Source organism: Nitrospirales bacterium, from assembly GCA_031315865.1.
Taxonomy (GTDB): Bacteria; Nitrospirota; Nitrospiria; order Nitrospirales; family UBA8639; genus JAGQKC01.
Window position 1 is genome coordinate 1,493,700 of record JALDRJ010000002.1, and the last position, 57,671, is coordinate 1,551,370.

48 protein-coding genes and 4 tRNA genes (2 of these 52 cut by a window edge) are annotated in these 57,671 nt (G+C 47.7%); 10 read left to right on the forward strand and 42 right to left on the reverse strand.

Features of this window, described 5'->3' with window-relative positions; all coding sequences use genetic code 11:
- Positions 1-179 carry the 3' portion of a bifunctional DNA primase/polymerase gene (locus tag MRJ96_06915; GenBank protein ID MDR4501165.1) on the forward strand. Its footprint begins 1,792 nt before the window's first position, so only the last 179 of its 1,971 coding nucleotides appear in the window; the start codon falls outside the window, past its left edge; the stop codon is at positions 177-179.
- 2,152 nt (positions 180-2,331) lie between these two features.
- On the opposite strand, the gene MRJ96_06920 is transcribed toward MRJ96_06915, so the two are convergent.
- From MRJ96_06920 to MRJ96_06935, 4 genes are all read right to left on the reverse strand, one after another.
- Positions 2,332-2,865, reverse strand: a complete 534-nt coding sequence (locus tag MRJ96_06920; protein ID MDR4501166.1) for a hypothetical protein — start codon at positions 2,863-2,865, stop codon at positions 2,332-2,334.
- A gap of 93 nt (positions 2,866-2,958) precedes the next feature.
- Positions 2,959-3,852, reverse strand: coding sequence for a hypothetical protein (locus MRJ96_06925; protein ID MDR4501167.1), 894 nt, complete (start codon positions 3,850-3,852; stop codon positions 2,959-2,961).
- Positions 3,853-3,960: 108 nt separating this feature from the next.
- Complete coding sequence (locus tag MRJ96_06930) at positions 3,961-5,244, reverse strand: hypothetical protein (GenBank protein ID MDR4501168.1); 1,284 nt, start codon at positions 5,242-5,244, stop codon at positions 3,961-3,963.
- Positions 5,245-5,460: 216 nt separating this feature from the next.
- Positions 5,461-6,231 (reverse strand): zinc ribbon domain-containing protein, encoded by a 771-nt coding sequence (locus MRJ96_06935; GenBank protein MDR4501169.1) that lies wholly within the window; start codon positions 6,229-6,231, stop codon positions 5,461-5,463.
- 595 nt (positions 6,232-6,826) lie between these two features.
- Here MRJ96_06935 and MRJ96_06940 point away from each other — a divergent pair.
- Positions 6,827-7,879, forward strand: a complete 1,053-nt coding sequence (locus tag MRJ96_06940; protein MDR4501170.1) for a hypothetical protein — start codon at positions 6,827-6,829, stop codon at positions 7,877-7,879.
- A 147-nt stretch (positions 7,880-8,026) separates the two neighbouring features.
- Here the strand turns inward: MRJ96_06940 and MRJ96_06945 are convergent, their stop codons facing one another.
- The 3 genes from MRJ96_06945 to MRJ96_06955 all read right to left on the reverse strand — a co-directional run bounded on the left by MRJ96_06945 (position 8,027) and on the right by MRJ96_06955 (position 13,484).
- Positions 8,027-11,176, reverse strand: a complete 3,150-nt coding sequence (locus MRJ96_06945; protein ID MDR4501171.1) for a hypothetical protein — start codon at positions 11,174-11,176, stop codon at positions 8,027-8,029.
- A gap of 204 nt (positions 11,177-11,380) precedes the next feature.
- Positions 11,381-11,710, reverse strand: a complete 330-nt coding sequence (locus MRJ96_06950) for a hypothetical protein (protein ID MDR4501172.1) — start codon at positions 11,708-11,710, stop codon at positions 11,381-11,383.
- Positions 11,711-11,816: 106 nt separating this feature from the next.
- Entirely contained in the window at positions 11,817-13,484 is a 1,668-nt protein-coding gene (locus MRJ96_06955) for a type IV secretion system DNA-binding domain-containing protein (protein ID MDR4501173.1), read from the reverse strand.
- A gap of 927 nt (positions 13,485-14,411) precedes the next feature.
- Here MRJ96_06955 and MRJ96_06960 point away from each other — a divergent pair.
- The gene (locus MRJ96_06960) at positions 14,412-14,615 is read left to right on the forward strand and encodes a hypothetical protein (GenBank protein ID MDR4501174.1); all 204 of its coding nucleotides are present in this window, start codon (positions 14,412-14,414) and stop codon (positions 14,613-14,615) included.
- A 164-nt stretch (positions 14,616-14,779) separates the two neighbouring features.
- On the opposite strand, the gene MRJ96_06965 is transcribed toward MRJ96_06960, so the two are convergent.
- The 6 genes from MRJ96_06965 to MRJ96_06990 form a co-directional block, all read right to left on the reverse strand.
- Complete coding sequence (locus MRJ96_06965) at positions 14,780-15,775, reverse strand: reverse transcriptase domain-containing protein (protein MDR4501175.1); 996 nt, start codon at positions 15,773-15,775, stop codon at positions 14,780-14,782.
- Between the two features lie 978 nt (positions 15,776-16,753).
- Positions 16,754-18,964: a hypothetical protein gene (locus MRJ96_06970; GenBank protein MDR4501176.1), complete on the reverse strand. Its 2,211-nt coding sequence runs from the start codon at positions 18,962-18,964 to the stop codon at positions 16,754-16,756.
- Positions 18,965-19,274: 310 nt separating this feature from the next.
- A tRNA-Lys gene (locus MRJ96_06975) sits at positions 19,275-19,350 on the reverse strand.
- Positions 19,351-19,578: 228 nt separating this feature from the next.
- A tRNA-Arg gene (locus tag MRJ96_06980) sits at positions 19,579-19,654 on the reverse strand.
- Between the two features lie 124 nt (positions 19,655-19,778).
- Complete coding sequence (locus tag MRJ96_06985) at positions 19,779-20,690, reverse strand: hypothetical protein (protein MDR4501177.1); 912 nt, start codon at positions 20,688-20,690, stop codon at positions 19,779-19,781.
- Between the two features lie 4 nt (positions 20,691-20,694).
- Positions 20,695-22,710, reverse strand: coding sequence for an ATP-dependent helicase (locus tag MRJ96_06990; GenBank protein MDR4501178.1), 2,016 nt, complete (start codon positions 22,708-22,710; stop codon positions 20,695-20,697).
- 211 nt (positions 22,711-22,921) lie between these two features.
- Between MRJ96_06990 and MRJ96_06995 the strand changes: the two genes are divergently transcribed.
- Both MRJ96_06995 and MRJ96_07000 read left to right on the forward strand, forming a co-directional pair.
- The gene (locus tag MRJ96_06995; protein ID MDR4501179.1) at positions 22,922-23,821 is read left to right on the forward strand and encodes a hypothetical protein; all 900 of its coding nucleotides are present in this window, start codon (positions 22,922-22,924) and stop codon (positions 23,819-23,821) included.
- 138 nt (positions 23,822-23,959) lie between these two features.
- Positions 23,960-24,385, forward strand: a complete 426-nt coding sequence (locus MRJ96_07000; GenBank protein MDR4501180.1) for a hypothetical protein — start codon at positions 23,960-23,962, stop codon at positions 24,383-24,385.
- A 73-nt stretch (positions 24,386-24,458) separates the two neighbouring features.
- Here MRJ96_07000 and MRJ96_07005 read toward each other — a convergent pair whose 3' ends face one another.
- The 18 genes from MRJ96_07005 to MRJ96_07090 form a co-directional block, all read right to left on the reverse strand.
- Entirely contained in the window at positions 24,459-25,313 is an 855-nt protein-coding gene (locus tag MRJ96_07005) for a HEAT repeat domain-containing protein (GenBank protein ID MDR4501181.1), read from the reverse strand.
- Between the two features lie 78 nt (positions 25,314-25,391).
- A complete protein-coding gene (locus MRJ96_07010) occupies positions 25,392-25,595 on the reverse strand; it encodes a hypothetical protein (protein MDR4501182.1) in 204 nt (67 codons plus the stop codon).
- 230 nt (positions 25,596-25,825) lie between these two features.
- Complete coding sequence (locus MRJ96_07015) at positions 25,826-26,341, reverse strand: c-type cytochrome (protein ID MDR4501183.1); 516 nt, start codon at positions 26,339-26,341, stop codon at positions 25,826-25,828.
- A 190-nt stretch (positions 26,342-26,531) separates the two neighbouring features.
- A complete protein-coding gene (locus MRJ96_07020; protein MDR4501184.1) occupies positions 26,532-26,810 on the reverse strand; it encodes a c-type cytochrome in 279 nt (92 codons plus the stop codon).
- A 180-nt stretch (positions 26,811-26,990) separates the two neighbouring features.
- Complete coding sequence (locus MRJ96_07025; protein ID MDR4501185.1) at positions 26,991-27,902, reverse strand: DUF4115 domain-containing protein; 912 nt, start codon at positions 27,900-27,902, stop codon at positions 26,991-26,993.
- A gap of 97 nt (positions 27,903-27,999) precedes the next feature.
- Positions 28,000-28,914, reverse strand: coding sequence for a PfkB family carbohydrate kinase (locus MRJ96_07030; protein ID MDR4501186.1), 915 nt, complete (start codon positions 28,912-28,914; stop codon positions 28,000-28,002).
- Positions 28,915-28,922: 8 nt separating this feature from the next.
- Positions 28,923-29,816, reverse strand: a complete 894-nt coding sequence (mtnP, locus tag MRJ96_07035) for an S-methyl-5'-thioadenosine phosphorylase (GenBank protein ID MDR4501187.1) — start codon at positions 29,814-29,816, stop codon at positions 28,923-28,925.
- A 30-nt stretch (positions 29,817-29,846) separates the two neighbouring features.
- Positions 29,847-30,827, reverse strand: a complete 981-nt coding sequence (gene miaA, locus MRJ96_07040; protein MDR4501188.1) for a tRNA (adenosine(37)-N6)-dimethylallyltransferase MiaA — start codon at positions 30,825-30,827, stop codon at positions 29,847-29,849.
- A 67-nt stretch (positions 30,828-30,894) separates the two neighbouring features.
- Positions 30,895-32,709: a DNA mismatch repair endonuclease MutL gene (gene mutL, locus MRJ96_07045; GenBank protein ID MDR4501189.1), complete on the reverse strand. Its 1,815-nt coding sequence runs from the start codon at positions 32,707-32,709 to the stop codon at positions 30,895-30,897.
- Positions 32,710-32,800: 91 nt separating this feature from the next.
- Positions 32,801-33,691 carry a tol-pal system protein YbgF gene (gene ybgF / locus MRJ96_07050; protein ID MDR4501190.1) on the reverse strand — a complete coding sequence of 297 codons (891 nt, stop codon included), beginning with the start codon at positions 33,689-33,691 and terminating at the stop codon, positions 32,801-32,803.
- Between the two features lie 193 nt (positions 33,692-33,884).
- Positions 33,885-35,801 (reverse strand): hypothetical protein, encoded by a 1,917-nt coding sequence (locus MRJ96_07055; protein ID MDR4501191.1) that lies wholly within the window; start codon positions 35,799-35,801, stop codon positions 33,885-33,887.
- Between the two features lie 33 nt (positions 35,802-35,834).
- On the reverse strand, positions 35,835-36,911 hold the full coding sequence (locus MRJ96_07060; GenBank protein MDR4501192.1) for an OmpA family protein: 1,077 nt from the start codon (positions 36,909-36,911) through the stop codon (positions 35,835-35,837).
- Positions 36,912-36,958: 47 nt separating this feature from the next.
- On the reverse strand, positions 36,959-38,308 hold the full coding sequence (gene tolB / locus MRJ96_07065) for a Tol-Pal system beta propeller repeat protein TolB (GenBank protein ID MDR4501193.1): 1,350 nt from the start codon (positions 38,306-38,308) through the stop codon (positions 36,959-36,961).
- Positions 38,305-39,930 carry a TonB family protein gene (locus MRJ96_07070; protein MDR4501194.1) on the reverse strand — a complete coding sequence of 542 codons (1,626 nt, stop codon included), beginning with the start codon at positions 39,928-39,930 and terminating at the stop codon, positions 38,305-38,307. Before MRJ96_07070 ends, tolB begins: the two co-directional genes overlap by 4 nt.
- 76 nt (positions 39,931-40,006) lie before the next feature.
- Entirely contained in the window at positions 40,007-40,435 is a 429-nt protein-coding gene (locus tag MRJ96_07075; GenBank protein ID MDR4501195.1) for a biopolymer transporter ExbD, read from the reverse strand.
- Entirely contained in the window at positions 40,432-41,154 is a 723-nt protein-coding gene (locus MRJ96_07080) for a MotA/TolQ/ExbB proton channel family protein (protein MDR4501196.1), read from the reverse strand. The genes MRJ96_07075 and MRJ96_07080 overlap by 4 nt, the downstream gene beginning before the upstream one ends.
- 98 nt (positions 41,155-41,252) lie before the next feature.
- Positions 41,253-41,330 (reverse strand) — tRNA-Asp (locus MRJ96_07085).
- A gap of 137 nt (positions 41,331-41,467) precedes the next feature.
- Positions 41,468-41,543 (reverse strand) — tRNA-Val (locus tag MRJ96_07090).
- 201 nt (positions 41,544-41,744) lie between these two features.
- Here MRJ96_07090 and MRJ96_07095 point away from each other — a divergent pair.
- Entirely contained in the window at positions 41,745-42,557 is an 813-nt protein-coding gene (locus MRJ96_07095) for a tetratricopeptide repeat protein (GenBank protein ID MDR4501197.1), read from the forward strand.
- A gap of 40 nt (positions 42,558-42,597) precedes the next feature.
- Here MRJ96_07095 and MRJ96_07100 read toward each other — a convergent pair whose 3' ends face one another.
- The 3 genes from MRJ96_07100 to MRJ96_07110 form a co-directional block, all read right to left on the reverse strand.
- Entirely contained in the window at positions 42,598-44,520 is a 1,923-nt protein-coding gene (locus MRJ96_07100) for a LysM peptidoglycan-binding domain-containing protein (protein ID MDR4501198.1), read from the reverse strand.
- Positions 44,521-44,687: 167 nt separating this feature from the next.
- The gene (locus MRJ96_07105) at positions 44,688-46,649 is read right to left on the reverse strand and encodes a RiPP maturation radical SAM C-methyltransferase (protein ID MDR4501199.1); all 1,962 of its coding nucleotides are present in this window, start codon (positions 46,647-46,649) and stop codon (positions 44,688-44,690) included.
- Complete coding sequence (locus tag MRJ96_07110) at positions 46,642-46,980, reverse strand: 4a-hydroxytetrahydrobiopterin dehydratase (protein ID MDR4501200.1); 339 nt, start codon at positions 46,978-46,980, stop codon at positions 46,642-46,644. The genes MRJ96_07105 and MRJ96_07110 overlap by 8 nt, the downstream gene beginning before the upstream one ends.
- Positions 46,981-47,473: 493 nt before the next feature.
- Between MRJ96_07110 and MRJ96_07115 the strand changes: the two genes are divergently transcribed.
- Complete coding sequence (locus tag MRJ96_07115; GenBank protein MDR4501201.1) at positions 47,474-48,046, forward strand: porin family protein; 573 nt, start codon at positions 47,474-47,476, stop codon at positions 48,044-48,046.
- A 36-nt stretch (positions 48,047-48,082) separates the two neighbouring features.
- Here the strand turns inward: MRJ96_07115 and MRJ96_07120 are convergent, their stop codons facing one another.
- From MRJ96_07120 to MRJ96_07130, 3 genes are all read right to left on the reverse strand, one after another.
- Complete coding sequence (locus tag MRJ96_07120) at positions 48,083-48,397, reverse strand: YHYH domain-containing protein (GenBank protein ID MDR4501202.1); 315 nt, start codon at positions 48,395-48,397, stop codon at positions 48,083-48,085.
- Between the two features lie 37 nt (positions 48,398-48,434).
- Positions 48,435-49,712 (reverse strand): caspase family protein, encoded by a 1,278-nt coding sequence (locus MRJ96_07125; GenBank protein MDR4501203.1) that lies wholly within the window; start codon positions 49,710-49,712, stop codon positions 48,435-48,437.
- 201 nt (positions 49,713-49,913) lie between these two features.
- The gene (locus MRJ96_07130) at positions 49,914-52,328 is read right to left on the reverse strand and encodes a hypothetical protein (protein MDR4501204.1); all 2,415 of its coding nucleotides are present in this window, start codon (positions 52,326-52,328) and stop codon (positions 49,914-49,916) included.
- Between the two features lie 297 nt (positions 52,329-52,625).
- On the opposite strand from MRJ96_07130, the gene MRJ96_07135 reads away from it, so the two are divergent.
- The 3 genes from MRJ96_07135 (at position 52,626) to MRJ96_07145 (ending at position 54,676) form a co-directional block, all read left to right on the forward strand.
- Positions 52,626-53,261 carry a hypothetical protein gene (locus MRJ96_07135; protein ID MDR4501205.1) on the forward strand — a complete coding sequence of 212 codons (636 nt, stop codon included), beginning with the start codon at positions 52,626-52,628 and terminating at the stop codon, positions 53,259-53,261.
- Between the two features lie 153 nt (positions 53,262-53,414).
- Positions 53,415-53,591, forward strand: a complete 177-nt coding sequence (locus tag MRJ96_07140; GenBank protein MDR4501206.1) for a hypothetical protein — start codon at positions 53,415-53,417, stop codon at positions 53,589-53,591.
- A 323-nt stretch (positions 53,592-53,914) separates the two neighbouring features.
- Positions 53,915-54,676 carry a DUF3365 domain-containing protein gene (locus MRJ96_07145; GenBank protein MDR4501207.1) on the forward strand — a complete coding sequence of 254 codons (762 nt, stop codon included), beginning with the start codon at positions 53,915-53,917 and terminating at the stop codon, positions 54,674-54,676.
- A 109-nt stretch (positions 54,677-54,785) separates the two neighbouring features.
- On the opposite strand, the gene MRJ96_07150 is transcribed toward MRJ96_07145, so the two are convergent.
- From MRJ96_07150 to MRJ96_07170, 5 genes are all read right to left on the reverse strand, one after another.
- Positions 54,786-55,205 carry a type II toxin-antitoxin system VapC family toxin gene (locus MRJ96_07150; protein ID MDR4501208.1) on the reverse strand — a complete coding sequence of 140 codons (420 nt, stop codon included), beginning with the start codon at positions 55,203-55,205 and terminating at the stop codon, positions 54,786-54,788.
- Entirely contained in the window at positions 55,202-55,444 is a 243-nt protein-coding gene (locus tag MRJ96_07155) for a type II toxin-antitoxin system prevent-host-death family antitoxin (GenBank protein ID MDR4501209.1), read from the reverse strand. The genes MRJ96_07150 and MRJ96_07155 overlap by 4 nt, the downstream gene beginning before the upstream one ends.
- Before the next feature lie 598 nt (positions 55,445-56,042).
- Positions 56,043-56,495, reverse strand: a complete 453-nt coding sequence (locus MRJ96_07160; GenBank protein ID MDR4501210.1) for a hypothetical protein — start codon at positions 56,493-56,495, stop codon at positions 56,043-56,045.
- A gap of 35 nt (positions 56,496-56,530) precedes the next feature.
- Entirely contained in the window at positions 56,531-57,022 is a 492-nt protein-coding gene (locus MRJ96_07165) for an AAA family ATPase (protein MDR4501211.1), read from the reverse strand.
- Positions 57,006-57,671 carry the 3' portion of a hypothetical protein gene (locus MRJ96_07170; GenBank protein ID MDR4501212.1) on the reverse strand. The gene runs 471 nt beyond the window's last position, so the window shows 666 of its 1,137 coding nt (coding positions 472-1,137); the start codon falls outside the window, past its right edge; it ends in the stop codon at positions 57,006-57,008. The genes MRJ96_07165 and MRJ96_07170 overlap by 17 nt, the downstream gene beginning before the upstream one ends.

Below are 57,671 nucleotides of genomic sequence, written 5' to 3' on the forward strand. Positions count from 1 at the left end.
GAGATGCGTATCGCAAGGTCAAAAAGATGATCCCCGAAGGCAAGCACAATGCTATCGATTTCGAAGACGGGTCGCTATGGATCGAACCTGATCCAGACAACCCACAGGGGGTTAAGACTATTCGCTATGAAAGGGATTTTGCAGAGACGGATGCAGACATCTCCGACCTGTTGGCGTGAACACCTACTTCTCAGGCGCTGATCTCAGTTCTAATGCGGAAATGCTAGAAATAGCAGATCGGGCGGATTCCATCTGTCAGATTTCGTCTGAAATCCTAACCGATTCAAGGGCTTACGCCTCTTCAGATCGAATATGGTTTCATGGGGCCAAAGTGGATTTCGGATTTCAGCCTATATATGCAGCGAAATCCGAAATCCACCTCGCCGGAAAGTGATTCAGATATCTGAAAACTGAGAGCGATAGAAGTTGAAACGTCTCTGGTCTGGTCGGACCTTCCTCTATTCTACCCGGATCGGCCACATCGGACTTTAGGCATCCCGCCCTGTCCCAGGCATCTGTTCTATCGCCTGGAATCCACTGGGGCCGATCTGGCTGAGATTCGGAGCTATCATTTTAGACAGTTGCCTGCAACCTACGTAATGAGGCCACCTCTGGGCAGTTCTTTTAGACGAAAGTAATAAACGCGTTACCAAAAGTAAGCGCACTCCCATGTACGGTTGGCAAACGCGGATGGGTCTCGCGCGTGCGGGGACTTCAGGCCCTCAGCGTTTTAAAACGTGTGCAATTTGAATCAGGTTCTTCAGGAGCCTTCTTTCTGCTAATGCTCGACGACATTTTCTCATAAGGACATGAGGGATGGGGTGGCTCCCCCACGACCAACAATCGTCCCCTGTCCAACGGTGAAAACAGATTTAACGGATGCAGATGAATAGTGGAATCTGAAATCTACTTTTTCCCGTTAGAGTATTGACGGGATAAGCCAGATCGGGAATTTCTTAGATAGATTAGGGCGCCATACTTTTCGAATTTTTTCTTGCTAATCTGGGCTCTTGTCCTAACTTTCTCTCGGCTCTGTCTTATGTTTCTAGGCGTTGCCAGCTCCTTAAAATCTTTGGCGGGTAGTTTCCATACAAAACAGATGTGATCTTTTGGGAAAAAGGCTCCATACACAAAGTCCAATTCTTGGAGCATATGAAAAGATACTTCGACTTTGCGATTTTTTCTTCTCGCACATTTGATGGCAACGCGTCGTTTACGGTGGATGCATGCGTTGCTGACTCCCTGCGGTTTCGTGGCACCGATTTTTATCGCGATTTTACGCGCCGTATTAAGTCCCCAGGCTCTAGCGACTTGCCCACTTTTCTTGCCTTGTGACATTGATATTCCTTTCCTTTGAGTTACCTGACTTACCGATTTTCTCTAAGCGTTACTATGTGAATCGGCATGTACATCGACACCCTTGATACACCGAGGTCTTCTTCAAAGGTGATTATTGACGGCTAGGGGAGGATACTCAAAGGTAAGATGTTTTTAGAAGGTAGGGGGCTCAACTAGAAAAGTCATAATTTATTTGGAAATCAGATCCACTGATCGGGAATCAGGGGGTCGCACCTAGAGAAAGCTAATGTTTTTTGGGCATTTTATCAAATGCCAGGTTCTAGAAACCTGTTTTGAAGCCTGCTAATGAGTAGGGAGTAGGGCGGCTCAATGTCAGAGTTTCGTCCTTACTGTGGAAATGAAAGAAGGAGAACATTAGTATCTTTGAAGAAATTCTACTTACGGGAGGAAATCTTTTTTCATATACTTCGTCTATATTTCTACGAGGGCAAGCATAGGTTTCGAGTATTAATTTCGAAGTGCAATCACTATGTATGCTTCTACGTCAAGTGAATATGTAGTAAGTGCAATTGAGCATACAGGTTCTTCAAGTGATACCCAGCATTAACTTTTGGACAAGAGAATTTGATTTCTCACCACCCAATTTACACCAGGTACGACTTTGCTTGACAGCTAGCCCACTCACTATGTCGGCACATTTGTCTTTCTATGTTTGATTCTTTCCGAAAAGGTACGAAGATGTCCATAAAAGTGTTCCAATACACAATACAAAAAGTAACCATACCGGTATTTGCGGCATCGCATGCAGAGCGTTGACTAATCCGAGAATAATCAATGGCATAGATAGTATTCCCAAAATTGCATGAATAATTGCTCGTAATACGGTCCAAGGAGAAGTTTCTACTTGCATGAGGAGTGGAACAATTCTTTCTTCTGCCTCATCCACAATATCCTCATTCAGCTGCGCTCCTACATCGGCTTCATTAGGAAAAAGTAGAGAGGTGAAATTCACAAAAGAAAGACAGAAAATTATTAGAGCAGAAAAAAATTAAAACTCCCAATTTCATGGTAAGCCGAATCATTTGATTGTACAGGTACTAATGATGAGGTAACAAATTGTTTTGTTCGGCGTCCATAAAATATGAGTGGAAGTATCGTGGCGAGCCAAAGTGCGAAAAAGAATAACCCCACGCCTACGGCCAGGTCTGATTTATTAAACCCTAACTGCGTCTTGCTCCCCAAAACAAGGGCCCATACTGAAAGACCAATAAAAAATCTATTGAGCCGATTTATAAGCAATAGTTTACGAACTCGCCGAAAGAAAGTTGCAAAAACTTCGCTAGGAATCTGCCATAATTGACTAATTGGGTACGATCCGCTCTGTCCCCAGATTAATTTGCCATTTTTCGGGTTGCAAGGCGGACTAAGCCAAGTTCCGTCCCCCACTGGTATGAACCCGATGCCATATCGTACATAAGATGCAAGCCATGCTTTTACTGGTTTTATTTGACCACTCTTGAAAGAATCCGTTTTCGTTGCTTTAAGTAACTCCGCGCTCTTTGTCATTACTCTCCTTTAAATTTTTTTGGAAAGGGATTGCTAAAGAATTTGTCTAAAACCTAGCTTGGATTGATAACTATGCAGACTACAAACGCTAATTTACTTTTCTTTATGAGGAATTACGAGATCACCCATTTTATAGGGCTTTTCGAGGTAGTTGGGGGCATCGCGTTCATGTGGGGATCTAATAAAAAATTTTTCATTAATAGTTACTCCCTCAGCTTTTAATTGAATTTTACCTTCGGAATACCATGGATCAGAATCCCCAAATGTGAATTTTTTCAATTGAACAACTTCGATCGTAAATTCAACAAATTCATCTTTGTTGAGGAGGGGGCACTCAAGATGCAAAAAGAGGTCGCTATTGTCGTGAGCAAACCATTGATTCCATAGAATCTCCTTGTCATAAGTGCAGTTTGCACTCTCCGACTCTTTTCGTTTGATCCTTAGTATTAATACAGTACCCGGTCTCCGTAAATATTCAAAACCAGTAACCAGCCTCTTGGATGTTTTTAAAAAGGAGACCCTACCATTTAAGTTTTTTATAGGTTTGAACTTTTCGTTTCTTATCAAAATTTTCACTGGGTCATTAACGGCATACATTATGTCTTTGTCGCCCTTATACCCTCCTAAAACTTTTGGCGGAATCCCTTTGCTAAAAAAAAGACGTGTATTTAATGTAGCAACTCTATACCATTCCGGACACTTCTCTGGTTTGTATATTAAATCTGAATTAGTGAGCGTCGGAAACGTACTACATGCCGACAGCTTATCCCAACGATTTGTGGGCCTCTCACCACGCACCTCATATTGAAGTTCAGGTTCTACAATATTCATAGGAGCATTGTACTCTCTTTTTGATTTTGAACCCAACGGATCCAGGTCCTCCATATAGTGGTCTACAAAAAATCCCACAACTGAAGTAGCAATAGCACCTGCTAGTAATATGACCATACGGCTCGCGCCAGGCGTTTTTTCTTCAGGTTCATTCATTACGATTTATGTTTTTTGTGAAAAATTCATGATTTACTATCAAGAAATCTATTCTTTCACATCAGAATGAATACACTATGTTATTCATAGAAATTTTTCCCGAGGGTATTAGAGGCCCCTAATGACGCCTTTTCCCCATGTCCCATCACCAGAGATAAGATGATGGGGGACTGGATCGCGAAAACTCCACGCTTTTTCGAATAAAGCTTTTTCTAATTCGCGATCAATTTTCTTCAGTTGATCGCGCATATTCGGAAGATTTATTTTTTGAACTGATCGGTGGGGAAATTGTGGTATGGGATTATTGGAGTCTCCAGTGCACTGCATTCGATAAAGTAAATTCAGTACCGTTGTCACGTATCGATGGGCAAGCAACAACATGCCATATACTGGCTCAAGGCCTTTTCGCACCAATGGAACATCGTTAGGGCAGAGCACCTCCAATTGTTGATTGAGGTTTTCCGAGCGACCCTCAAAGAAGCTTATACTTTCACCAATATCTTGATCTTTCCATTCTAAAAAACCTTTCAATTGGTTTTTCGCCCTTTTTGTTAACGGTTCATAATTAAGTGGAAAAGGGACTCCCATCTGATTGGAGACCTCTTTAAGTTTATCCGCCACCGTCTTATCTGTTAGGGCACCAATACGTTCTTGGAAAATTATTTGGACTTCAAACTCTGACCCTTTGTTCTTGTATTGAGCTTCATCTTTGTCTAACCGTCTCTCTAAATTCGCAAATAACCTCTGGAGTTTAGGCTTCATAGCCTTGGGGTAGAAATCACTTTCAAGTCGAATTTGCTCATCGTGCAAAAATGTCTTCCTGACTGATGTCAGCAATCGAAGGACATAAAACTCTTGGCGCATGGTCTGCAACAGTCTCTCCTCAAAACTCTTCATCTCAAATGTTGCAGCAAATGCGTCACTATTCCAAATAACTCTGTCGAAGTTTGCAGCAGTGTACGGCCATTCATTTTCAATTTTCCCAATTAGTCCCTGTTTAGCCTTCCACAGAATACCTATGCTTTTACCCTTTCTTACTTGTTTTAGGTTGCCTTCCGCGGCTTTAAGGCGATCATGCGGAAGCAGATCTCGCAATGTTCCATTTATATTTTTAACGACTCCAGAAGAGACACCAAGCTGAAAAGCAATTAGGCGATCCTCAATTTCCTCCGCAAACTCTTGATTCCTTTCTTCCCGAATGGCACTTAGAAAATCTCGAAACGGCTGAATGGAATGATCCTTAATTACGCGAGCCAGCACCTTTTCAAAGTCCAATTTAATTCGGATGGCCTGGCTTCGTCGATAGGTTGTATCAAATTTCGTCTTAGGTCTTTTCAGGTTTTGGAGACTCCGTTCCTTAGGTTTTGTATTGACTTTGATTGAAAGCAACATTCCACATTGGTTGCAGAATTTTTCATGGCCTGTGAGTGGATGTTGACATTGGGGACAATGAATCACCTTATGAGATTTAACGGGTTGTCCGCATTGTTCACAAAATCTACTTGTCTTACGAAGTTTCGTCTGACAATGTTGACAGTGAAGGATGGCGGACATTAGTAATTTCTCCTTGAAGCACTCACCTTTTTACTCGATCGAATTATCTGACCTTTATTCTGGATCAAAATACGCGCAATCTTTATGCACATTGGGATAGGGAAGTGCAACGTACTCATCTGCAGTACTATGATAGCGGCAATGGGCATGCCAACGTGGCCTTGTTCGACTCTTCCCTTTATTGTGATAAATTCTCGATAGTTCAACAGCCCACTCGGCATCGAGACTTTCCAACATTTTGGTGTGTATCTCATTGTTGGGCAAGCCATCAAGTATGCTGAAGGGATTTCCAGCCCGCACATGATTGTTACAGTATTGACAATCGACAACTTTCCCTTGTTTTAGGTGAAAATCGAGGCAGTCCTTGGCTCTATTCTTGACCTCACAAATTTCAAAAGTTTCTTCTTGGCTTTTCGCCGCACAGAAATCTGACATGACTGGACGAAATCCCCAAGCTTTCTGATTAATTTTAATCAAAGCTACTTTTTGTTTGGCCTCTGCGATTTGTTGCTTTTTCTCGTCATTGCTAATGTTGAGTAATTCTTTCTGAACGTGAGTACCACCACCACGAGGTAAGCGAGGACATACAGACGTGCTCGGTCGAAAATGTCGGCAGTCATAGCATTCAACCGGACCACTAACTGATGAGGATGAACCCTCCGCAAGCACTTCTGTCCCGCAATTTCCGCAAAACTTTTCATCTCCTTCAAATGGCGTCCTGCAATTTTTACAGTGTGTTGGGGACAGAGCATGATAGGCCTTGCCACATTCATGGCAGAACTTACTACCTTCAGGTAAGCGAGTTTGACAGTAAGTACAGACCATCAAGAAGATCACCAGGGAAAATTCATTGGAAACATGACAAATGTTTCTAGTGTTTTAACTACACATGTACCAGCGCATAGAATGCATAAAGTGCCTTGAGCTGCCAATATACACCCTATTAAAATAATGGAGCGATGTTTCATCGGCAGCTTACTCAAAATGTACTATCTAGGCAAGAGAACTACACATATCCCTAAGATCCCAAAAATTTAGTGTTCTATAGTGCTCGATAGAAGCAAAGAAATCTGTGTAATGTAGTATCCGAAGAAATGCCCAAGGTTTTTGCACTGCAATGCTTGGTGTGGAAGAGTCCCATTATTCCGGACCATTAACTTGGTGTCATAGTCAACCAAAGAACTCCACTCTTTCAGGGAGAATTAAAAACAAATGCTATAACTTTTTCCTATACAGCGCTCATCCAAATGACTTTCGGTTTGGTCATCACTCATTAGGTAAAATAAAAATTTTTGTGTATGTAATTGGGGTTCAAGATTTGTAAGAGAGACGCATGTGCCTACGTGGAAGACAAGAAGGTAAAGTAGATTGTTATTTCTATAGTGGCTATAGCTAACAACGTAGAACTTTCCTCAGTCTAATGTCATTCAAGATATTTTTATTATCAATTGCATTTATTATTTCTGGTGGATCTCTTTTTGCGGATACATTCAGAAAAAATTGGCTATTAATGGGTATTGCCGTAGTTATCGCCACTCTAAGTACATATTATTTATTTGATGCTATATATGAAGATGTAATCGGAAAATCCAAAAAGAACGAATATAAAATAGCCGAAATTTCTGAGGAAATTTCGAGACTTTCCAACAAACCGAATAAGACAGGAAGTATAGAAAAATCTTCACTTTCCGACCAACAAATTAAAAAGAAAAGTCTAGAAAAATCCTTTGAGAGGATCTGGGAAAACCCAAAAGAAAATTTGTTTGAAAAGTGGAATGAAGATTTAGCTAGTAAAGCCATGAAGGAATGGATGGCTGTAAGTGATTTCAACGATGCTAGATATGATATTGACGAGGATGGTACCTACGAGATCTTATCTCATGTAGATAGTTTTTGGCCCTTAGATTTACCATCAGGGAAGGTTGTCATAGGGATTGGTTTTATAATGGGACAGTCCTGCGAAGCTTGTATGGGGGAGGTAAACATTGTAAAGTTTACTAATAATAACAATGGGTATTGGGGCGTACGTACTCATAAGACTTTCTTGGCTGGTGATAGGGGGTATCCTCCAAAACAAATGCGTGTTTTGAAAATCGGTTCCGATAATTATGGAGTTTTTTTAGAGCATAAGTTTTTCCTTAGAGGAGGTTGGTATGAAACTGGGCGACTATTTGCAGAAATTAATGGGAATTACAAAGAAGTATTTAAATATTTCAAGGTGGCAGCTGGTCTCTTAACTGGTGAAAGATATCGATATTCTAAGATAAGTTTTGACCCGGAAAAAGGGAAGGATTATTTTGATATCATAGTTAGAAGTAAGGATTTCTTTCTCAAAGAAGAGATAGAGGATAGAGAAATATTGGATTCTACCTATGCTCAAAAATTTTCTCAGCTTGATGAAAGTGAAATAGAAAAGGAGGTTTATAAATTTAACGGCCGCGAATATATATCTACAACTGTAAGTCTCTCCTAGCATAAGCATTTAATATGTGAAGTTTTCTGATGTAATGCCCCTTAAAGGTTGAAGGGTTGCGGTAGACCATCTTTTTCTACTTCTGCTTGGTCTACTTTTTCTGCAGAAGGGCAAGCAGTTAACTCCATCTCTATGACAATCACAATCTTACGTCTTTTCCTCAAGTAATCTGTCCATTGCTTGCTCTAGATTTAACTCTAATTCCGTCATTCTTTCTTGAAAGGCCATGGCTTCTTTTGATCTGCGGATTCTCCCAATTTTTTCAGCATCTTTGACCAAGGAACGCTCACCTATAGCTTGCCTCGTGCGTTCACGTGTTGCTCCCTTCAGAAAGTTTGAAAATAGTTGCTTGATACCGGTATGCACCATTTGTATTTCAGAAACAACTTGTGCCTGGGTCAGAATTTTTTCTCTCATGGAAAGACGCTGGCCAAGATTGAGCCCTGGAGGCATTGACTTCTTCTTGGTATAGAGTTGATCCAATCTTAACTGTTCCCTGACCAATGCTTGGGCGATGTTTCGCGAGTGAGACAGGTCAAGCCCGAGATTACGATGTAATGCCTTATTCAGCCCCTTCCTATGAGACAATTCTGAGAGATGGCCTTTTGTGCCTAATTGAAGTTTAGAGCTACTTTTCAAGTCAGCTGTTTGAAGTCCCGTTTCATCTATAAATATCGACAAGTTCTTTTGATTATCTCGAACAAAGGACAACATAGCTGTTTCCAAAGGTGATTCACGCTTTTGCTTTAAAACATCTTGCACCCTGCGAAAGTATTCTCGCTCTTCCTTTGACAACTCACGGCCCGTATTGAGCATTTGTCGTCGATGAACATTCTTGCTCTCTTCAATATGAACATCCTTTACTTTGTAGCTAGATGCTTTAAGGCGTTTTCCAGCTTCCAAACCCTTAAAAAGGCTAAATAGGTTGCCTTCTTGACCAAACTGCTGACGGTTTCTGGCTTCCTCGGTCGCTAAAGACCTTGTGTAGTCTACAGCTTGGTCAAAATTTGTTCTGCTCGAGGTTCTTATATCTTTGCCATAATCAAGAGGCTGATCTGAGTGGGCAAGTCGTTTGGCCCTCGGTTTGTCGGCTTCGTTTTTGGTTCTTTCAATTTCTAGATCATCATGACCACGACCGGATTCAGTTTTATGGACTGCTGTCGGGCGTTCTACACGAATAGTCATGTCATTGCGGTAATGGGTTTCCTGATAATCGCTCAATTGTGAAATAGGATCCCTTGTCAACGCTTCAAGAACTTTCCTTGACAATCCATGCTCACTTTCATCCAGCCGTTTACCCATTCTATCTCTCTGGGCAAGCCCCTGAGCAGAATGTTCTTCTACATGTCCTATTTCTCCACGGCCAGGAACTGTCATGGCCTTTAACAGTCCATTAACCATGGGACCGAAGTTCTGATATTGCGGTCTTTGAATAGCTTCAATAATTTCTTTGAGCTTTTGTGCAAACTCAAAACGTAACAGCAACCCACTCTCAATTTGTTGTTCTCGCTGATACTGACGACTCAAATTCGTTAAGTCTCGCTCCTTTTTTGCTAGGTCCTTTAGGTGTTGCTCAAGTCGCTGTTGCTCCTGTGTGAGGGTCATGTGTTCCGCGATCATTTCTTTATCACGACGCTTTGTTTTGATTTGTTCTTGTCTTAGTTCTGATAGCTGTTGGTTAAGCGTGTGTTTCTGCTGTTGGGCTTGCTCCTGTTGTTGGGTCAGAACCTTTTTTTTGTCTGTGCAATCACGGATATGGTTTTGGAGTTGTCCCTTTTCGTGAGTGAGGACTTTCTGACGCCGGTTCAAGACCTTGGTCTGCTGCCACAATCTCTGTTTTTTTTGGGTAAGCTCTTTTTGACGCTGGGCAGATGCTTTAATATGCTGCTGAACTTGCCGTTTTTTCTGGGCGAGCACTTTCTGTTGTTGGGTAAGTACTTTGACCTGTCGTTGGACTTGGCGATGTTGTTGTTGAATACCTTTTTGTTGACGAATTAGCCTGGCTTTGAGTTCTTGAACTCTATTTTGTTCCTTGTTAAGCGATTGTCGCTGTTTAGCGATTGATTCATGTTTTTTCGTGGCTCGTTGCTGTTCTTGAAGTGACACCTCTGGGTCTCGCGCAAAGGCCTTGATTTGGTTCTGAGCGCGACGGTGCTCTCTGGTGAGAGTTTTTTGCTGTTTGGAGAGGACATTTAGTTGACGTTGGACTCGATTCACCTCGGCAGTGACAGCTCTATACCTTTGAGCAATAGCTTTAACCTCGCCTTGAACTTGTCGCCTTTTTTGTTTGAGGACATCTTGCTGTTGAGTGAGTGATTTAGTCTGCTGCTGAGCACGTTGTCGTTCTATAGAGACAGACTGTTGGCATTGAGTCAACGTGTTAGTCTTCTGCCCATTCTGATGCTGCTCCTGTGTCAAACCCTTCTCTTCTTGCGCAAAAGTCTTAGTCTGTTGCAGTGCCTGTTTCAGTGCTCGCGACAATTCTTTTAGCTGGGGTTTCAGTTCCTTAATAAGACGTTCTACCTGGTGTCGTTTCTGAGTCAGGGTCTCTTGGCGTTTGGTTAATGTGTGCGTCTGTTTCTCCATCTGACGCCGTTCACGGGTTAACTTGTCTTTGCGCTTTGCAAGTGTCTGCAATTGCTGCTGAGAGCGACTCTGATCATGAATTAGTGATCGCTGTCGGGCAGCCAGAACTTGAGCCTGGTTTGACTTCTGCTGAAATTCCTGGGCTATCTGGTCTCGATTTCTCCGTGGTGTTTTGGACTGCTCCAGACGCTCCCGCCCTCCCTGAGTAAGAATTTTCGTTTGTTGAGTGACTGACGACGTTCGTATGTCCCTGTGCTTCTGACCTTGCGCACTAACCCGATCGTGTTCTGATTGAGCTTGTAGGTGCTCACGAGATCGAGAGTTGTGCTGATCGGGTTGCTGGTCCTGGGTAAAGACTGACTGCACTTGGTCTTCCGGTAAATTGGTTTGCCCTCTTCCTTGTGCAATTTCGTCTCGACGAGCGCCCTGTGGTGCTGGTGATTGCTCTAAAGTATTATGTTGTTCCCTGGCTATGCGCTCATCAAGGTCTATTTTGGCTGTGACGTGTTGCTCATGTACGAGGCGTAGATTTTGTATATTATCAGCGACTCTGGATAATCGATCGAAAAGATTCTTTTCTGTCTGCTGGATATCCTGGTGTAGTTGGGCAATGATGTTGGGACGCTTTATATTCTGCTGCCCTGAATCAGGATTTTTCTGTCGTTCTTTGGCAAGTTCCTGGTGACTTGCTCTTAGTTTTCGGTCCAGCATTTTATGCCTTTGACTCGCAAGATCATTAGTTATAAAGGCATGAGTGTTAAATTTGAATACTACATGTGGAGACGATGCCTACGATTAGAATGCAGATTGCATATCAGCGGAAACATGTTTGAGACAATGACTATAACCTTCTACAGTTGTCAGACAAAACATCGTAATTAGGCAAGGACATTTTGAGAGCAAATCACCCGCGGTCTATTCCTCAAAGAGAGTACAATCTCCATTGGCGTTGGCGCGTGCACATAAAATGTAGATACGCCTTTTTTCACCGGAAATAGGGTCTATGGCTCTCCTATTTTCCTTCGTCGTCCAACGTGCGCACCACGGATAGTTTATTGGTTCATAATCAAATTCTTCCTCACGATCGAACCGCTGTTGTTCCAACAAAGCCTTTTTATTTTGTTCCTCTTCCCATTTCACCACCTCTTCCAGTATTTCTGGGGTATGGTAGTCGTTATGACGAAAAGGCTTGACAGGCGTACGTTCTCGAAAGTGACGACAATTTCTACATATTGCAATATCCATTCGCTCTTTTTCTTTCTTATGATTCTTCTGAATTCGTGAGACCCGTTTCTCCTCAATTTATGGATGTGAACAGACAAGTGGTGCAATGCTTTGTTAGGAATGGCCACTATGTTTCGGTACTGGATTTAACTCCTTTTCTTAATGACGTATTACGATTGAGGGCTAGATTGGGTCCCTTATAGTTTTTTCCCCTCACATGGACAAACCACGTTTGAGGTCTCTCAACAAGCGCACTGAGAGAACCGACTACGACCGCTTGACCTCGCGACAGCGTCTGCAGAACCACGCGGGTAGGGAGGTCTTTTTTATCTTTGATTTCACTTTTGACATTTTGGCTTACACCATCTTTCGAATATGTCGCGTCGAATGTTTTAAAAAGTATTTCACTTTCTCCTACCAATTTTGAGGCCAAGTCAGCAGTTTCAGGATCTCCGACTTGCATGAAGATTTTTGCAGCCATATTCGAGACAATTCCCTGCCACGCATCTTCGAGTCCAGAGTTTTTCAGCATATGGATACTCTGAGTTGCGACAAGGCCCATACAGCCAAATTGTCGCATTAGCGAAAAAAAATTACTATCTCCAATACTCTCCCCTTTCAATTCCGTAGCCACATCTGAATATTCATCTGCAAGAAACAGGAGAGGTCTTTCTTTGTTTTGAAGGTCCGATCTTTCAAAACGAGTGAGCACGTGCTGCTGAAACATCACTTTAATTACGGTACAAAGAATTTTAGCAATTGCGAGATTCCGCTTCGATACACTAACGAGTACAAATTTACCATTTTCGATGATTTCATCGTATAAACTCAGTTGCCTGCGAGAAGGAGGGATCTCGTCGGAAAATACATCGAATTTTCTGGATCTAAATAGTCCATAGCATTGATCCATAAATGATTTGAGTATGGGTTTATCTTTTTCATTTTCTAAAAATCGATTGAGTGTACTATTACACAATCGAAATTGTTCCAATGCATCTTCATTAAAGGTACTGGAGAGGGATCTTGCCAAGTCCAATGCTAGCTGGAGGTTTTCTTCCTCTTTAGACTCATTACCAGGTGACGGCGAATAACCCAAGAAAAGGGATGCCAAATTTTGTAAGGTTGGACGTGTTTTCAGTTCTTCTTGCAAAAGCTCTAGCAGCGAGAGACCTGCACCAAAGAGTTTCCCAAGTTCATTAAGCCAAAATGGTTCTCGAGACCCAATTCCGGCGCTCTTTGCTGCCATGGCTAATGCTTTTCCAAGAGCATCTGGATCTAGGAAGGAGTGGATGAGGTTACGTTTCTCTCCATGCTCCTTCATAAAAGACTCGTTGATGATAATTAGATCCTTTCGTCTCCCAACCTTAGAGAATTTATTAACGATATCTCCTACTAATGCGCTTTTGGGATCCAGGAGCAGACCTCCAAATTTCTTGGTCTTTGAAGATTGTTCAAATGCTAGAATTTGGTCGAGAAGATGCATCATTAAGAATGTTTTCCCACAGCCCGGGACTCCAAATATGCCATAACTCTGGCAAAGTCCCTGATCCTTGATATAGATTTGACTAGGGGCTTCCCCTAAAGAGTATTGCATCTTTTCCTGATCTATCCCTGTACCGCTATAGTTTCGTGGTGCTCGAGCTTGGGCAGGATGAATTCTAGCTGGCGGCCGAGATCGAATAATGACTTTTGGTGGTTTGGTTTTTGAGGGGAGGGAGCGGATTAAGCATAATTCGCTACCCACTTGAATTCGACCTTTTACTTTAACTTTTCTACTCTTGAATTGAATCGACATATTTTTTTCATTACATGGTCTTGAATCTATATGCTACCCAATCTCATAAAAAATATATCTTATGAACTTATGACCATTTTTTACAATTTCATGCTCATTTATTATTCCCGTTACACCTCTTACGGCAAAAGATTTTGACAAACTTCATCAATTTGTCAAGCAATTATGTGAGGGTAATCAAGTTTAGGAGCAGCTGACTAAAGATCGGTGGATCTATGGCAGAGAAGACAAACGGTTTCAGCGGCTTGTGCGACCCGTGTCCGACGTGAAACCTGTTATAGACCTGTTACCGAGTAAAAACTAAGAAATGAGACAATTGATTTGAAAGAATAGGATGTAAAGGCAAGATAGTGTATTTCAGCAGACCAAATACCAGTTCTCTATTTTCCTAACTCTCTCTCCACGTCCTTCAACACCCGGCTCAACCTCACGCCCGACGCCTCCGACAGCTTGCGCATGTTGATCTGGCTCATGTTCCGCTCGTCCCGCTCCACGTCCCCCACGTAAGTCCGATGGAGGTCCGCTCACTTGGCGTCAGCCACATGTTCGCCTCTGTTTGGCGGGGGGTGCTTTCTCCGTGAGTGTAGTCGGAGGGAGCTCCACCGACATTTCGAAAGGCAAGCCTGGATCCTGTGGTATGACCGATGGATCAGAGAGGAACTTCAGAGAACGGCGGAGTCGTCCTACGAAAATCAGGTGCCGCTCATGGTGGCCAAGCTCCTGGTGAGGCCACAGAGCTAGGGTGGTTATCCTCAGATCCCCTTCGTTCCTATTTTTCTCTGTAAAGCTTCAATCTGGCGTCAGCTTTTTTAAGCCGGTGGCCGATAATAGAATCATAGTACGTATTATTAAGTACGTAATATTTGAGTCGATAATTCTGATCAGCTCATGGCTCGGTGGTGAGCATATATAAAGGAGGGAACGAAGATGACCAAGCTAAATAACAATGATGGTGATTCGAGAAGGGATGCGTCTGTCCTTGAAGGGGCGAGCAAGAATGTCTGGAGGCAGCTGTACGAACTGGACCGGCGGGTGGCGCGATTGCAAAGGTTGGGGGACCTGAAGGGTGCCGATCCCGACCTGACTCAGAAGGAGGCAGAGATCCTCCCGATGTTGTTGGAGAGGAGATGAGCGCTCTGGATCATCTGGAGGAGGTGTTCGAAATGAAGAAGTGGATTTCGGATTTCAGCCTATATATGCGATGGAATCTGAAATCTAAGAAGCTATGAATGAGACTAGCTGGGTAGGAATTAGAAGAACTAAGTTCGTATCAATGATTAATAAGTATTGAGACTTTATCTTTTAATGATGGGATCATGTTTACTATCCTTCTCTAAAACATGCACCCCAAGTAATCTTCTTGAGTTGACCGCATCATCTATCCGATCCCATTTTCTTTGGTTTTCTGAATAGAATTTCCAATAATCTAAAAGCAGTTCATCAATCTTTCTGTCTAGGTTCTGTAAACCGACTGGATCATTACAAAATGAATATTGGTTTCCCCATCCCTTCATGACGTTATTTGCCACACTCAACGTTTCTATTAAGGTCAACTTCTTTTTTAGCAGATGCTTTGGTTGATCCATTGCTACCTTACTTTTGGTCAGAATTTCACTAACACTATGTAATAGTCTTTCTTTCGATTTCGGGTTTGGTCTGATTTCACCTGGACGGATCTCACAACCCAAAAAATCAAATCCACTCTTGATGTATCCCTGCTCTGCTTTGTCCTTGTCTTTAAATGGATCATAAGCGCTTAAGCCAAATTCGGCTAGGATTCGTTTTCCACTTTCGAATGCGGCGACAACCTTTCTCTTATTGGGTCCTAGGATAAGAAAATCGTCTATATATCTGAGACATATTACCCCACGATCATTTAATTTACTGTCAAATTCTTCTAATAAAATATTCCCCATTATTGGTGAGAGACAGCATCCCTGAGCAACTCCTACTTCATAGATGGGGAAGGCATCAGCTTGTTTCCCCAATTCGTCAAGGTTCTCTAATTCGGTTTGAACTGCTTCCTGTATTAAGTCGTTGAACTTCTGATCGGTTATAACACTCTTAATCTTCTCGAGAACTATGTTTTTGGGTACTTTGGTAAAAAACCCTTCAATATCAGAGCAAATAAAGTACTTTGCCCCATTTCTTATGGAGTTGTAAGCGGCTTTTACTGCTCCAGGAACTCCTAATCCTTTTCCCTTGATTCCTCCAAAACTTGTAGGAATTTTATAATAGGGGTCTAATGCCTTTTCATCCTGTAGGACATTGAGAATAGCTCTCTGAACAATTCGGCTTTCAATCGTGGATATAACAAGAGGGCGGGGAGCTTTCCTCGGTCGTGGGATTGGGACACCGATTGATGGTGGAAAAGTAAATTTCTCTTGCCGAAGGAGGCGATTTATGCGGTTGAGATTGGTATCTGCCTTTTGTTGAAATAAATCAACTTCATCACGTGTTTGCTTACACTTCGAAGCACGACCGTTCTCATATACAGTAGTCCACGCACTTCTTAAATTTTTCGGACCATGGACTTTTGCATATAGAGATTTGAGCTTAATTTTTTTGCCTTTGCTGAGCTCCCACTGGCAAACCTGAGCTCAGCTGTCGCAAAGATGTCAGACACCAGTGGGGGTTTCAGCATGTGGCGGTGTTGCCCCATGTGTACTCACCCAACCGCCCTCCACTCGTGGAGAGTCAGTGCATCCTCTACTTGCCGCGGCACCTGGAGACGGCCCGCTGAGAAGGGATGCCTGGGCTAAAGCAAGTAAAACAGAGAACACAAATGTGACGGATAGGAAGTGACCCAAGCTCGCACGTTTTTGCATGTACGACCTGTCACTGGGTCTTCCTCCAGTTTACCTTTTTGGGGACCACTTTCAAGTCCGCCACAAGCCCTGCCTCTGCCTTCAAATAAATGCTGTCTACCGTCCAGTGATATTTCAAAGCTCCGGTGATATTTAGCACAGCCTGGCAAAGGCTGCATTCAGTGGGGGTTTCAGCATGTGGCGGTGTTGCCCCATGTGTACTCACCCAACCGCCCTCCACTCGTGGAGAGTCAGTGCATCCTCTACTTGCCGCGGCACCTGGAGACGGCCCGCTGAGAAGGGATGCCTGGACGCTATTATTTTTTAGATAACCATGTTCAGAAGATAATCAAGAGGCCAAGACTGATATTGACGTGAAAGATCAAATACTAAAAAACTTATAAGGGAAAACTGCCAGGCTTGTGGACCAGAAAAGGGGGTGGAGCAGCTGATATGGAGCTATCAGTTGGAGAGAGTAAACTGTTTTTTCTGATTCTCAAGAAAGAGATTTACTCTTTCTCGTGAGCTGTAATTAGGGTCTGTTATTAACTTATCACTTAGATCACTAAGAATTCCTTTCATTCTTCCTTTATCTTTTGCTTGATGTTCATTAATAAAACTTCGAACTGAATTAATAACTTCATCAGGTAGGCTGTGAGAGATGTTAACTCCTAATAGGTTAGGGAAAATATTCTGGTAGACCTCTTTTATGACCTCAGTATGAGGAGCCAATGAAATATAATTGTAGAGAAAATCTGGACGCATGTAACAGCTCACTGAATATTTGTTTGAAAAGACCTGACAAACAGTCCTATGTGTTACTTTGTCACTTGATAGCCACCAAGTTCGGTAGCCTGACCAATTTTGGTGGCTCATTTCCCTATTCTTTTCCCTGAGTGCAAAAATAGTCAAAATAAGTTTTGCATCGTTTGAAGCTCTATGTTTATCCCTTTTTTCTTGCTCGAGTGCCGTTGTTAACTGGGTTAGTTCAGTTTTGTCGATATTAATGCCAGTGCTTTCTAAAGGAACGAATTCCACACCGAAATTTTCCTGTAAACACAACAGCAAATCCCTGTTAAGGTTGGCTAGGGTTGGGTTACAGAATTTGTCTATAAAATCATTAAAGGTGGAAATATTATTTTTTAGTTTTGAATAAAAATACGCCCTGATCAAGATTTCCTTGATGTAAATAATGGTTATATCATCGTCATATAATTCTTCACTGTCTTTGAATTCTTCTTCATAATTATTAATAATTTTCTTAATGTGAGCAGCAAGCTCATTTAGTATTGTTTCATTAATTCGAAGCTTTACCCCTGCGGCCTTAGCTCCACTGAGTAGGTTCCAATATCGTCTATTCTGTTCATCAAGACATATTTCAGATAAAGCGGGAATTAATATAGAAGTACATACATACACATCTAGTTTTGATGCCATTTGTGTAAAAAAGAGTGAGACTTTTGGCTCACATTGGAGCAAAAATAGCAGCATGTAGGTATTTGCTAGGCATTTAAGATATTCTTTTTGTTCGGTTGTCCCATGGTACACGAGATTGCGAATTGTCAGTAACAGAGCCTTTTTAACTGATTGCTTATTCTTCAAGATTACCCGACTTTCATCTACAACCTCTGAAATCGTTCCGTAAAGATCCTTTTCAAATGCCTCCTTGCTATGCCCAGTACTTACTAGGTCTGAAAATTCTAACCCTTGCCTATAAAATAATTTATTTAGAGTCTCATTGATCAGGGAAACTGCATCCTGGATTCTTACATCATCTGTCCTTAAATACTTCTTAAGCTCTGGGACAATGCTCTCACGAAAGGATTTATGAAGTGCCAAATCTCTAAGATTTTTATCAGTTAGTTCTTTGCGTGTTTCATAAGGGAGACAATATCCATTGTCTTTTGTGTGATACTTTATTTTTCTTTCCGGTTTGGAAGAAAGAATTTGCAGTCTATCATCTATTTGGGAAGTCAGAACTTTAGGTTGGAATTTTAAATATTTCCCAATTTCCTTGATAATTTCCTCTCGATTTTTGAGGATGTTTTCGTCTGGATCAGTTCCCTCCAAAGCATAAAGTATCAAGGTGTCAGCCAGAACTTGGTCTAAATTTAATGCATCCTTTCTCATATCCCATTGCTGCCTAAGAAAAACATAGAGGCGCGGATCAGAGACAAGATCACCTATTTCGAACCCTGCCCCAGGTTTTTGAAACTCATGCAAATAGTTGTTTTTAAAGACCTCATAAGCATTCACTGTTGCAGGTGAATTGTTGACATTAGCGCCAAACCATAAAAGGTCATAAACTTGCATTGGTTTCTTATGTTTATCCGCGAGTTCATCAATTAATTTATCTTTGTCTTTGATCTCTTGGTTTGTAACGTATGTGAAGCGATCAAATTTAATATTGTTGTCCTTTAACAGTTTTACGGACCCTGAGGCTTTTCCTTCCCCATCTTTCTCAATCGAGAACTGATATATTACCTTTTGATTCCCTTCTTGATTGAAAACATGGTCAAGTCCATCTATGCCTTTGTCTCGTATCCCCCCAGCCGGAACAAAGGAATACCCCAATCTTCCTGAAAGAAAGTTCTTAGCAAAATCTTCAAATACGAACCCATCGTCGATATGTCCTAGAGCACACATACAAGCTTTGGGATCTACACCGTTCATCAATTTGGTCCTTTAGAATAATAAAAAGGGTAGTTTTATATTTTTAAAGAATATTTCATATTCTTTAGAAAATCCATGCCTTAATCCAAGAGTCATGGAATGGCCAATGTTTAGCTCAGGACTTTAAAGACAAGAAATAGGAGGTTGATTACATTCATGACTGGGATGCCCTTCGAATACAACAAAGAGCTTTAAAGCATATATCAGAGTGGTGGGGCCCATGGGAGAGCTCGACGCCGGAAAACAGGTCTAAAACAGGTTTTATGGGAGGGGGGCTACGGGCGGAATCCGCGTAAGTGGTTGAAAAATATGGTGGGTCGTACAGGGATCGAACCTGTGGCCCGCTGATTAAGAGTCAGCTGCTCTACCAGCTGAGCTAACGACCCACCTAGAGGTTATTGAAAAAGATCACCAGCGGCGTTCTCGTTGCTTGTGCTTCTCGACGTACAACCCGTACGCCTCGAAGCTCTCGCTGCCTGCGGCCTTGCTGGATGAGCTTTTTGAATAACCCCCGATTAAAAGAACTGAAGATACTTAATCAGCTTCGTTCTCGTTGCTCATATGTGAAGTTCGTGAAAACTCTTTCTGTGAGTCAAACGATGTTTCAGAATAGATGGCGCGCCTGGCAGGATTTGAACCTGCGGCACCTGGCTCCGGAGGCCAGTGCTCTATCCACTGAGCTACAGGCGCAAATCCTTTCTCTGTATGGAGATCTTTGTCAGATTCTCCTGCCTACTTTGATAGCAATCAATCAAGAAAAATGTAACGCTAGCATGCTTTTCTTGCCGATGTCCAGGCAGTTCCGACATTCGTGTTAGTCGCATGACGGAGGGGGCTCGGTCGAAGCTCTCGCCTGTTCAATGACTCCTGTAGACGCTTGAACGACTTCTGGCGGCAAGTGAAGAATATCGGTCAGGATCAGCTCGACTTCCTTCGGGGTCATGCCATTAGAAGGCGCAATAAAGCGTTTACGCGCCACTCGCCGTTCCTGGGGGTCGTCTGGCTCATAATAACCCAGGAGTTCTCCGCTTTGTGTGGCTTGCGTGAGCCGTTGCTTCCATTCGTTGACGGTTTCAGCGTTCCATGATGCGGTTTCTAGATTCCCTTTGAAGATTTCAAGCTGCGTCCAGACGGCCCATCCGACAAAGACGGCCCATGTTTCGTTTAAGACCTCCCAGGCATCTTCTTTGGAAAGAAACCGTAATTCCGTGGCGGCCTTGCGTTGCCGTATGGGGTTGATGCGGACAAACCGGTAGTGGCACTGCAATTGTTTATTGGCGAGAGCCAGAATCTGTTGCGCGGTTGGTGAGAGTGTTTGTGGGTCTTTGGCGGAAAAGAGGTAGTCCAGGTACGCATGGAACAATTCATGGTAGAGCAGGCCCAGGTCGTGGTGGGTCATGCGATTGAGGTTGGCCAACACGCCGCCCGCTTTGTTGAAGGAGAGCCGCATGTTGAGGATCATGCGATGGTCTTCCGGGTGATATTCCGCGGCATACGTCCGCAGGTCTTCGAAGACCACCGTGACGAATGTTGGGTCAATCTCTTTGAGAAATTCCGTGGGAAGGCCGCGGGCTTCCGCTTGTTCGACGAGCGCTGGCCATGGATGTTGCGACTTGATGTGAGCGGATGCGGCATCATTGGCCCAGGTGTTCGAAACGCATGCCAGCATCAATATTCCTGCGATGATGATCGTCCTGATGGTCGATTGCGTGTGGTTGTGTGCCATCGGCTTAACTCCAATGATAGGCCTGGTCTTCTTCGATGAGGTTCCAGGTTTCCATGAATGATGGTGGGATGTCATCGAGGAAGCGTGATGGCTTTGATAACACCGATCCCGTCATTTTGTCATAGACGTTTATAGGATACGTTAAAAACAGCTCTTGTTTGGCCCGGGTGACTGCGACATACAAGAGCCGACGTTCTTCTTCGACTTCGTCGTCAGCGAGGAAAGAATAGGCCGAGGGAAACCGTCCATCGACCAGCCAAATCACGAACACGCATCGCCACTCCAGGCCTTTGGCTGAGTGGATGGTCGAGAGGATGAGCCGTTCGTCATCACGATCGGGGGCGTCCACGTCGATAATACTTTCATTCGGCGGCTCCAGCGTGAGATCGGCTAAGAAGTCGCTCAATTGCTGGTAACGTTCGGCCATGATGCTGAGATGTTCAAGATCCCGGATGCGTTTCGGGTAGTCATCGTACTGATCCTTGAGTATGGGAAGGTAATATTCCAGCGTTTCGCTGATGAGCTCTGTGGGGCGCGGGGTATCATGGCCGGCAATATTTTCCAGCAGGGCGGCTAACTGTCTGAGGCCATGCGCGGATCGTCCTGTTCCACTTTTCAGCACTTCATAGGGTTGCGTGGTGATGAGCAATGAGGCGATTAGGTCCTTGGCCTTTTTAGGGCCAACGCCTTCGATTAACAAGAGGATACGGTTCCAACTCACCGAATCCAGCGGATTGTGCATGACCCGCAGGTATGCCAAGAGGTCTTTCACATGAGCGGTTTCGATGAACTTGAACCCGCCGCGCTTGATGAATGGGAGGTTACAGCGGGTGAGTTCCAGCTCGAGATCAAACGCGTTAAAACTGGATCGGAAGAGCACGGCGATCTCATCGAGCCCGATGCCTTCTTCTCGAAGCTCTAAAATTTTTTGGGCGATGAATCGGGATTGCGCATTCTCGCCCACGGCTTGAACGAGAACGGGAAGTGGCCCGTCGGTTTTTTTTGTGAAGAGTTCTTTCGTATATTTTTCAGGCGCGTTGGCGATGATGCCATTGGCCAATTGGAGCACGGGTTGCGTGCTGCGATAATTTTCTTCGAGCTTGTAGATGGTGGTGTCGGGAAAGAGCTCAGGAAACTCCATGATGTTGCGGAAGGTCGCTCCGCGAAAGGCATAGATGGATTGCGAGTCATCGCCGACGACCATCACGTTGTCATGCGTGGCGGCTAGTTTGCGCACCACATCGGCTTGGAGCCGATTGGTGTCTTGATATTCGTCGACGAGGATGTACCGGAAAATTTGGGAAATATTATGACGCGCCGTGTCGTCCGTGTAGAGCAGCGTGCGGAGTTTGACGAGTAGGTCGTCATAGTCGACTAATTGCCGCTGTTGCTTGGCGGCTTCGTAGGCCTGGTGGAGCTTCGTGAGTTCCTCGAGAAACTCGGCAAAGTGCGAATAGTCGTTTAGGAGAATCGTGTCGACACTTTCCAACGTATTGGCGCTTTTGCTGTATAAGTCCGCGATCGTGCGTTTTCGTGGAAATCGTTTTCCGATTTCATTGAGTCCGAGTTGTCCGCGAAGAAGATTGATGAGATCTTCGGAATCTCCGCGATCGAGGATCGTGAATCCAGGGTCGAGTCCGACCGCGCGTCCATAGCGTCGCAATAAGATATTGGCGACTGAATGGAATGTGCCTCCGGCGACTTGTTCGCTGCGTCCCCCTATCAGGTGTCCTACGCGGTCCAGCATTTCCTGGGCGGACTTGCGCGTGAACGTCAGAAGCAGGATGGACGCAGGGTTGATGCCGATATCGATCAAGCGGGCGACCCGGTAGACGAGCGTTCGCGTTTTGCCGCTTCCGGCCCCGGCAATCACCAAGGCTGGGCCCTCCACGGCTTCGACGGCTGCTAATTGTTGTGGATTCAGCTCTTCGGCGTAATTCAGAGACAGGGTGGGGCTGGGACGTTCGACCGCGGGACGCTTGAGGACGTAAAGCTTTTGGCCGGGTGCGGTCGAATCCATAAATACTCGTGAATCGTCGTCCGTTATTTGTGTTCCGTGAATGGTTTTTGGGGGGTCTTACGAGCAACGCCTCACGGATACTGCGATACGTTTTTCTAGCATACGAGTTCCGGGGTTGCAATGTTCAGTTCATCGAGCGTGGGGCGCCCTTGGACAGGTTCCGAAAACATAGGGTATAATCCTCAGATAATCTTCAGCAGAGAAGGAAATCATGATGAAAGGCCCCGATACGTACAAACCAGTCTTAAAAGACCTTGCCAATACCATGCTCGGAATATCCCGTGAGTCCGTGTCGCTCATGAAGCGAAGTGACCAGCAACGTTCGCTCAAGCTCACACGAGGCCAAGAGTGGGAAATCTATCTGGAATTCCTCCGCGTACAATTTAATCTAGTCGACCGTCTTTCGGCCTTTCATATTCCCCTTCAAGATCAACCCGAATTCATGAATAGTTTAGAAGATAACGTGACGACCGAATTACGTGCCGTACTCACGCCAACGATGAGTGCCGCGGAAGTCGATGATATGGAGGTCACGTTAGCTGTTGGAAAAACGGTAGCGGAGAGTCGACAGATTTATGAGCGGTATAAATTTGTCGTGACTGAGCAGTCTAAGGAGCGGGATGCATTGTTTCATGCATTTGCGGCTCGTGTCGCCGATAAAATGGGAGCTGGAAAGAGCGATGGCCTAGCCTCCGCAGCCTTTCTCTGCGCAAGTTCCGTCGTGCCAGCCTTATCGAAACTTTTTGAAGACGCGTCGAATCCACCGTCGCCTGCTGTCAAAACGGAGGCTGTCGAGGCGGTGGCGAGTGCTGTGTCGGATGAGCGGTCAGCCAGTGCGGAGTCCAAGAGTTCGGCCAGCGCAGAGTCCAAGAGTTCCGAAGGCGCGCAAATCATCAAACTCGTTCGCGTGATGTCTAAGATTTCCGGGGAAGAGGTCGATTCCTGGTGGGGAATTCACCCGCAGTTTCAACGAGACCTTCAACCTCAAGAGGTCAAAGAGCTGGCAAAACATATGAACCGGGTCACTCGCATTATTGGTGAACGATTCGCCGTGGTTGCCTCTCTCGCGCAAGCGGGGAGTGGCAGTGACCAGCCTGTCGGAAATGCCTGATGTTGAGAGTCCTCCTGCCCTGAGTCAATATATTCTTACTTCGACACCTTGTCTGTGTCTGTTCGCCTTGTCAATCACGGTGTGCGTCAATCTATCGCCTAATCTGTCCCAATCGTTCAGTCAAGTGGAGGGCATGTTGTGAAAATTCTTTTTCTCCTCGTTGCCTTTGTCATGGTGTTTGGGTTTGGGTATTACACGGGACAACGTCCTGAAGAAATTAAGCAGAAAATACGTGAATTTTCAGGAGAGGTCCTGAAGCAGACGATAGGCTTTGATAAAGGGTTTTCGGTGCGGCGGGACTTTCTTCAAGCCAAGGCCAGACTTATCGAGGGGAAGTCACAGTTGTTAGACGGAAATTATAAAGAGGCCGCAAAGGAACTCGGACAAGCCTTTGACCATTTAGGACAAGCACAGACTGCCGCGGGAGATGGACATGCGGGAAAGCAGGTGGAGAAACTTATGCATGAGATCTTGGAAGCCCAATTACTACTAGCCAAGGGCAAGCAAGTTTCCCGAGAAACGTTTAATGCCTTCCAGGAAAAGCTTGATTCGCTCCTTCCTTAGGCGAATCAAGCCATGTTTCGGGAAGTTCGTACCCTTCCCCGCTGAATATCAACAATGACAGGATGCTTCCAGTCTAAGCTGCACTCACGGGCTGTTTTTTCCAGGCGCTGAGCATGCGTTCAATGCGCATTTGCACGACAATATCGGGATCTTTGAGTAGCGGTTTAATCGCATCCCGTCCCCTGGGGTCACCGATTTTTTCTAAGGCGGCGGCCGATGTTAACCGAATCCACCAATCTTCATCCTTCAGTTTTTCAATCAACGGTTCAACCGCAGCAGGATCTTTAATTTCTCCTAACGCCAGGATGGATTGCTTTCGAACAAATTCGTCTTTGTCATCCAGGGCTGAAATTAATCGTTCGACGGCTGGCTGGCCGAGTTCGGATAGTGCCCTCGTCGCGTCGTCTTTAAATTCATCATTCTTCAGCATAGACATGAGTGGGTCGAGGACCCGCTCATCATTAATTTTCCCCAGTGTTTTAATGGCGTACTTTCTGGAATCCCAATCCCGTAGATATCTCAATAAGAGCTCGACGGCAGGCGATCCGATCATGGCAAGGGCTTCAACCGCCGCTTCTCTGACCTGCCAATCGCCATCGCGCAAGCAGCGAACGAGCGGTTCAATACATCGCTCGTCTCCCATTTCTCCGAGAGTAATGACGGCTTCTTGCCGAACGACCCAGTCTGTATCCTGTAACAAATCAACCTGGATGTCGATTTCATCTTTGACTTTCTCTTCTTCGAGTTCTTCTTCGCCTTCCTCCTCGGTCCCTTCTTCTTCCGCACTGGCCTCGACGGGGTCAGTCTGATCTTCTGCCGTCACTGCGTCGGCGACTTCATCCACGAATTCATCGCTGACTTCTGTGGACTCTGCGGAAGTCTCTATCTCTTGTGGTTCTTCTTGGGAGTCTTTGGTTTCATCGCTCATATTCGTCATCCTTCCTTTACCCGGTGCTGTTCGGTGAAATGCCCAGGTCTGATAGAGACCGGTATCAAGGCTATCGCGTTACGATTCTTTTTTGGAAGCCTTTTTCGCAGAGGCCCTGGCTATGCGAGCCTTGGCGCTGCGTACTTTTCGTTGAATGCGTTTTAAACGTTTTCGAAGAGCTCGAACCGCTTCATCGCTTTCTGAACTCTCGTTGCCAGTCTTTTTGTCGTGAATTTTTTTACGTAAAATCTGTTTGTCTTCATCGAGTGACCGAGTCGCCATAGGATAGTCGTGCTCCCTTACGTCAGGATGGTGAATAGCCTTATTATTTAAGGAGTCTAGTCAAGGGCTTGGAGGCCTGTCAACATTGCGAAAATTCTCTGGTTTTTGATATTTAGCAGGGTAAAGAAAAACCCCCGTCCTACACTGAGGACGGGGGTTTTAGTTTTAGACCTAGATACGGTTCTGACAATCAAGAACAGGACTAGGCATTCTTGATTGACGTCTTGATGTTACTTCTTGCAGAAGCTTCTTTCGTAGGCGATGACTTTCCAGGTTTCTTCATCGTTGATCGCACTTGGGTTCAAGGAGACCATTCCGGTTCCTGGGCTACCATGTTTGATGATCCAGAACATTTCGCCGTCTTTTCTCTTCTTGTGGAACTTGCAGTTCGTGAAGTCACGTGGTCCAGGGTTTAAGACCGCTCCGGCAGGACCATCGCCTTTTCCTGACTTACCATGACAGTTCACGCAAGTACCTTTGCCTTCGAAGATTTTCTTTCCTTCAGCAATAATCTCAGGGGATGCTTTGTCAGCTTTCTTGTACAAATCCGTTTTCATCTTCTTGGCCTCGCCCCGTTGATCCGCAGGGACTCGGGGTTTGAGCGGGTCCTTCTCTGCACCAGCGATGGCCATTCCGGCTGAAAGAAATACTGCAGCAGTCAAAAACGCAGTCGCACGCAAAAAGAGCTTCATGAAGACCTCCTTAACATTAAAAAGAACAAGCGTTAGCAAATATTTGCATTCCACCACAATATCAGCTGTCAGGGGGATAGACTGCAGAAGTGGTGAGAAACTTAAAAGCTCACCAATATATCAACCATTTTTTCTTGATGTCAAGGTAAGAGTGAAAAGATCTGTAATTCATTGTAAGATAAGAGGAATTTTTCATTTTTTCCTGTAGAAACGCTTACTGTTGATAGGTGTAAATTACTAATTATTAATTCTTGCAAAAAGTCCGGATATAGGGAATGACGATCCATGCTTCATTCTCAGAAATCGAGGGGACCATGGGAGGCATTGGCCAGCTGCCAAATTTGATGACATAGAATAATTCCCCATCCGTCCGCTTTCGTTGAAACCGACAATTCGTAAAGTCTCGAGGCAAAACCGGGAGAAAGCCTGCTGAAACGCCGTCGCCTTTTCCGGTTTCCCCATGGCAATTCACACAAATACGTTGATAAATCTTTTGCCCTTGCTCGAGTAGCGATTTTTCCACATGTCGTGAATTCTCGAACATCGGGGCTTGAAGATTTCTGTAATGGGTGCGATGTTGGATAGGGACTCGGGGTTTCAGGGGTCTACTTTCAGGTGGTAATGCGTGAACGGAAGTCCAGACCAGTGAAAGGAACGCAATGAAAAGTATCCTAATGAGGGTAGCTTGAAGCTTGCTAAGCATCTAGGGAGTTAAGACGACTTCTCTAACGACTTCGCCAGGTTTACCGAAAGGCCCTCGGGGTTCTCCATTCAATCGAACGGTCGCTCCAGCCGCGTTTCCCAACGTCAGCGTGAATTGTTGTCGAGCCTCCCAGGTCGCGCGTTGTCCGGGTTGGAGGAGCGCTTCTTTGGGACTCGCGTCATCCGATTGGACGACGACCCACGTCAGTTGCGTCGCTTCTATCTCAAGGCGAATGGGCTCCGTCGAAGCCGGTTGCACGAGTTTTGGCTGTTCAGGTACCGGAGGCGGTGGCGGAGGAGGAAGAGCCGCAGATACTCGTGGCTTTGGCGGTTCAGCGACCGGGGAAACTTCTTCCTTCACTTGTGTTGATGAATTTTTGGATGCTTTTGATTCTGGTTCAATGCGAGCCGCTTGGGAGACAGGCGAGACCGGGTCCTTGGGTTGACGATTGGAGGGGACGCTTGCTTGATCTGCAGGAGCAGGCGTCGGCGAGCTTTGCTGTTCTTTGGGCAAGAGGAAACCTAAGGCCACAATGATAATGATCGTGACGATGATCACCACATTGCGATTGAGTTTGCCGCGCTGTTCTTCCTGAATTTGAAGTTGGATTTGCTGTTGAGCCTGTTGTCCACGATGATAGAACTCATGGGAACTTTCCGAAAAGCGGCGAAGGGCGTCTTCTTCGCTAATGTTGAGTGATTTCGCATATGTACGGACGAATCCACGGGCAAAGACTTGTTCCGGAAGTGCTTCGAAGTCCTCATCTTCCAGCGCTTGAAGAAATTTCGGTTGGATCCGTGTCAGAGAGGCTACCTGATCCAGGCTAAGGCCTTGGGTTTCCCGGATCTTTTTGAGGTATGGCCCGATGGACTCGAGCGTGGGCATCGTTGTGTCGCTTGGCCGATCAGTCATGAGTCAGTTCTATGGAATGCGAACACCCGATATACGACGTCTTTATCGAGAGAGACAGCCATGAACGTGCATGCCGGGTTGGGTAAGTTTCGTTGATTTACGAAAGATCATCGAAATGTGTGAGCCGTTTAAACTCTCGAAAGCGATCATCAATTTCTTTACGATCCAGGTCACGCAGGCGATCCAAGCTGAAGGCTTCGACATTAAATGAAGCCATGACGCTCCCAAAAATGATGGCTCGCCGGAGTCCCTCATCGGTCATATCTCCCGTCGAGGCTAGGTGTCCCATGAAACCTCCGGCGAATGTGTCGCCCGCTCCCGTGGGGTCTTTCACCTGTTCTAAGGGAAAAGCCGGCGCACCGAACACTTGATCCCCGGTGAACATGAGGACTCCATATTCCCCTCGTTTAATGATCAAGTGTTTGGGGCCTTTGGCCAGGATTCGTTTAGCCACTTGCACCAGGTTCGGGTCTTCGCCCAGCGCACGTGCCTCGCCATCATTGATGATTAGGATATCAATCTTTTCCAAAACTTGCCAGAGAGCTTCACGTTTTCCGTCGATCCAGAAATTCATGGTATCGCAGGCGACGACTGATGGACGCGTGACTTTTTGCAGGACATCCATCTGGAGCTCTGGATCTATATTTCCGAGGAACAGCATATCAGGATTACGGTATTGTTCTGGAATCTTCGGTCGAAACGTCTCGAGGACGTTGAGGTGCGTTTCGAGGGTATGGGCCTCATTCAGTTGATATGTATATTCGCCTTTCCATCTGAATGTTCGTCCGTCACGTCTTTCAAGTCCATCCAAATTCACCCCCCGACTCCGAAGAAAGGCAAGATGCTCTTCAGGAAAATCTTCACCAACCACGGCGATCAGATCGACCTCTGTGAAAAAGCTGGCGGACGTGGAGAAATATGTCGCAGACCCTCCCAGTACGTCATTGGCCTCTCCAAATGGGGTCCGTACCGTATCAAATGCCATTGAACCGACTACTAATAGTTTTCCCATAATTCGCTTTACCTTTTTGGTGTTTGGGGTTTTCCCCATTGCCGTGAAAAGAATACATGAACGCGTTTTTTTGCCGCTGCCGTGATGGCTTCAGGTGGGGTGACGAGGGCATGCTCCAAGGCTGTCTGACAGGAGCACTGTGGATTTTCAGGCGCCAGGCGCAGCGACGCTTTAAGTACGGCTTGAGCGATTTTCACATTCTTCTTCATGATGTTGAGAATCGCACCGACCGATACCGCCTCTTCAGTCTCATGCCAGCAATCGAAGTCTGTCACGAGGGCCAGCGTGGCATAACACAGTTCGGCTTCTCGAGCGAGTTTGGCTTCGGGAATATTGGTCATCCCGATGATATCAACTCCCCATTGCCGATAAAGTCTGGATTCGGCTTTTGTCGAAAATTGGGGGCCTTCGATGCACAGGTACGTCCCACCTCGGTGAACAATCTGGCCCACTTCTTGACTGGCTTTTTGGAGGGTTGAGGACAGCGCGGAACAAATCGGGTCGGCTAAGGACACATGAGCTACCAGACCTTGATCAAAAAACGTGTGTGATCGTTGGGTTGTCCTGTCGATGAATTGATCAGGGAGAACGAAGTCTCCAGGCTTAATAGTTTCTTTCATACTGCCCACGGCGCTCACCGAAAACACTTGCGAGACACCCAGCGATTTCAGTGCATAGATGTTGGCGCGATAATTGATTTGAGAAGGTGAGATGGTATGGCCCTTCCCATGGCGAGCCAAAAAGGCAAGGCGCTTCCCTGCGATGTTGCCAAGGACGATCCGGTCAGAGATTCGCCCGAACGGCGTCTGAGGTCTGACTTCTTGAACTTGTTCCAGACCTTCCATCTGATACAACCCACTACCGCCGATGATCCCGATGTCGGCCTGAAGTTTCGTAGGCATGAGTCACATCCTCTTAGCGCATGCTGGTGGTCATGAATGTGTGTGTGACGGCACAGCCTCAAGGTTTTGAGGCGCGTTGTCGTGAAGGTGAGTCAGGAATCCTTGAATCACCTCCAGGGCTCGACTCGCTACGTCGGTCGCTGATTCGTGCGCAGCGACGTTCAACCACTGCACGGACGGTTCTTTCCGGAACCAGGTTATCTGACGTTTTGCAAAGTGCCGGGTATCCCGTTTTAATATCCGGACCGCTTCTTCGTAGGAATACTCCCCCATGAGGTATCCGGCCATCTGTTTATACCCAAGGCTCGTCATGGAACTGAGATGTCGATGATACCCCTCGGCGAGTAACCGTTGTGTTTCGTCGATCAAGCCTTTCTCGATTTCCCGTTCAACTCGGTCGTCGATGCGTTGGTACAGATGTTCGCGCTCCATCCGCAATCCGATGACGAGAGCATGATACGGGGCCTCCTGGAAATTATGCTGTTGATGAGCGTCAGAAAGCGGTATACCGAGAGCGTGGTACACTTCCAGCCCACGTTGGACTTTCACATAATCATTCGGATGTAATCGCCGGGCCAAGGCTGGGTCGACCTGGGAAAGTTGCCTATGGACATAGGCAGCTCCTTTCTCACGGGCTTGGAGATCCAGCTGTTTCCGTAAATCCCAGTTCGCTGGTGGCCCTGTCCAAAGACCATGCAGCAACGTGCGAATATACAGCCCTGTTCCTCCAGCGACCAATGGAATCTTCCCATGTTTATGAAGACCCTCAATCATATGTCTCGCATGCTGCCGGTAATCACCGACGGAAAAGTGTTGATCCGGGTTGACTAAATCAATCAATCGATGCGGAATGCCCTGTCGTTCTTGAAGCGTGGGCTTATCCGTTCCTATGTCCATGCCTCGATAGACTTGGCGGGAATCTGCGGTCAGGATTTCCGTTTCTAGTTCTTTGGCGATTTCTATGGCTACCCGGCTTTTGCCGATTGCCGTGGGGCCCATGAGTACGATCACGGGTTCTACTGGACGTATGGAAGAGTCCGAAACCATGGTAGGTTGTAACACAGGTGAAGGCCGATTCTCATGCACGGCCGAAAATTTTATCCAGTTCCTGTGGAGAAAATCGTAGCGCGACTCGCCGGCCATGGGGGCAGGTCATCGGATTTCCTTCTTCAGCCCAATCGGTCAGTAATCGCGTGATTTCCGGTTCATTCATGGGGCGTCCAGCTTGGACGGCGCTTTGGCAGGCCATCGAGGCGAACACGGGGCGAACTTTGGCGTCGAGCGAATCGTGGGACTTCCATTCTGCGAGGTCATCCAGGACATCTTGGATCAGCGCGCTATACGGCATTGTTCCTAAAACCGATGGAACCGCGCGAATGACGAAGGAGCGTCCTCCGAACGGTTCGATTTCCAATCCAAGCTTGGCCAGTTCTGGGACATATTCAGCCAGAAGGTCGCATTGATGGGCGGGAAGATCGATGGGTTCAGGGATCAACAGCGGTTGAGTCTCGATCTTCTGTCGTTGCCAGGCTCTCCATAAACGTTCAAACAGCACTCGTTCATGTGCCGTGTGCTGATCAACGATTTGTAATTCTCCATTCACTTGGGCGATCAGGAAAGTTTGACGCACCTGTCCGAGTGAAACAATTTGTCGTTCATCGGACATGAGGGAATAGGTGGGACGAGTTTCTTGCGACGTCGCAAGTAAGGGATCTCTCCCGGCTTCTGTGGCGGTTTCAAGTGTATGGGGCATGAAAAGGGATGTGGACATGTTTTTGTCAAAAGGACGATCTGATTGACGATAAGAAGACTGCATAACCCCATGGGTTTCCGCCGATACGGCTGGCCCCGGGTGTCCCTCGGCTAGCGTTACGCCAATATTCTCTCTCGTTTGGGCTTTGAGTGGTTGTCGGATCGCGGCCTTGATGACGGAATGGACCACGTCCGCTTGGGAGAAACGAACTTCTCGCTTGGCCGGATGGACATTCACGTCGATCGCGGCAGGAGATATATTCAGGAAGAGTGCGAAGACCGGATGTTGCCCTTTGGGTAAAAACGAACCATAGGCTTCGTAGGCGGCATGGGTGATCGTCGTATTCTTCACTGCCCTTCGGTTGACGAAAATGTCTTGGGGGGTTCGGCTGGATCGAGTATGGTACGGACTGACCGTGAGGCCAGTGACATGAATGCCTGCCTGATCAAAGTCGAGTGGAAGCATTCGGTCAATCAAGCGGGTGCCGTAGACTTGCACGAGGCGATCTGCCGCCGTCTGTGTATTGGGATAATCAAAGACCGAGTGATCGTTATGGAGCAATCGAAAGTGGACTGCGTGATGTACTAGGGCAGCCTGTTGAACAGCTAAGCAAATTTTGGAGAATTCTGTTCCCACGGATTTTAGAAATTTTAACCGTGCGGGTGTATTAAAGAACAAATCCTGGACGTCGACTTGAGTGCCTTGTGGGGCGGGACTTTCTCGAGAGGACCATGTTTCTCCTCCTTCAGAATACAATTCTGTCCCCACTGTGAAATCAGATGACTGCGTGAGAAGACGAAACTTCGAAACAGACGCAATACTCGGAAGCGCCTCTCCTCGAAATCCCAGGGTTTGGATGTTCTGTAAATCGGATTCATCGCGAATCTTGCTGGTGGCGAACCGCTGGCATGCCAGTTGGGCATCATCGGGGCACATGCCTAGTCCGTTATCGGTAACCCGAATGAGTTTTCGTCCCCCTTCTTTGATCGTAATCGTCAGCATGGTGCTGCCAGCGTCCAGACTATTATCGATGAGTTCCTTGACGACTGCCGAAGGGCGTTCGACGACTTCTCCTGCGGCAATACGACTTGATACGGTTTCGGGCAGGATCTGAATTTTAGGAGAAGAGTTGGCGTTCACGATGATTGATGGTCTGTAGAAGGGCTGGCACGGGCTATGTTAGCGGGAAGGGGTGCTCATGGTTTTTACGACCCGGATCTGACCCAGATCACTAGAGTTTCTCCAGTTGCTCTTTGGCCAAGGAGGCTTCAGGCGAGTCTGGATGTTCGCCAATGATACGATTCCATAGTTCTTTGGCCTGCGATTTATCCCCGGTTTCTTTCATGACGAGGCCGAGTTTGAGCAGGGCGGTGGAGACATACTTACTTTCAGGGTAGTTGGTAAGAATGTGACGCAAGGCCTTGGTCGCGGCATCGTATTCTTTCCGGATGTAATGTGAGTCGCCGAGATAATAATAGGCTTGAGGTGTCAAAACTGCGGTGGGGTATTGTTTTAAGAATCGGCTGAACTCTACCGTCGCCCGTTCGTATTGACCATTCAAGTAGACTTTGTAAGCTGCACGAAATACTGAAGCTTGGTTGTTGGAGCCTGCCTTGCCTTGGCCATTGACATGATTTTTGGAAGAATCATCTTGGGGAGAATCCTGTTGATCTCTGGGTTCTGAGAGCACGACGGGTTTCGATGGGATTTTACGCTGCTGTTGAAGCAAATTGTCGATGCGAGACTCGAGGGCTTTGGCTCGGATCGAGAGATCTTGATCGCGGCGTTGGGCCGATGCTCGTGATTGCTCTATCTGTTCTCTAAGGCGCGCACTCGTTCGCTCAAGTTTATCGAGAAGGTTGCGGGTGTCGACGCTGGCTTCTTCCTCTGTTTTTATCAATTCACCGACCAGAAAATCATGCTCATCAACTTGTGACTCTAACGATTCGATCCGGTTCAAGTATTGCTGTTCGCGCTTTTTGAAACTCTTCTGATTCGCTTCTAATGTCTCCACTTGTTTCTTTAAATCGGAAAGATTCAGTTCTCCCCCGCAACCGCTTAACCCCGCGATAAAACAGAAGACCAAGCCGAAATTGCAGGGATACTTTATGGCGGATATCATAAAGGATCTACGCATTTTCCTACCGTCAGTAGTTGAAAAATAACCCTCTTTGATCAAGTGTAACAGGAGAAAGAGGAAAGAGAAAGGGCGAGTCTGGCCTCCCTGCCCAGTGCCCCTCTGTCTCGATAGAGACAAAGAGACTTGGACGGTTGGCTAAGGGTTGTAGCGATATTCGCGAATCTAGAAGATTTTGTTACTTTTTGCTCGTTGCCCGGCTGCTGAGAAGATTAACCCGCTTGGCTAGCTCAGCCAGTCTAGACTCATGTTGATCAACACGTCCCCCAAGTTTGGTGCCAATGGTGTTGACCACATCTCGAAGCTGGTTGAGAGTTTTGGTTAATTGGTTCAAGTGTTCGACATTGGCTTCAGCGGTGTCGGACGAGGCTTGATTGGATTGGAATGTCGTGAGGGCCTGATTGAGTTTCCGGTCTTGAGTCTCGATTTTCGAGCGAAGGGCTTGGTCGACCTTTTCGAGTGCTGTGGCTACTGATTGGATGCCATCATTCACTTGTGTGAGATGATTGTTCGTCGCTTGCGCATCGGCATCCAGTTTTCCGACCAATCCAGACTGATGGACTTCAAGTTCTTGAAGCCGGTTATTGAGCTTTTGTAAGGCCGTTCGCATTTCGTTCGAGACTTGAGACGTCGTTTGTACGGTCGACAAGCTATTTTCTATATCGCTTTTGACTTGTTGTAACGCTTGGATCTCGTTCGATAGTTTCGTGATATGTTGTTCTTGATTATCGAGCCGACCGGCTAACGTTGAGCTGGTCGTCTCCAGGGCCCGCGCGACAGAGCCCAGACTTGAATTGACTTTGTCGAGGTGGGTGGTCGTTTGCCGAGTATTGGCTTCGACTTGCTGAACGAGATCCGTCTGATGAGATTCGACCACGTTCAGACGTTCGTTTAATCGTCCAGATTCTTGCATGAATTTGTCGCCTCGTTCCCCTAAGAGTCCTCCGACGAATTCTTGCTTTTCTTTGAGCGAGATCACGGATTGTGTCAAATCTTGCAGTTGTGCGATGTTTCCTTGAGTTTCACTCGTGAGGCCTTGGAGTTGATGCTCTGCCGAGTCCAGGCGAGTGAGCAAGGGGCGTTGCTGATCGGCCATCGTTTCCGCCATGGCATTCATGCTCGTCTTGACATCTTGCTCTAGGTATGTCCGCAAGGCCTGCGTATCCGCATTGAGCTTCTCTGTCAGCGTATTCACATGGGTCTCTAGTTGACTCAGACTCGTTTCCAGGTTAGCTACTTGCCCGCCGACAAGCGTTCCGGATTTTTCTAAGGCGACTCGTATTTGTCCCACAGACCCCGAAACATCTTGAATATTCGTCTTCTGGGTTTGCATCTCCATGTCCAGGGATGTCAATAGCGTTTCAAGTTCAGACAATCTGGTATCTGTACTGGTGCCTGTCGTGTGTATTTCAGCGATTTTTTGGTCTACCTGGTTGCTCAGTTCCGTGTTGGCTTGAGTGGCACGTTCCGTTTCCTGAACCAATTGATTTCCGAGGCCAGCCATTGAATCCTTGAATGAAGACAGCGAGGTTTGAAATTCTGAGAACTGTTGATTGCGTGTTGTGCTGTCCTGATCAATCTGTTGAATCAATGAAGTTAATTGATCTTGAGTCGTAGAGAGTTTGCTCTCTAACTGCGTGTTTTGCTCTTTGGCGTGAGTTTCGAGTTCTTGAAATCTTGTATCGGACTGTGAAGTCTGGGCATCCAGGTCTTGCCGGAGTTTCGTTAAGCGAAAATCCGCTTCTTCCAGATCTCCGGTCAGAGTGGTGAGGTCGGCTTCTCGCAAGGCTTTGAGCTCTTGCCGGATTTCTGCGCGTGCGCGAAAAAGATCTTTCATCGCCGCGTCCTGTTGTACTTGAAGTTCCTCGGCTTCCTTGCGATTTTTGGAGATGATCGTCTCAAGCTCTTGCTTGTCTTGGTTGAGCTGCTTGATCTGATTCTCCAAGTCTTTTTGCACTCTTGCCAGATCCGCTTTTTGTGCCACACATCCAGAAAACAACAGGGCCCAGCCGACGATGGCAATGCTGGCTAAAAAGGACGAAGGTTTCGAGCAAGGTTGATGGAATAGTTTCAGTGTGTTCATCCAATTCATCATGCGTATGGGTTACTCCACTCTAAGGCATCAAGTTTAGGGGTTTTGGACGAGTAAGTGCCCTCGGCGATTGAGTTGAAAGCACACTTCAGTCGTATCCGTACAAAAGGGTCTATCCTGTCCGTATGAAATGATCGCAACCCGGTCAGGAGTGATTCCCAACTCAACCAGATAGTCTCGAATGGCACCCGCTCGTTTTTTACCTAAGACGAGGTTGTAGGCTTGAGTTCCGCGAGAATCACAATGTCCCTCGACCAACAACTTTGAGGAAGCCTCACCCTGAAGCCATTCAGCCCCTTGTTCAAGGGCTTGCCGTCCCTCTGAAGTCAATGTCCAGCTGTCGAACTCGAAGAAGACATCACTCAGGCCTGCCGCGAGGGCTGCAGCTTCTTCTTCTTTCATCTCATCGAGTTGTTCGCGAAACGCGTCAGTCGGTTCGGCTTTGGCCACGGCGATATTCCCTGGAATTTGCTCGACAGGAAGAGTGGTCTCTTCATTCGCGTTGCCGAGGTCGAAAAGGTTGTCGGAAGTGGATTCATCTGGATTGGTAAACGCTACGAGCGGCGGGAGGTCTTCTGATGAGTCCGCGGCGCCTTGGCTCGGTTGGCTTGATGAATCGAGATTGGACAAGTTGGACCCCATCGCTGGACGAAAAGTCTCATCAAGGTTAGACGGTTCTTCTAAGGATTCCACCAAGGGAGGCAAGAACGGGGACTGAGATTGAGACTGAATGTCTTGCCCAGGAGCGCTAGGGTCGTTCGTGAGACCTTCGGGTGTTGCGGTTTGATCGTCGAGTTCTGCAAACAAATCGGTATTACTCGAGGAGTCGGAGGCGTGGGTTGACGGAAGTGTCGGATTATAGGTGAAGTCCAGCGGTTCCAGGTCCTCTGGGGACGAGTGTGCGCCATCATTGCCCAATCCGGACTCATCGAGTCCAGAGCCACCAAGGCCCGATTGATCTTCAGACGAGTCGGTGATCATCACCAGTTCTTCTTCTCCCGGCGCCCCCGACATCGTGGAAACGTGAAGATGTTTTTTCCCGCAACCGGCGTTTATCAAGATGAGCATTCCGATAATGAGTATGATCACTGATTTTTGATAAGCTGGACGCATAAGCTGTACTCCTTTTGCTGAAGATCGCTTCTGTGGCTGTAATGAAGTCATAAGGGAGACCATGACGGAGAACTATGGTGAGTGCCTTCCGATGTTAGTTGCTCGAGGTCAGTCCCATCACTATTAATGAGATAAATATCACTTTTCCCCCTTCGTATTGAGCTAAAGACAATATGCCGTCCGTTCGGTGACCATGATGGGGAATCATCAATGCTTTTTCCTGACGTAATCTGCACCTGACGGTTTCCATCAGGGGTTATACGGCATAGCTTAAACCCTTCTCCTGAAATTCTACACACAAATGCAATCCAATCGCCACGGGGAGACCATGTGGGAGCGGCATTGTAGTCTCCCTGATAAGTCAGTCGTCGAGAATTCGAGCCATCGGCGTCCATGATGTAAATCTGAGGTCGTCCTCCACGATCGGAGGTGAAAGCAATTTTTTTGCCGTCAGGAGACCAGGATGGAGAAAGATCTGCGCTACGATGGGACGTGATTTGCGTAATGGCCTTCGTGTCGAGATCCAATGTGTAAATATCCGAATTGCCTTCTTGTGCTGACGCATAACTGAGTTGTTTACCGTTAGGCGAAAAAACTGGAGTGATATTCAAGCTTGCCGGCTGAACCAATACAGTTTCTTCACCTGAGGCGAGAATGCGCTGAACAATTTGCTGCTTCCGCTGGCGATAAGCGGTATAGACGAGCGATTTGCGGTCTGGGGCCCAGGCAGGCATCAGGTTTAAAAACCCATCTGCGGTGACCTGTTGCGGGCCATAGCCATCATAGTCCATCACGAAAATCTCCCGTCCATTGCCCTCTTCAGAAACGTATGCAATTTTTGTTCTGGCGATGCCTGGCTCCCCGGTATATCGATAAACCAACTCATCAGCCCAACGATGGGCCATAAGCCGAACGAGCGGATCGGTGACCTTCAACGAAAAGTATCGCTTGCCCAAAAGAAATTCGTTGGTCCCAGAATCATGGGCGCAGGCGTCGAAGACAAGCCCCATTCCGCCATTATCAGTTCTCCCCACTCCGACCCGTCCCCATGTCGAGACGGTGACGCCCTGACTTGTGGCTTCATTCTCGTCTGCTGGCCCTACGCATTTGCTCTCTGCAAATTTGCCAGGCGTCGCTGGCAGATCGACAGGGGTAAAAATCTGTGATCGTTTGAGATCGGCTTTGAGAACGGGAACGACTGGTTCATGAAAGCGGGGAGAAGTCGACCCATTGGACGTTCCACTTCCGAATTGCCTTACCCAGATGGGGATTCGCTGAAAGTCGGGGCGCGAAGCCTCAAGAAGAGCATCTTGGGCGAACGAAAGTGGGGTGACCCATAATTTTCCCATGATCGATAAAGCTACGAGGAGTATGAAGCTGAGGAGCATTCGAGTCATGACAGAGACTCTCCTATTCTAAATTTATAAAGAAGATCGAGATAAGAAGAATCCAAATCTTTCGGGAATGGGGGCAATGGGCTAGCCGCGCGGACTGCGCGTTTTGCTGCAGCATCGTAATAGCCATTGCCAGAACTCTGCTGAATGCCCAAGTCGGTCACTTCTCCAGATGATAACACGCGAAACTTCAAGATCACTTGCGGATGATCTTCGGCGAGTGAAACGCGAGGAGCGACCCATTCTTGTTCTATTTTTGCTTCGATCAAGGCAAGGTAGCGGTTTTGGCCAGCGGAATTGCGGGCAGTACTTGATCCACTCCCGGAGGCTGCATCAGGAGCCGCCTGAACCTGGACTTGTAGGCGTTCTTTCAGAGACTCAATCGGAGCCACTTCCGGTATCGTCAGTTTGGCTAATTGCTCATCAATTTCGGATTTCAAGCTCTGAGCCCTCGATGTGTCGGCTTGCTTGAAGTTCTTTTGACGAGCAGTGGACGACTCTGAGGCTTGGGGTGGAGGCGTAACCTGTTGCGTCGGTTGTGATGGTTGCCGTTTGGTAATAGGCGTTTTTCGCAATTTGGGAATCTTCACGGTTCCCAGGACTTCCTTGAGTGAGTCGGCAAGGCGTTCTTGTTTCGGTGGCGGCTCTTGGACCGGTTGTCGTGAAGGCGTGACTCGTGCAAGTTGTGGGGCTTCAGGAGTCGGAAGTGCTTGAGTTGGTGGAACTGTTGATTCAGGAGTTTTGGGAGATATCTTGTTTATAGATTTTACCCTGGCTTTTGGCACCTTCACAGACTGAATTGATTTGCGAAGTGACTCTGATAGCTTTTCCGTTTGGGGGGTAGGGTCCTCTTTACGTCTTGTTCTTTTAAAGGGCTGTATGGACTTGAGTGTCGGTGCTTCGGGTGGAGCTTTAAGAGCTTGAAGCGCCTTGGCTGTCTCTTCCTGGACGCTCGGAGAAGGAAGTTTTGGCGTCGGAGTTGGTTTTGTGGTTGCCGCTTGTGGAGAAGGAGGAGGGGACTGGGGAGGCGGTGTGGGAATCGTGACGCGAGTTTGTGGTTCGAGACGCTGTGGACGGGCTAATTTAGGCGCAGACGTCGGGAGTTTGATATCTTCGAGCGCATTAGGGGTGTCTGGCTCGGTCGGCGAAGGAGTCAATGGTATAGGCGTCTGTTGCCGGTGAGCCGATAATTTCTCAGGAACAACCACAGACTTGACCGCACCGGCAAATGAATCGGATAGTCGCTCAGATGCCGCCTGTGTCGGCAATGGCGCAAGTTTTGGTTCAGCGGGTTGCGACTTAGGTGCCGGTGGAGGAGGGGGCGGTGGTGGAGCCTTGGGCACTGGTTGAGGAGGTGGCGGAGCCTTGGGCTTTGGAGGTGTGACCGGTTTTGCTTTTGGACGGCTTGCCTTCGCCTGCGACGTTACTCTTGCCTTGGTTTGGGGTTGTGACTTTGCCTGAGGAGTATCAAAATCCGATGGATTGACCAGGGAAACTTCGTAGGATTGTAGTGGTTGTTCGAGTGTGGGAGAAAATCGCAAGGTCGTCAAAAAGATAATGAGCAGGCCATGGATAGCCAATGATCCGAGCAACCACCGTCGCAGTGAGGTGGCCTCGTCTGACATACTCGACGATAGCCCCAATGAAATGAGATTGGCTGACTCTTCATGCGTCATTGTTGAGAGGAGAAATTATGAGGCCTTACTTGATCGTTTGTCCGTCAATCTTCTCGATTTTAGGGCCGGTGACCATCCCCAGTCGTTCAATCTTTGCCCCCTTGATCTCATCCATGACTTGGACGACGGTTCCATACGGGACGGTTTGGTCGGCTCGTAAGTAGACCGAAACGAGTGGGTCGGCAGCTTTGGCTTCACGCAGTTTGACGCCTAATTCAATCGGACTGATGGCTTCGTTACCTAAGAGCAGCGTTTGATCCGGTTTGACTGTGACCACCAGTCGCTCTTGAGCCTTAATATTGTTGGAGGTGGATGTCGGAAGTGTGATATCCAGGCCTCGATGGAGCATTGGAGCCGTCACCATGAAGATCACCAAGAGAACGAGTACGACGTCGACGAGTGGAATGACGTTGATCTCGGACAGAAATCGTTGGTCCTTGGATTGAGAGGTCATCGTCCAACCTCAGCTGTTTCCTTTGATGCGTGATTCAGTTCCTGGACGGAATTCAAAAATTCAATGCCGAAGGCTTCGACACGAAAGACCGTCTTTCTAATTTTAGCAAGGAAATAGTTGTAGGCAATGACGGCAGGAATAGCCGCGAATAATCCAGCCGCGGTGGCGATCAACGCTTCAGCAACTCCTGGAGCGACCGACGCGATACTTGCCGACCCTTGCACGCCTATCTCCCGAAAGGCGCTGATAATGCCCAAGACCGTACCCAGAAGCCCGATGAAGGGTGTGAGATTCCCCGTGGTCGCTAAAAACGGAAGATACGATTCTTGGTGGCTGATTTGGTTCTGAATGATGTGTTGGCTGACTTTTTCCAGATAGTCGCGTTCCGGGAACCGTTCGGGTTGAGCCTGCTCGAGTTGATGACTCGTGTCGAGGAGATCCGAAAACGACGGCAGGCGGTCGATAATTCCAAGATAGACAGCGGCGCTAGGACTCGCGTCGAGCTCTTGAGCCTGAAGGCGAAGCTCGTTGATTTGCTGTGGCCCTAATTCATAGGCACGCAGAAATTGCGTATCTTCTTCATCGATGACTCGGAACCGTCGCCACTTTTGCACGATGATCGCCCAGGACACGACGGAAAAGATCGCGAGTGTCAGCAGGATCACGATAGAGAGGGATCCGAGAGAACTGAACAATTCCATAGGATCTGCAAATAACATAATCAGTATCTTTGCCTCCTATCTTGCGATGGTCATTAATGAATCAAATGGGAAAACCTGAAATCACTCGGCAAGGTAGTCTCAAAATGTGGAATGGATGGCGGGGCCGACGGGATTTGAACCCGCGACTTCCAGATTGACAATCTGGCGTCCTAACCTGGCTGAACGACGGCCCCGTCTGCTCCTTGGCAGGGCAAATGCCCCTTCTTAATACGCCACTGAGGAAGAATTATGTGATACGCAGTCTACCTGAATAGTTGGGATGACGATATGTCGATCTCATGCACTAGCATCAACGAATGAAATTTTCGGCTGGTAGGCGGAACAGGGATCGAACCTGTGACCTCTGCCGTGTAAAGGCAGCGCTCTCCCAACTGAGCTATCCGCCTGAATAGAGACGCTGCTAGGGCAAATATCGTACGACTCCACAATTATATCAGTCACTAGGCCGTTGTCAACCAGATCGGTCAATGACTGATAAACATTGACATGAATCGTAAGGGCAAGTATAAGCACGGGTGGTGAGAAGTCGTTGGCTTGCAGCCACACAGGCTATATTTTAGACGTTTTTCGCGCCGGGAACAGAGTTCATGAGTTATAAAATTAAAACGCCCGCTCCTACCTCAAGCAGGGGGATAGACGAAACAGAATTGTTAAGTCGTAAAGATCACTTTCTATTCTTTGTCGAGCAGAATCGAACAGCTGTGCTCGGTGGACTCTTCTTGGCCATTCTTGTCGGGGTGGTCGGTGGATTGGTCATGTGGTTCGAACATCGACAAACTGAGGAGGCATGGGTCTTGGAAGGCCAGGCCCAAGCTCACTATCTGGATCGATCATTGGATGATGCGGAACAATCCAAAGCCAATGTAGGCAAGGCCGCTGGACTATTTCGTGAAATCCTGGCTGACTATCCCAGAACAACTCCGGCTCAGAGCGCACTCTATCTTTTGGGAAATAGCTTGGCAGAACAGGAAGACTATAAGGGAGCGATCGAAGCTTACCAACGTTTTATCGATCAATATGGGCGGAATTCCATGCTGCAAGGGCTTGTTCGTCAGCGGTTAGCTTATGCGTATTTATTTGATGGGGATAAAGAAAAAGCCTTTCAGGAGTTCTCGGATATCTTGTCGTTGCCACATGTCTTGAATAAAGATCAGGTTTTGTTCGAGCTCGCTAAACTGGAGGAAGCGGATGGTACGCTGGAGAAGGCCTTAGTTCGCTATAAGGACCTCGTGGATCAATTTCCGACTTCTCCCTATACCACGGAGGCTTCACTTCGCATACAGGTTTTGTCTCCGGAAGAAAGCCAGTCTGAGGCAACTGAGCCGGAAAAAGAAGAGTCGGAGGATCAGGAATCTATACAGAAAAAAGAGGAGAAGGGTGAACAATCAAATGAAAAATAAATACTCATGGAAGGAGGGACAATCTCAACGTCTCCAACCCTTATTGGCTAACCAATAACAGCTTTCCTACCCGAATCGCACTCGTCGTCAGATTATTCAAGAGTTTGAGGTCTGTGACGCTTACCCGAAACTGTTGGGCAATTTTCCAGAGGCTATCCCCTTGGCGAACCCGATACCATTTTGCCTCCCCGTTGGATGATTCTGGAGCTTTTGCCGTTTCTCTTACTCGCAGCTTGTCGCCGACATGAATAAGATGACTTGAGAGATTATTCAGTTTTTGCAGTTTCTGGGCGGTGGTCCCGAATTTGTTGGCGATTTCTGACAGGTTATCACCTTGCCTGACGGTATACCAGCTTGTGTTGTAATCAACTGGAGTTTCGTCGGCTCTGACGCGAAGACGTTGGCCGACACGGATGAGGTTTCCGGAAAGACCGTTCAGGCTCCGCAGTGTTCGGACCTTCATGCGAAATCGTCTCGCCACGACAGAAAGGCTATCCCCATAGCGGACGCGATACCATGTCGTTGGCGGGGGAGGCGGTTGGGTCCATGGCTGAATGAGGTCATGTTGTTGATGGACAGAGTGCCCCATACCTGTCGGCACTTTCAGGGGATATCCTTTCCGAACAGATGGGACGATGCTTCGTCGAAGTTCCGGGTTGAGTTCCCTGAGTGTCTCAAGAGAGATGCCAGCTGTTTTGGCGACAGCTTTGAGATGTACGCGCTTATGGATCAACACTTCGTCATAGGCATAGGGGGCAGTCGATTGGACGGAAAAGCCATGGTCAGAAGGATGTGAGCCAATCAGCGTTGCCGCGATAAATCGTGGCACATATTCCTTGGTTTCTCGTCGGATGTGCCATGTATTCCGGATTTTCCAGAAATCACGGGTCCCGGTTCGTCGAATGGCCCGGCTAATCTTTCCGCCGCCGGCGTTATATGCACCAAGAGCCAATGGCCAAGAACCGAATTGATCGTAGAGATCTCGAAGGTGGTGGGCCGCCGCGATCGTGGATTTGACCGGGTCACGTCGTTCATCAACGTACCACGTGACCTTCAGCCCATACATGCGACCCGTCGCTTTCATGAATTGCCAGGGACCCGATGCCCGGGCACGAGAGTAGGCACGCGGATTAAATCCACTCTCGACTAACGAGAGGTAGCCCAACTCCTTTGGCAGGCCGAATTCTTGAAAGATTTGTTCGACGAGCGGCTTATACTTCGCGTATCGATCAAGGTACCCTTGGAAGCGTTCTGGAATCCCCACGCGGAAATAGTCCAAATTGCGTTCCACGTGCCTGTTGAGCACAAGCGGCACGAAGCCGTACGGGTGGGTCAAGGCAGTCGGGGTATATGACTTACCCGGGTGAAATAACGGTTCATACCGCTGCAACGGGTTGGAAAAAACTTCCTGAAATGTATCCGGCGTATCAAGCTCAAACCGTCCCCATGGCTGAGGAGAGGTCCAGTGAACGACTGTCGGCAGGGAGAGAGTGATATCACGGGTAAGCTCGTCTTCTGTGTCACTTTCATCAAAAGGGCGCTCAACTAGCTCTTCCTGTTCTTGGTCCGTCAAAATCGTGTCGTCTTCTTGATCCGGCTCGACCGCGTCGAGCTGAGAAGCTGTGTCTTCGGAAAACGGTGATGAAGCCGCTGTTTCTTGTCGCGTCGAGGGAATCGGTAGTGGTTGACGATAATCTGAGTCCTCGACGACCGCCTCTTTGGCCATGCGATACGAGGGAAGCTCGAAGTTTCGGTCATCTTGCTCAGAATATCCCCAAATAGGGGCCAGCGGTTTTTGTGCGTGTGAGTTGAGATCGGAAACATGAGACGATGCGTTACTGGTGTCTGCGGAAGGCTGTCCGTAGGAGAGAGGGTGTGGTCCAACATTACACCACGCCACAACTAGAAGGCAGGAGACAGACAGGCGTCTCCACTTTGAGGTGCTTTTTAATAACTTCGGCATTTTAAAAGACTTTTCGGTAAATTCCTGCACAACTTTACACAGTACTAAGCATCTGAAAAATTGTCAATCTGAAGTAGAGCAATATGCCCAACCTGTATGTTTTCCGTGTGGTTAGAGCAAATATATATGGCCATGAGCGATGAGTCAGGTTGTGAGAAATTGTGCGCTTATAAATGAGGATTCACTGGTAATGCGAGTGTAAAGTATCGTTCTTTTTCTTCATGCAAGATTCTTTTACTGACAAGGAGCGCGATCACCTCCTTGAGCGAGATGATCGAATCATCCGGGTCTTTCCGTACCTGCTGTTGTACAGCCTGTCGGATCTGCTCAAAGGTCCGGGGCTGTTCGTTACAGTAATCGATGATGAACGCTGCCGGCTGGTCAAACCGCTCACTGGTCGGTGCGGGCTGTCTTCCATCATAGATAATCACGTAGCTGATGGCTTTGGAATAGAACAGAAAAGGGCGGTTTTCAGAAAAATACCTGGCCCTCCAATCATTCACTGCTTGGACCAATTCTCCGTACACGGTCTCGTCTACGTTCCAATCAGCTTCATATTCAAAGTCGTACGCGATTTTTGACAGATCGACTCTTTTTTCATCATACACGTACTCGTATGCCGGATCAGGACCAAGAATGCGTATCCCGTAGTCTTGTGGTCTCATGAAATACGGGCTGAATCGCTCGAGCCACAGTTTCCCAGTCGACTCAGGCGGTTGAAAGTGCAGGAGGGAGGGGATGAGATCACGTTGACGTTGATAGTCCTGATTCGTTTCGCGGGGAAACCCGAGCAGAATATTCCACGAAACGTCAACATTGTAATACCGGCTCCATTTGAGGCATTGAATGTTCTGGAGCGGGCTCACGCCTTTGTCCATTTCCTTGAGTTGCGCGGCGCTCATGCTTTCAATGCCGGGTTGCATGCATTTCACACCGCCTTGGGCCAAGGTTCGAATTTGTCGTTTCGTGAGATTGCTTTTGGTTTCCATGAACACGTCGAGATCCAAGTGCGCCTCCGCGAATTTGCCGAAGAGTCCATCGATATACTTCATGTCGATGATGTTGTCGACCATGCGAAACCTCGTGGTCTCATAGCGACTCGAAAGGTAGTCCAATTCGTCCGTGACCTGTTCAGGCGGTTTGGCGCGAAACGTCATGGCCTGGGCATTGAGCCCGCAAAACGTGCAATGATGTTTCTCCCCCCACCAGCAACCGCGTGATCCTTCGTAGAGGAGAATCCTGTTTAATCCTGTCGAGCCTTGTTGTTCAAGTTCAGCCAATTGCACGAAGTAATCGTCGTAGTCAGGCGGCCCCATGGCCGAAAAGCTGGAAAATAATCGGGTATTGTGGGTGAGGACGATGTCTCCATCCTTTCGATGGGCGACACCCGGCGGGATTGTGTCTTCCTTGCGGGTCAAGATCTGTTTGACCAGTGGCGGAAAGCTCTCTTCTCCTTCACCCACCACGACATAATCAATCCAGGGGAAGGCGCGAAAATGTTCAAGCCCCATTTCTCCGTCGAAGTTGGCCCCGCCAAAGACGATGCGAATGTGAGGGTACAGATCCTTGATGAGTTTGGCCATCGTCAGGCTGGCGACGTTTTGATCGAAGGTCGAGGTAAAACCCACGATGTCGTACTGGTCCCAGTCATAGACCGTCATAGACCGCGTTAAAAATTGCGGCGCGATTTTATACGCGATCTCTTCCAAATAGCCGACTGAACAATTGGCTTCGCGAGCGGTGTCTTCAAAGACCGGTTTAAAGTCTCTGGGATATTGAACATGTTTGGGATTGTCCCTGAACAGGATGGAAGAAAAGAGCCATTCTCCGATCAGGCCGCGCTTTTCGCACAAGATTTCATACAATGGCACGCCGATGACATGGGCAAATTCAAGATTGAGATGATACGTTTTGACGCCAATCCCCTGGGCTTTCAGCAAGGCCGAGAGGGTGCCCAATTGAATGGACGGAAACTTTGAATAGGTAAACGGCATCGTGACGAGGGCCACCTTCGTGCCGTAGGCTCGAAAGTCCACATCATCGGTATTTGATGCAGTCGATGTCCTCGGTGATGCCGTGGAGTCGACCTGAATCAATGACGGTCGATCGGCTAGGTCGATATCAGCCATTGGCCTGAAATTCACGATCGGCTTTCGCCGCCATGAAGAAGTCGCTTTCCGTCAGCCCGTTGATCTTATGGGTCCAGATTTCCACTGTACATTTTCCCCAGGCTAAATAGAGATCCGGATGATGTCCTTCCGCTTCCGCCACAGCCCCGACGCGATTGACGAAGGCTAAGGCCTCGGCAAAATTCTTGAACGTATAGAGGCGTTCAAGATGACCCTGCGCGTTTAATTCCCATCCTCCCTCCAATTGTCCTAACAGTTCCTGAACTTGCCCAGGTTCCAATGGTGGGACTCCACCCCGGCAGGGAATACAGGTTTTATCTGCGAGACTCATGATGTCGCCTCCTTAGTTGAAAAGTCTTATGAGGGCATGTTGAATAATGAAGTTATCAAGAGCCATATTCTGCCAGAAAAACGTTGTAATCCAGCAGGGTCGGGGCGGTTCAAAAAAGTCTTGGCTCATCTTCCGTGTTTCAGTCCTGTTGAACACTTCATCATGCGAGGGTAGGGGCCATTGGCAATGATCATGAGCAATGCGAGCCAAGCAGCAAGGCCACAGGCATGTTGACGCGCGGAGCGTACTGGCATTACGTGAGCACGGCAACATGGCGAGAACGCCGCTGACGGCTTTTTTCAACAGCCCCTATGAAACAAAGGGCAAATTATAGACGGGAGGAGCCTCTGTAGACAATTACAAGAGATTGCGTGCGATGAACGAGCCCCCTCGAACGGGGAATTGAGAGCAATTTGACGGATGAGGGGGCTGTGTACGTCTTAAAACAACAAATCAATAGCCTGTGTTCACGGGAAGAAGGGGGAGCCTATTCATGAAACCATCCATCGTAATATTTTCAATTTGCATAGTAGGAATGAGCTCAGCGCTTGCGATGGCGCAGGGAAACGAGGAACATTCAGAATTTGCCCGCAATGGGTTTTACATCGGCGGTGGGGGAATGTATGCCCTGGAGGAATTTAACGATACGGGAGTGTTGTCTTTCAAGGATTCCGAAGGGTTTAATTTTAGACTGGGCTACCGCTTTCATCCACATTTTGCGATTGAGGCCGAAGGCGAGCGAGTTATTGGTTTTGACCTCAAACAAGCCACCTTGGATATTGAGACATGGACGGCCACGTTGAATGCAAAGGTCTTTGCCCTTACCGGCCGCATTCAACCATTTGGACTCGTGGGAATCGGCGCTATGACGGCTACAGCGGATTCATCACTATTAAGGTCGAATATTACGGAAACCGGTATTGCCGCTCGTTTTGGAGGCGGGGCTGACTTTTACCTGACGCCCAATTGGCTCATCAATGCAGAAATCACCTATGTTGCCCCAGGCGGGGATGTTGATGATCTGGACTATGTGGCTCTGGGTGGAGGGATTCAATTTCGCTTTTAATAAAGATCGCCTTGGGGAGCCAAGGCGATCTCGCATTTAATTCTTTTTGGGTTTCTTGTCCTTCGCCTTGCTCTTTGTCTTCCCCTTCTTCTTGGCAGCCGGTTTCTTTTGGGCCGTGGCTTTTTCGGCGGCCTTGGCGCCTTGACCCTTGTTCAGATTCTTGGCGGCATCTTTCTTCGTGGTCTTCTTTGATTTTCCCTTCGCGTCTTTTTTCTCGTGACAATGTTTTTTGCCATTCTTGTGATTGACATGGCAGCCATCGGCATCTAAGCCGCCGGGATGCGAGAACCCTTGCGCCGGGAGAAAAGCGAAGAAGAGCAATGCGATGAGAAGGATGTTGAGTGGATGCATCGGATGGGGTTTCTTTTCACGCATGATAGTGAAGAGATCAGGAGGCGTTTCGGACAAAATAAAAATCACCGGAAAACGATGAAGATGTCCAAGGCGTTTGTTTGCCGTTAGTTTCGCGTTCAACTCCCTGTAAGACTCGTTTAAAGACTTGTTCGATCGAGAGATTCGGCGTGACCATGTTTTGGAGAAGATGTTTGGTGTACAGTCCGTTGCTTTCATCTCCATCACTCGCCACATTTCCCGGGCTCGTGGCGTAGGCGATGAGGGTGCCTTGAGGCGCCGCATCCCTCACGACGGCTAAGCCCCGCGTACTCGATCGAAAGCTTCGAGCGAACGGATTATCTCGACAGGCGTCGAGGATGATGACGTTAAACCCGTTTCTCGCTTCTCCCATTTTCCCCAGTATCTGTCCCACGTGTACGCCCCTGTACCGGACGTCACTTTCAGATTCAATGCGAGCACGAACCGGGATAAGGTAGTTCTCCCCGTCAACCTGCACGCCATGTCCTGCGTAATAAAACAATCCTACGCCACCAAGGTACAAGGATCTTCCAAACTCACTGATGGCTGTTTCCATCTGTTCTTGTGTGGCGTCAATGGATAAGGTGACGTGAAACCCAAGTTGTTCCAGTGTTCTGGCGATGTCCTGTGCATCGTTAGCGGGATTACGAAGGACGCCGACATCATAGTGACTGTTTCCGATGACGAGAGCCGTACGCTTTTGCGTCGTCGTATTTCTTGCCGCAGCGGCTGTGCTGACGGGGGCTGAAACGGAAGTTGGCGGCGTCTCGGAGGCAGGGGAAATGGTGTGGATCGTCACTTGAAGCGAACCCGTATTGTCAGACAAATACCCAAAGGGATCGTTGATGGCCAAGTATAACAGGCCTTGTTCAGTCGCCTGAAATTCTCGCTCGTTCCCAATCTCGAATGGTTTCCCGTTCTCGCCAATCTTGGCCATTAAGGCGCTGGATGTGATCCATGGGACCTCTTTGCCTGCCTTGGGATTTCCCTCGGGACCGCTCCAAATATTCAAAGCCGGCCAAGGGCTCCATTTTCCCATCGCCAGGATTTTGACCTTGGAGTTTTCTTGCAGTTCAACGCCCGAAGGTTGCCAGGCTTTGTTGGCTTCGACGGTTACCGTCTGTGTGGCGGCATGGGCCGAATCCAGCCCGCGATAGGCGATGTAATTGACCCTAGCTCCGTCATACGACTTCGATGGAGAGAACACACATCCTGTCATGAGCACCATGTGGAGGATGAGCAGGAAGAATAAACACGATCGAGTGTAACGGGGCTCGTGTATCCGGGGCTTCACGGTCGTGATCATCAATGCAGGGAGCGCAGGGAAAATAGGTTGTCAGGGAATAGAGACAAGATCACTTTCACAGTGATAACGATACCAGAAGAAGGGCCTAAAGGAAATTTTTCTGGAAGACGAAGACGTGATCAAGAAAATCTCATCGCATCAGGAAGAAACCGTGAAAAGATTATGCATGATTGTCACATGGGCTCCACGCTAGATAGTTGGTGGCGTCCCCATGCAATCCCGTTCGTAATCCGTGAGGATATCCGTTTGGTTACCGGACGGATGATAATTCCCAGCCAATCCATCCAGGACAACGTCAAGATGGTTGAGGTTGAACTGGGCAATCGTTTTGAACAAGGGGTCGGGAGAAGTTGCGATAGAAGGCAGTTGTTCATTCATATCATTGCGGGAAAGTTCTGAAAGCATCCATCCCAATGGCAACGGTCGCTTGAACTCACACAGTTGAAAATGAGCGAACGAGCCGATGGTGTGGCTCCCGGTGTTTTGCATGCTGAGTCCGAGCTCGGCGCGTTGCCCAAGTTCCTCCCGGGCCTGATACCCCCTCGCGGGCCGTACGTTCAGCAATGCCCATACGGGTGAGAGAATTTCAGGTAACACTGCGCGGGAACCGGTGAATTCCCGACGCGTTCGTGTTTTGTGTTTGAGGGGATCATTGCTGATATGGATCACGATAGGGTGAACGGAGAGGTTTTTTTCGGACGCCACTCTTCGAATAGCCAAAAGAATTTCATCAGTGGTGACGGCTCCGGAGTTCTCAAAATACCCGCCATCGACCACGCGAATGACTTCTGGTTGTGACGTGGGGTCATTGGGGGGAAGATCTTGCCGAAAGATCGTGCCGGCAGGGCTTACGTACGTAAACCGCGCACTCATGTGGACGGCGGTGCTTAACGGAACTTTCCCTCCGATGACGGCAGGTCCGTCCAGGGCGTTATTGAAGTAATCTTGAAATGTTGAGATGTCCTGAAGCGTTTTGGGGGCATTGGGTTGGGTGCTTTGAAGTGTCGCGAACGGGAGCGGGTGCATGATGATTCGCTGACCTGTTTCCACGACGGTACTGTTTAAAAAGAGTAATGGAACGCTGAAGTGTTCTTGGTCCCAGAGATTGTCGAATGGTTCGGCAAAGCGAGTTGATCCGGTACAATCGAACCATGCTCGTTCCCAGGCTTTTTCCAACGCTAACGCACGATCGTCCAGGATGCCCACGGGTAAGAACCGTTGAAACATGTCCGGAAAGAGCAGGACCCCGACGGTTGGAGACAAAAAATCCTGGCTGAGAATCGTTTGAGCGGATGGCCGAATCGGATTTCCGGGGCGTACGCCGCATGTTGATGGTGCTGTGGACTGTGGCTCTTCATGCTGTTCTTTAATCAACCCGGCAAACACGGCGCCGCCCAGGCTTCCTCCCGAGACGCCGCTGATTGAGAATACGTGTCGAGCAAAATCGAGTGGAATCTGACCTTGACGGATGAGTTCCTGGCTTCGATCCTGTAGCTCGGCGAGAACATTGGCCGTCCAGTAGGCCGCTCGAATTCCCCCGCCTTCCGTTGAGACTAAAATGACGGGAATGGGCCCATCATGACCGGGGAGGTTGTGCCGTCCTGCTCGCCACTGCTGTTCCAGATTCTTGAACCACGGCAAGAAGTACTTCTCAAACGGATCTTCTTCTTTCGCGCCTCGAGGGATAATGCCCTTCGTGTAAGAAAACACGGCGGCGAGGAGAGCCTTGGGCATTTCGGTCCAGCTTTTTTGCTGTTCCTGGTAGGGCCGCATGGTCATGGTTTGGCGAACACGATGATTGTCGTTGAATAAACTCCATCCGATCACCCAAAGAATGATGAAGCCAATGACGGGGACTCGATATCGATTGCCTAAATAGACAAGTCCTCCCCCCATCGCGACGAGTGTCGTGGCCCAGAGCATCAGGATTCCCGCAGTCCCGATCCAGGGGCCGATGGAGCCATGATCGATATAAAATAAGAAAAAGGACGATACGCTGGCGATCATGGCTATGAGAAACCAGACACGGGGTCCTCGAGGAAGGTCGCTCAAGGATGAAATGACTTGCGTCTTGTCTTCAAGCCGATCATATAAATGAAAATGTTGGAGACAGGGGTAGATCACGAGGACGACAAAAATTCCAAGGATGGGTAATAAGACCGCCATCGCGATGAGCTGAATGCTTGGAGCTTCGGTCCAAGACTCGTAACTGCCTGCCGCTTTGGTAAGCGCTAACATCACCATCACGATGATGATGGGCCCAAGCCATTGGGTAACGAGTAGCTTAATGCCTTCAAAGGACTCAGCATTGTGCGTGGGGGTCTCGCCTGATTCCGAAGGGAACGTAAACGCGAACATCACTCGAGCGAAGTACCACGCCGTGAGGGCAAAGGACAGAGTGAAAAGCAAAAAAGAAAGCTTGGGAAGGGCGTTGCGATACCACGGGTCGACTTCCACGAGCGCCCGGAGGACGTCTTGTCCTTGATCCGTGTGCAGGGCGAAGATGCAGGCCGCGCCTAAGATGATGTTGAACCTGATTAACGTGAGTGCGCGAAAGACCTGACGTACGGCATCCCATTTCCTTTGGAGCCATGAGTTCTGCATGACGACATCCTCCATGAACGCTGTTCCATTTCTTGAGAAGTCAGTCGAGCATTACACTCTTTTTGTTCGAATCTTTCAAGCGACGACTCCACTGAATCTTGCAAAGGCTGTTCATGGTTGAATCCACATATCTATGGATCGCGTATGATCCCACTGAGTTTGTGGGGCAATGTTGGAAGTGATGGCGTGTGTTGAATAAAACGTCGAGGCGGTTTTTTCGATGGACCCTTGTTGACAATTGGTTTTCGCCCTAGGTAGACATGGATGCTCCCGTCCTTTGTACAGGGAGGCAAATCGGTGCATAAAGTACCCGAGAGTCGTGTGAGGCGATGTGAAGAATATTTTTCATCCGTTCATCTGTGGAGTGATCGTATGCCAGTGAATATGCTCAAGAAAAAGGGGGCCAAAATGAGCCTCCACGAAGCGCAAGAACGAATTAAAAAGCTCAAGAATTTGATGAAAAGCAGCAATCCGCATGAATCGGCGTTAGCCGAGGCGCGGCTGAAAGTGTTCAATATTCGGGAAGCTCGCTATCCCAAGCGCGAGGCCAAGCCTTCCGCCCCTCCTTCCGATGGTGGGCTCAGGTATACGTCGAACGAGATTGAAGTGCTCGATGAGGTGCCGGAACGGCCTCATCACGAGCTGGGGATGGTGGAGGTTGAACAGCCGTCCGATCAGAAGAAAATCAACTGGGATGCCATGCATGCGGACCTGCGGGAACGCGCCAAGCAGATTGGTGCTGATGTCCTGGTGAATATTCAACTCAAAGGCACCGTCAAACAGCGTATCCTCTGCGCGACCGCACTTCGCTACCTGACTCCTGTGGAGATCGAGGCCATTAAGCTTCAGACCAAGTATGAGGACGATGAAAAAGCGTACTACGAGGAACAAAAAGAACGCCGTGACGAAGCCAATGCCCCGCCCATCGATTAATGTGTAGGTTGTTGCTCGTCTCTCGTATCTTGCGAGAGTAACGCGACTCTCGCTCATCACTCGTCGTCATCCAAGATGCATCGGTCTGTATGATCCTGGTTAAGATCCCGGCCAGAGTTACCGATGTAGAGCTTCAAGAAAGGAAGGTAGACGATGAGTCAAATTTCTGCATTAGTCGCGGCCAATTCTCTTCCCCAACTGGCGCTTCCACTCATTGAGGCCGCCGGACAAGCCAACGCAGGAGCGGCCCAACTGCAATCCCCCCAAGCCAAGCCTCAGGATACGGTCACTATCTCGCCGGAGGCTGCCGCTCTTCAGGGAACGGAATAGCCTTTGTCATCCGGGAGAGGGACGGTCGTCTCTCTCGTTACCTCTGCTTGTCTAGAATATTTCCTTCACCTACCATACATAGAATACCCTCTTATTTTCAGCTCAGGATTTCAGCTCAAATAAAGCGGCTTGCCCGCGCATAAAGCCATTTTGTATCCTTATTCTCACGTAAGGGAATTGAGTCTATTGTGTTTAGGTTTTTTGAGCCGTTGCCATCTTGAAGGCTTGTGCTCTTGGACTTATATCCACGATTCAGTCAGCGAGATATTTTGGTTTTCAGACCATGGACGGTACTGAAATCCTCATTCCAGGGAGGTAGGGCGATGAACAGGAAACAGGGGCGATGGTTGCGAGGCAGCATAGTAATGGTAGTCCTCTGGTATCTGGGTGGGATGCCGAGTCTGGCCTTTGCGAATCCTGAGCTTGTCGAGACCGGTCGGTTGTTGGCGAAGTTGTTAGACACGGGCCGTATCGTCATCGGCGTGAATCAAGACAATATCAATGACCCAACCAAAGGACACAAAGGCTTTACGCCGGAAGTCTTTGAGCGTCAGGTTGTCGTGTCTTTTCAGAAGGAAACCGGAGTCGATCTTCATGACCTCCAGCATGCGAAGGTTCCCGATCCTGCCCGACCGTTATTGGCGAGACTCTTGAGCGTCAGCAAGGAGACCGTGGCCAGTTATCAGCCGGTGATCAACATTCAAGGGGTGAAGTATAAAGGTTTGATTCCGGCCACGTTTGGCACAGAGACGGCTAAACGCTTTCGGAATTGGTCGAATATCTACCTCAAGCAGACAGCGCCCGATCAATTTTTGAGGAATCCAAAGAATAAGGCTGATGGGTATGAAACCGAGGTGATGAAAATTTTTGCCTCCTCGGCTTCGAACGATCATGAAACGATCTATAGCAAGACGGTTCCAGAAGAAAAGAGCGTGCGAGTTCTCATGCCGCTCTACTATGAAAAAGCCTGCCTCGCTTGTCACGGCGGACCGAAAGGCGAAAAGGATATTTCAGGCTATGAGAAGGAGGGTGGGCACGAAGGCCAACTGGCTGGAGCTATCAGCGTGAAATTACCGCTTCCTTGACAGTGTTGTAGACGAGTCTGCATGCCAAGGCCATTCTGTCGATATCGACCGGATGGCCTTTCTTCTTCTGGTCCTCAACAATATGTTGGTCCCTTGTTCATGCAAAGTTTCACGACAGTTTTTTTACTCCCGTCCTCTTGGCCGCCGACTGTAAATCCATGTCGAGTGTGGCGAGTGGCAGGCCGAACCGTAAGGCGAGCTCGAGGTAGGACGCGTCATAAGCGGAGAGTCTGTATCGTCGGGCCAGTTGAAGAGTGCCGGACAGTGCGTGGGTGAAGGTGGCCGAATCCACTTCAATAGCCACATTTTCCAGCATTTCAAGAAATGCCGAGCTTCGCGCCTCGGTTACCAGGCCTTTGGCTTTTGCTCTGGCAATGACATTGGCCACCTCAAGTCCCCATGTCACAGGGACAAATGCACTGACAGCTTTCATGGCGTCAAGCACCTTGCTAGCATAGGTCAATTCCCGTGCTTGGCCATCACCCAAGAACCAGCGCATAGTCACCGAATTATCAAGCACAAAACTCACGCACGCCCCTCTTCAATAAGTTCCTTGAGGTTGATTCCTCGCACAGGATCAGCTCGCATGAATGCCTTGAGCTTTTCTGCTGCCGCAATTTTGTCCTTGGCTTTCGGTCCTGCGCTAGGGACAAGATCTGCCACGGCTTCCCCGCGATTCGTGATGGTAAAGCTTTTGCCGGTTTTCACTTGCCGTAGTAATTCTGGGAGTTTCGTTTTTGCTTCATAAGATCCGATCTCAATCTTCATGATCGTCTCCCGTCCTATCACTCATCAATAGACTATAGCCGTTCCAGTGATACCGAAACGATCCAGCGCGCCCTTATACGCCTTGGCTCTTCAAGACGTGAGAGAAACATTCAGGTGTGTCCGGACATCCAAACGGGTATCGCCTTCCGCTTGTGACAACGTCGTACCGCGTGGGGTTTGTCGTGTTTATCGATTGGAACGTATTTGGATTCGCTATAGCATATAGACTAGTCTGAATTACAGTAAGGCTTAAGGCTGATGGCGTTCTTCCCAATGTGGGGCTGTTGAATTATTCATTCGCATAGCCCAGAAACGCCCTATAGGAGACCGACATCATAAACGCTGGGGAATGGCCAAAAAAGTTCGTTCAGTAAGGCCGCAGCCATTTTTCCGCGCAGAGCGTACAGGCATTACGTGAGCACGGAAAAATGGCGAGAACGCCGCTGGCGGCTTTTTTCAACATTCCCAATGTTGATGTCTTGGGAGTCAAACCCGTGAAGGGCATTGTCTCTTCGCGAAAAAGACTGTCCCCTTTGCGACACACATGTGACAAATTAGAAGGTATAAAACGGGGCTTGGCCCCAGAAAATCGACTAAATCATGCCTGAACCCCGCTCATTAATTTGTCACACTCTTCCACGACATATCCGGGGATAGTGTCGAATTTTACAGGGTCAAGCTGGCAAATCGATTCATTCTCAATATGGTAGGTTTCATTTATGAATTTCCGAATAACAGAATTTTCAACATCCAGCCCCAAAAGTCGGAATAGCTGGAGTTTTTCATAGCCATTTGCAGAATCGCTATAAAGTGTCTTCAGTGCATGGGTGTCAGAAATCCGAGTTAGAATTTCAGAGTAGGAAAAGTTGGCTAATTTCTTACATATCTCAGCGCAGCCGGACGAGAAGCTGGAATCATCCATTTCTGGATAGTTATCATCTGAATCTTTAGGCTCACGGGTATCAATGGCCCGTTCCCTTTTGTGAAGAACATTGGACAGCACTTGATATCCATTACCTTTGTCATCGACGATTTCATAGTGCCGCCGCAAGTAAATCAGCCTGATGATGTCGTCTTTATTTGATGTTAGAGCACTTTCGCAGACCTGAGCAAATGTCTGAAGTCATTCTTGCCTATTGGTACTTCAGTGATTTGGCCACCGCTTAGCTTTAGAAATGACGCTGATATTTGCTGGTTAAACTTATGCGATAGTGACTTAATGGTATCAATGATGGGCTCCACATCATGCGTAAGCATTAGAACGGTTTTGTTTTTCAGGCATGAATCGGTTTCCCGACGGAAAAGCATTTCGAGGATGGCATACTTTTTGTTTTTATCGAACGAAGAGATAGGATCATCCAGAACTATCAGGTCCGGTTTTTTCGACAGGCATTCATACATGAAAAGAACGATTGCAAATGCGTTTCTTTCCCCGAAGCTGAGATGCTGATTGCCACCGCTAATGTGTTCTTCGTGATCATCATGTCTCAGTTTTAGTTGAGCCTGTTCCCCATCTCCAGTAATCTCAACCGAATAGGGGTATCCAGCAAAGGAAAGAAATTCATTGATGTCGTTCAATGGTTTGTTTCATTTCTTTTCGCTGGAGATTGATCTTTCCTTGCAGCTGACCAGCCTGTTCAATAACTTTATCAATGGACGCATTTATTGGTGCGATGGCGTCTAGCATCGTATTTGAATTGAGTTCCGAGAAGAACTGCAAATCCAATTTATATGCATCCAGTTTTTCTGAGACATTTTCACCGTCCTTAAACTGAAACGCGGAAAGCATTCTAAGCTTTTCCAAATTCTCGGTGAAGTTGTCGATTTGTTTTTTCACTGTGACAAGAGCCTCTTCGTGCTCCTTTCTAAGGCCTTCCTTCAAAGTTGTGATTATCGTCAGCCTTTCTTTGGCTTCATCTGAAAAGTAGTCGCCAAGTTTTTCGATGACGCCAATGATTGCGATTAAGTGCTTGATCGTGTTTTTGTCATACTCTTGGCCGACCTTTTTAATCTGCTCCCTTTTGTCAGCTGCGTGGGATGTGCAGAAGGGGCGATTTTCCGATAGATCTGCAAAATCACAGCCCTTAGTTTGCCAGTCTATCCAATTCACGCTGTTTTGACTTTGAATAAACGGGGTGTAAGGTTCCAATCCAGCAGGAACATGTTTAATTTTGTTGCCGGCAGACAATCCCCTCATGCCAGTCGACTTTTTATCCAGACCCGTTTT

Coding starts and splice junctions, on each gene's coding strand:
- MRJ96_07060 (MDR4501192.1), bottom strand. CDS start 36,911: ATGCGTCCAGCTTATCAAAAATCAGTGATCATACTCATTATCGGAATG.
- MRJ96_06935 (MDR4501169.1), bottom strand. CDS start 6,231: ATGGTCTGTACTTACTGTCAAACTCGCTTACCTGAAGGTAGTAAGTTC.
- MRJ96_07025 (MDR4501185.1), bottom strand. CDS start 27,902: ATGACTGATCGGCCAAGCGACACAACGATGCCCACGCTCGAGTCCATC.
- MRJ96_06940 (MDR4501170.1), top strand. CDS start 6,827: ATGTCATTCAAGATATTTTTATTATCAATTGCATTTATTATTTCTGGT.
- MRJ96_07095 (MDR4501197.1), top strand. CDS start 41,745: ATGAGTTATAAAATTAAAACGCCCGCTCCTACCTCAAGCAGGGGGATA.
- MRJ96_07120 (MDR4501202.1), bottom strand. CDS start 48,397: ATGCATCCACTCAACATCCTTCTCATCGCATTGCTCTTCTTCGCTTTT.
- MRJ96_06960 (MDR4501174.1), top strand. CDS start 14,412: ATGACCAAGCTAAATAACAATGATGGTGATTCGAGAAGGGATGCGTCT.
- MRJ96_07140 (MDR4501206.1), top strand. CDS start 53,415: ATGAGTCAAATTTCTGCATTAGTCGCGGCCAATTCTCTTCCCCAACTG.
- MRJ96_07110 (MDR4501200.1), bottom strand. CDS start 46,980: ATGAGTCTCGCAGATAAAACCTGTATTCCCTGCCGGGGTGGAGTCCCA.
- MRJ96_07030 (MDR4501186.1), bottom strand. CDS start 28,914: ATGGGAAAACTATTAGTAGTCGGTTCAATGGCATTTGATACGGTACGG.
- MRJ96_07105 (MDR4501199.1), bottom strand. CDS start 46,649: ATGGCTGATATCGACCTAGCCGATCGACCGTCATTGATTCAGGTCGAC.
- MRJ96_06945 (MDR4501171.1), bottom strand. CDS start 11,176: ATGCTGGACCGAAAACTAAGAGCAAGTCACCAGGAACTTGCCAAAGAA.
- MRJ96_06920 (MDR4501166.1), bottom strand. CDS start 2,865: ATGACAAAGAGCGCGGAGTTACTTAAAGCAACGAAAACGGATTCTTTC.
- MRJ96_06985 (MDR4501177.1), bottom strand. CDS start 20,690: ATGGCACACAACCACACGCAATCGACCATCAGGACGATCATCATCGCA.
- MRJ96_07070 (MDR4501194.1), bottom strand. CDS start 39,930: ATGTCAGACGAGGCCACCTCACTGCGACGGTGGTTGCTCGGATCATTG.
- MRJ96_07100 (MDR4501198.1), bottom strand. CDS start 44,520: ATGCCGAAGTTATTAAAAAGCACCTCAAAGTGGAGACGCCTGTCTGTC.
- MRJ96_07055 (MDR4501191.1), bottom strand. CDS start 35,801: ATGATGAATTGGATGAACACACTGAAACTATTCCATCAACCTTGCTCG.
- MRJ96_06995 (MDR4501179.1), top strand. CDS start 22,922: ATGATGAAAGGCCCCGATACGTACAAACCAGTCTTAAAAGACCTTGCC.
- MRJ96_06990 (MDR4501178.1), bottom strand. CDS start 22,710: ATGGATTCGACCGCACCCGGCCAAAAGCTTTACGTCCTCAAGCGTCCC.
- MRJ96_06925 (MDR4501167.1), bottom strand. CDS start 3,852: ATGAATGAACCTGAAGAAAAAACGCCTGGCGCGAGCCGTATGGTCATA.
- MRJ96_07115 (MDR4501201.1), top strand. CDS start 47,474: ATGAAACCATCCATCGTAATATTTTCAATTTGCATAGTAGGAATGAGC.
- ybgF (MDR4501190.1), bottom strand. CDS start 33,691: ATGATATCCGCCATAAAGTATCCCTGCAATTTCGGCTTGGTCTTCTGT.
- mtnP (MDR4501187.1), bottom strand. CDS start 29,816: ATGCCTACGAAACTTCAGGCCGACATCGGGATCATCGGCGGTAGTGGG.
- MRJ96_07155 (MDR4501209.1), bottom strand. CDS start 55,444: ATGAAGATTGAGATCGGATCTTATGAAGCAAAAACGAAACTCCCAGAA.
- MRJ96_06950 (MDR4501172.1), bottom strand. CDS start 11,710: ATGGATATTGCAATATGTAGAAATTGTCGTCACTTTCGAGAACGTACG.
- MRJ96_06955 (MDR4501173.1), bottom strand. CDS start 13,484: ATGTCGATTCAATTCAAGAGTAGAAAAGTTAAAGTAAAAGGTCGAATT.
- MRJ96_07010 (MDR4501182.1), bottom strand. CDS start 25,595: ATGGCGACTCGGTCACTCGATGAAGACAAACAGATTTTACGTAAAAAA.
- MRJ96_07080 (MDR4501196.1), bottom strand. CDS start 41,154: ATGTTATTTGCAGATCCTATGGAATTGTTCAGTTCTCTCGGATCCCTC.
- MRJ96_06970 (MDR4501176.1), bottom strand. CDS start 18,964: ATGAACGGTGTAGATCCCAAAGCTTGTATGTGTGCTCTAGGACATATC.
- MRJ96_06930 (MDR4501168.1), bottom strand. CDS start 5,244: ATGTTGCTTTCAATCAAAGTCAATACAAAACCTAAGGAACGGAGTCTC.
- MRJ96_07075 (MDR4501195.1), bottom strand. CDS start 40,435: ATGACCTCTCAATCCAAGGACCAACGATTTCTGTCCGAGATCAACGTC.
- tolB (MDR4501193.1), bottom strand. CDS start 38,308: ATGACTCGAATGCTCCTCAGCTTCATACTCCTCGTAGCTTTATCGATC.
- MRJ96_07130 (MDR4501204.1), bottom strand. CDS start 52,328: ATGCAGAACTCATGGCTCCAAAGGAAATGGGATGCCGTACGTCAGGTC.
- MRJ96_07145 (MDR4501207.1), top strand. CDS start 53,915: ATGAACAGGAAACAGGGGCGATGGTTGCGAGGCAGCATAGTAATGGTA.
- MRJ96_07005 (MDR4501181.1), bottom strand. CDS start 25,313: ATGAGCGATGAAACCAAAGACTCCCAAGAAGAACCACAAGAGATAGAG.